This window comes from Micromonospora sp. RP3T (assembly GCF_003027925.1).
GTDB lineage: Bacteria > Actinomycetota > Actinomycetes > Mycobacteriales > Micromonosporaceae > Micromonospora.
The window spans coordinates 1-57671 of the sequence record NZ_PYPS01000035.1 but is presented as its reverse complement, the minus strand read 5'-3'; the positions used below and the strand labels follow the sequence as shown (position 1 = coordinate 57671).

At 71.6% G+C, this 57671-nt stretch carries 52 protein-coding genes, 1 tRNA gene and 1 rRNA gene (1 of these 54 running past the window's edge); 23 read left to right on the top strand and 31 right to left on the bottom strand.

Annotated features, from left to right (window positions below):
• Positions 1 to 538: the 5' portion of a TRM11 family methyltransferase gene (locus C8054_RS25010; RefSeq protein WP_107160867.1), read on the bottom strand. 305 nt of this gene lie to the left of the window's left edge; the window shows 538 of its 843 coding nt (coding positions 1-538); its start codon is at positions 536 to 538; its stop codon lies beyond the left edge, outside the window.
• Entirely contained in the window at positions 531 to 1109 is a 579-nt protein-coding gene (locus C8054_RS25005; RefSeq protein ID WP_233220173.1) for a hypothetical protein, read from the bottom strand. The genes C8054_RS25010 and C8054_RS25005 overlap by 8 nt, the downstream gene beginning before the upstream one ends.
• Positions 1110 to 1389: 280 nt before the next feature.
• Here C8054_RS25005 and C8054_RS25000 point away from each other — a divergent pair, with 280 nt between their 5' ends.
• Positions 1390 to 2157, top strand: coding sequence for a hypothetical protein (locus C8054_RS25000; RefSeq protein WP_107160865.1), 768 nt, complete (start codon positions 1390 to 1392; stop codon positions 2155 to 2157).
• Between the two features lie 225 nt (positions 2158 to 2382).
• Here the strand turns inward: C8054_RS25000 and C8054_RS24995 are convergent, their stop codons facing one another.
• Positions 2383 to 3699, bottom strand: a complete 1317-nt coding sequence (locus C8054_RS24995; RefSeq protein ID WP_107160917.1) for a hypothetical protein — start codon at positions 3697 to 3699, stop codon at positions 2383 to 2385.
• Between the two features lie 551 nt (positions 3700 to 4250).
• On the opposite strand from C8054_RS24995, the gene C8054_RS24990 reads away from it, so the two are divergent.
• The 17 genes from C8054_RS24990 (at position 4251) to C8054_RS24910 (ending at position 20652) form a co-directional block, all read left to right on the top strand.
• On the top strand, positions 4251 to 4598 hold the full coding sequence (locus C8054_RS24990) for a hypothetical protein (RefSeq protein ID WP_107160863.1): 348 nt from the start codon (positions 4251 to 4253) through the stop codon (positions 4596 to 4598).
• A 209-nt stretch (positions 4599 to 4807) separates the two neighbouring features.
• The gene (locus C8054_RS24985; RefSeq protein ID WP_146179963.1) at positions 4808 to 5068 is read left to right on the top strand and encodes a hypothetical protein; all 261 of its coding nucleotides are present in this window, start codon (positions 4808 to 4810) and stop codon (positions 5066 to 5068) included.
• A 433-nt stretch (positions 5069 to 5501) separates the two neighbouring features.
• Entirely contained in the window at positions 5502 to 5792 is a 291-nt protein-coding gene (locus C8054_RS24980) for a pilin (protein WP_107160857.1), read from the top strand.
• A gap of 17 nt (positions 5793 to 5809) precedes the next feature.
• Positions 5810 to 6775 (top strand): conjugal transfer protein TrbL family protein, encoded by a 966-nt coding sequence (locus tag C8054_RS24975; protein WP_233220172.1) that lies wholly within the window; start codon positions 5810 to 5812, stop codon positions 6773 to 6775.
• A gap of 3 nt (positions 6776 to 6778) precedes the next feature.
• The gene (locus C8054_RS24970) at positions 6779 to 7672 is read left to right on the top strand and encodes a PrgI family protein (protein ID WP_107160852.1); all 894 of its coding nucleotides are present in this window, start codon (positions 6779 to 6781) and stop codon (positions 7670 to 7672) included.
• A 44-nt stretch (positions 7673 to 7716) separates the two neighbouring features.
• A complete protein-coding gene (locus C8054_RS24965; RefSeq protein ID WP_107160850.1) occupies positions 7717 to 9420 on the top strand; it encodes a VirB4 family type IV secretion system protein in 1704 nt (567 codons plus the stop codon).
• Positions 9417 to 11879, top strand: a complete 2463-nt coding sequence (locus tag C8054_RS24960) for a type IV secretory system conjugative DNA transfer family protein (RefSeq protein ID WP_107160848.1) — start codon at positions 9417 to 9419, stop codon at positions 11877 to 11879. Before C8054_RS24965 ends, C8054_RS24960 begins: the two co-directional genes overlap by 4 nt.
• Positions 11880 to 12085: 206 nt before the next feature.
• Positions 12086 to 12937 (top strand): replication-relaxation family protein, encoded by an 852-nt coding sequence (locus C8054_RS24955; RefSeq protein ID WP_107160845.1) that lies wholly within the window; start codon positions 12086 to 12088, stop codon positions 12935 to 12937.
• Between the two features lie 306 nt (positions 12938 to 13243).
• The gene (locus tag C8054_RS24950; protein WP_107160842.1) at positions 13244 to 13939 is read left to right on the top strand and encodes a hypothetical protein; all 696 of its coding nucleotides are present in this window, start codon (positions 13244 to 13246) and stop codon (positions 13937 to 13939) included.
• 89 nt (positions 13940 to 14028) lie between these two features.
• On the top strand, positions 14029 to 14757 hold the full coding sequence (locus tag C8054_RS24945) for a hypothetical protein (RefSeq protein ID WP_107160840.1): 729 nt from the start codon (positions 14029 to 14031) through the stop codon (positions 14755 to 14757).
• 14 nt (positions 14758 to 14771) lie between these two features.
• Positions 14772 to 15365, top strand: coding sequence for a hypothetical protein (locus C8054_RS24940; protein ID WP_107160838.1), 594 nt, complete (start codon positions 14772 to 14774; stop codon positions 15363 to 15365).
• A gap of 176 nt (positions 15366 to 15541) precedes the next feature.
• The gene (locus tag C8054_RS24935) at positions 15542 to 16777 is read left to right on the top strand and encodes a MarR family winged helix-turn-helix transcriptional regulator (RefSeq protein WP_107160836.1); all 1236 of its coding nucleotides are present in this window, start codon (positions 15542 to 15544) and stop codon (positions 16775 to 16777) included.
• A gap of 71 nt (positions 16778 to 16848) precedes the next feature.
• A complete protein-coding gene (locus C8054_RS24930) occupies positions 16849 to 17838 on the top strand; it encodes a DUF932 domain-containing protein (RefSeq protein WP_107160833.1) in 990 nt (329 codons plus the stop codon).
• A gap of 122 nt (positions 17839 to 17960) precedes the next feature.
• A complete protein-coding gene (locus C8054_RS24925; protein WP_107160831.1) occupies positions 17961 to 18395 on the top strand; it encodes a hypothetical protein in 435 nt (144 codons plus the stop codon).
• Positions 18396 to 18598: 203 nt separating this feature from the next.
• Positions 18599 to 19627: a C40 family peptidase gene (locus C8054_RS24920; protein WP_107160829.1), complete on the top strand. Its 1029-nt coding sequence runs from the start codon at positions 18599 to 18601 to the stop codon at positions 19625 to 19627.
• 213 nt (positions 19628 to 19840) lie between these two features.
• Positions 19841 to 20209, top strand: a complete 369-nt coding sequence (locus tag C8054_RS24915) for a cyclic-phosphate processing receiver domain-containing protein (RefSeq protein ID WP_107160827.1) — start codon at positions 19841 to 19843, stop codon at positions 20207 to 20209.
• A gap of 206 nt (positions 20210 to 20415) precedes the next feature.
• Positions 20416 to 20652 (top strand): hypothetical protein, encoded by a 237-nt coding sequence (locus tag C8054_RS24910; RefSeq protein WP_107160824.1) that lies wholly within the window; start codon positions 20416 to 20418, stop codon positions 20650 to 20652.
• 189 nt (positions 20653 to 20841) lie between these two features.
• Here C8054_RS24910 and C8054_RS32105 read toward each other — a convergent pair whose 3' ends face one another.
• Both C8054_RS32105 and C8054_RS24905 read right to left on the bottom strand, forming a co-directional pair.
• Positions 20842 to 21000: a hypothetical protein gene (locus tag C8054_RS32105; protein WP_158273882.1), complete on the bottom strand. Its 159-nt coding sequence runs from the start codon at positions 20998 to 21000 to the stop codon at positions 20842 to 20844.
• Positions 21001 to 21450: 450 nt separating this feature from the next.
• Positions 21451 to 24174, bottom strand: a complete 2724-nt coding sequence (locus C8054_RS24905; protein WP_107160822.1) for a LysM peptidoglycan-binding domain-containing protein — start codon at positions 24172 to 24174, stop codon at positions 21451 to 21453.
• A gap of 162 nt (positions 24175 to 24336) precedes the next feature.
• On the opposite strand from C8054_RS24905, the gene C8054_RS33140 reads away from it, so the two are divergent.
• From C8054_RS33140 to C8054_RS24890, 3 genes are all read left to right on the top strand, one after another.
• Positions 24337 to 26256: an Hsp70 family protein gene (locus C8054_RS33140; RefSeq protein ID WP_107160820.1), complete on the top strand. Its 1920-nt coding sequence runs from the start codon at positions 24337 to 24339 to the stop codon at positions 26254 to 26256.
• A gap of 788 nt (positions 26257 to 27044) precedes the next feature.
• On the top strand, positions 27045 to 27254 hold the full coding sequence (locus C8054_RS24895; protein ID WP_030504821.1) for an AlpA family transcriptional regulator: 210 nt from the start codon (positions 27045 to 27047) through the stop codon (positions 27252 to 27254).
• A 3-nt stretch (positions 27255 to 27257) separates the two neighbouring features.
• Entirely contained in the window at positions 27258 to 28469 is a 1212-nt protein-coding gene (locus C8054_RS24890) for a site-specific integrase (RefSeq protein ID WP_107160818.1), read from the top strand.
• 114 nt (positions 28470 to 28583) lie between these two features.
• On the opposite strand, the gene C8054_RS24885 is transcribed toward C8054_RS24890, so the two are convergent.
• From C8054_RS24885 to ald, 9 genes are all read right to left on the bottom strand, one after another.
• Positions 28584 to 28657, bottom strand: a tRNA-Pro gene (locus C8054_RS24885).
• 169 nt (positions 28658 to 28826) lie between these two features.
• Positions 28827 to 30233 (bottom strand): ribosome biogenesis GTPase Der, encoded by a 1407-nt coding sequence (gene der, locus C8054_RS24880; RefSeq protein WP_107160815.1) that lies wholly within the window; start codon positions 30231 to 30233, stop codon positions 28827 to 28829.
• A gap of 46 nt (positions 30234 to 30279) precedes the next feature.
• The gene (gene cmk / locus C8054_RS24875; RefSeq protein WP_107160813.1) at positions 30280 to 30960 is read right to left on the bottom strand and encodes a (d)CMP kinase; all 681 of its coding nucleotides are present in this window, start codon (positions 30958 to 30960) and stop codon (positions 30280 to 30282) included.
• Between the two features lie 173 nt (positions 30961 to 31133).
• Complete coding sequence (locus C8054_RS24870) at positions 31134 to 31904, bottom strand: pseudouridine synthase (protein WP_107160811.1); 771 nt, start codon at positions 31902 to 31904, stop codon at positions 31134 to 31136.
• On the bottom strand, positions 31891 to 32850 hold the full coding sequence (gene scpB, locus C8054_RS24865) for an SMC-Scp complex subunit ScpB (protein WP_107160809.1): 960 nt from the start codon (positions 32848 to 32850) through the stop codon (positions 31891 to 31893). Before scpB ends, C8054_RS24870 begins: the two co-directional genes overlap by 14 nt.
• 4 nt (positions 32851 to 32854) lie before the next feature.
• Complete coding sequence (locus tag C8054_RS24860; protein WP_233220171.1) at positions 32855 to 33874, bottom strand: ScpA family protein; 1020 nt, start codon at positions 33872 to 33874, stop codon at positions 32855 to 32857.
• A gap of 41 nt (positions 33875 to 33915) precedes the next feature.
• Positions 33916 to 34839 carry a ParA family protein gene (locus C8054_RS24855; protein WP_091657002.1) on the bottom strand — a complete coding sequence of 308 codons (924 nt, stop codon included), beginning with the start codon at positions 34837 to 34839 and terminating at the stop codon, positions 33916 to 33918.
• Between the two features lie 170 nt (positions 34840 to 35009).
• Positions 35010 to 35999: a site-specific tyrosine recombinase XerD gene (locus C8054_RS24850; protein ID WP_107160915.1), complete on the bottom strand. Its 990-nt coding sequence runs from the start codon at positions 35997 to 35999 to the stop codon at positions 35010 to 35012.
• Positions 35996 to 37111 carry an alanine dehydrogenase gene (gene ald / locus C8054_RS24845; RefSeq protein WP_107160806.1) on the bottom strand — a complete coding sequence of 372 codons (1116 nt, stop codon included), beginning with the start codon at positions 37109 to 37111 and terminating at the stop codon, positions 35996 to 35998. The genes C8054_RS24850 and ald overlap by 4 nt, the downstream gene beginning before the upstream one ends.
• Positions 37112 to 37281: 170 nt before the next feature.
• Between ald and C8054_RS24840 the strand changes: the two genes are divergently transcribed.
• Positions 37282 to 37653, top strand: a complete 372-nt coding sequence (locus C8054_RS24840) for a TM2 domain-containing protein (protein ID WP_107160804.1) — start codon at positions 37282 to 37284, stop codon at positions 37651 to 37653.
• Between the two features lie 63 nt (positions 37654 to 37716).
• Here C8054_RS24840 and C8054_RS24835 read toward each other — a convergent pair whose 3' ends face one another.
• From C8054_RS24835 to C8054_RS24775, 13 genes are all read right to left on the bottom strand, one after another.
• A complete protein-coding gene (locus tag C8054_RS24835; protein WP_107160802.1) occupies positions 37717 to 38322 on the bottom strand; it encodes an NUDIX domain-containing protein in 606 nt (201 codons plus the stop codon).
• A complete protein-coding gene (locus C8054_RS24830; RefSeq protein WP_107160800.1) occupies positions 38319 to 40064 on the bottom strand; it encodes a CTP synthase in 1746 nt (581 codons plus the stop codon). Before C8054_RS24830 ends, C8054_RS24835 begins: the two co-directional genes overlap by 4 nt.
• Positions 40065 to 40218: 154 nt before the next feature.
• Positions 40219 to 42450: a hypothetical protein gene (locus tag C8054_RS24825; RefSeq protein WP_233220170.1), complete on the bottom strand. Its 2232-nt coding sequence runs from the start codon at positions 42448 to 42450 to the stop codon at positions 40219 to 40221.
• Complete coding sequence (locus C8054_RS24820) at positions 42450 to 43583, bottom strand: glycosyltransferase family 4 protein (protein ID WP_107160797.1); 1134 nt, start codon at positions 43581 to 43583, stop codon at positions 42450 to 42452. The genes C8054_RS24825 and C8054_RS24820 overlap by 1 nt, the downstream gene beginning before the upstream one ends.
• Positions 43580 to 45268 carry a murein biosynthesis integral membrane protein MurJ gene (murJ, locus tag C8054_RS24815; protein ID WP_107160795.1) on the bottom strand — a complete coding sequence of 563 codons (1689 nt, stop codon included), beginning with the start codon at positions 45266 to 45268 and terminating at the stop codon, positions 43580 to 43582. Before murJ ends, C8054_RS24820 begins: the two co-directional genes overlap by 4 nt.
• 1 nt (position 45269) lies before the next feature.
• Entirely contained in the window at positions 45270 to 46133 is an 864-nt protein-coding gene (locus C8054_RS24810; protein ID WP_107160792.1) for a hypothetical protein, read from the bottom strand.
• A 61-nt stretch (positions 46134 to 46194) separates the two neighbouring features.
• Positions 46195 to 47136 carry a copper transporter gene (locus tag C8054_RS24805; protein WP_107160790.1) on the bottom strand — a complete coding sequence of 314 codons (942 nt, stop codon included), beginning with the start codon at positions 47134 to 47136 and terminating at the stop codon, positions 46195 to 46197.
• A gap of 28 nt (positions 47137 to 47164) precedes the next feature.
• Positions 47165 to 48343 carry a putative cytokinetic ring protein SteA gene (steA, locus tag C8054_RS24800; protein WP_107160788.1) on the bottom strand — a complete coding sequence of 393 codons (1179 nt, stop codon included), beginning with the start codon at positions 48341 to 48343 and terminating at the stop codon, positions 47165 to 47167.
• Between the two features lie 118 nt (positions 48344 to 48461).
• The gene (recN, locus tag C8054_RS24795; RefSeq protein WP_107160786.1) at positions 48462 to 50219 is read right to left on the bottom strand and encodes a DNA repair protein RecN; all 1758 of its coding nucleotides are present in this window, start codon (positions 50217 to 50219) and stop codon (positions 48462 to 48464) included.
• Positions 50220 to 50645: 426 nt separating this feature from the next.
• Positions 50646 to 51530 carry an NAD kinase gene (locus C8054_RS24790; RefSeq protein ID WP_107160784.1) on the bottom strand — a complete coding sequence of 295 codons (885 nt, stop codon included), beginning with the start codon at positions 51528 to 51530 and terminating at the stop codon, positions 50646 to 50648.
• Positions 51527 to 52375: a TlyA family RNA methyltransferase gene (locus C8054_RS24785; RefSeq protein WP_107160782.1), complete on the bottom strand. Its 849-nt coding sequence runs from the start codon at positions 52373 to 52375 to the stop codon at positions 51527 to 51529. Before C8054_RS24785 ends, C8054_RS24790 begins: the two co-directional genes overlap by 4 nt.
• Positions 52376 to 52398: 23 nt before the next feature.
• Entirely contained in the window at positions 52399 to 52629 is a 231-nt protein-coding gene (locus tag C8054_RS24780) for a hypothetical protein (protein WP_107160780.1), read from the bottom strand.
• Entirely contained in the window at positions 52626 to 53294 is a 669-nt protein-coding gene (locus C8054_RS24775; RefSeq protein WP_107160778.1) for a phasin family protein, read from the bottom strand. The genes C8054_RS24780 and C8054_RS24775 overlap by 4 nt, the downstream gene beginning before the upstream one ends.
• Before the next feature lie 112 nt (positions 53295 to 53406).
• Here C8054_RS24775 and C8054_RS24770 point away from each other — a divergent pair, with 112 nt between their 5' ends.
• Positions 53407 to 53742 (top strand): SCP2 sterol-binding domain-containing protein, encoded by a 336-nt coding sequence (locus tag C8054_RS24770; protein ID WP_107160775.1) that lies wholly within the window; start codon positions 53407 to 53409, stop codon positions 53740 to 53742.
• A gap of 50 nt (positions 53743 to 53792) precedes the next feature.
• Here C8054_RS24770 and C8054_RS24765 read toward each other — a convergent pair whose 3' ends face one another.
• The 4 genes from C8054_RS24765 to rrf form a co-directional block, all read right to left on the bottom strand.
• Complete coding sequence (locus tag C8054_RS24765; RefSeq protein WP_199199908.1) at positions 53793 to 54830, bottom strand: HAD-IIA family hydrolase; 1038 nt, start codon at positions 54828 to 54830, stop codon at positions 53793 to 53795.
• Positions 54831 to 54865: 35 nt separating this feature from the next.
• Positions 54866 to 55927 carry a lipopolysaccharide assembly protein LapB gene (locus C8054_RS24760; protein ID WP_233220169.1) on the bottom strand — a complete coding sequence of 354 codons (1062 nt, stop codon included), beginning with the start codon at positions 55925 to 55927 and terminating at the stop codon, positions 54866 to 54868.
• Positions 55822 to 57405: a hypothetical protein gene (locus tag C8054_RS31775; protein WP_146179962.1), complete on the bottom strand. Its 1584-nt coding sequence runs from the start codon at positions 57403 to 57405 to the stop codon at positions 55822 to 55824. Before C8054_RS31775 ends, C8054_RS24760 begins: the two co-directional genes overlap by 106 nt.
• A gap of 146 nt (positions 57406 to 57551) precedes the next feature.
• Positions 57552 to 57668: ribosomal RNA gene (rrf, locus tag C8054_RS24750) — 5S ribosomal RNA — on the bottom strand.
• Positions 57669 to 57671 lie beyond the last annotated feature (3 nt).

Here is a 57671-nt window from a genome sequence, read left to right as displayed (position 1 = left end):
CGAACCCGTCGAGTAGACGCGACCAGCCACCGTAGGCGAGGTTGCCGCTCTGCCGGTCCCCGTAGTGGTGGTGCCGCTTGCGCACGCCGGCGCTCGTCGTCTGGACCAGTCCATGAGTACCGCGGCCATAGGGCGGCGAGGTGAGCACGAGTGCGACTTGGCCGACGATGGCGGCCGGCACCAGGTCGAGCAGGCCGGTGGCGTCGCCGGTGACCACCCGCCCGCTTCCAGGGGCGTTCTGCTCAGCGGCAAGAGCGATGTTGGCCTCGGCGACGGCGGTGTAGCGCGGTTCGATGTCGATGCCGAGTCCATGACGGCCGAGGTGCATGGCCTCGACCAGGGTGGTCCCGGCCCCGCACATCGGGTCGAACACCAGATCCCCCGGCCGGCTGTAAATGTCGATGGCATGGGCGGCAGCATGGGGCAGCATCTTGGCCGGATGGCTAGATGTCGTCGGAGCGTACCGGCCGCGCCGCTGATCGCGGGCGGGGATCTGGCAGGTCAGCCACACTGAGGTGATCGGCAGCGAGTCACTCATAGCCGTCGCCGAGCTGCGTGGTGGTGCCCCGGGTCAGGATCAGCACGTCGGTATGGATGTCGAGGTGCGCGCGCAGGCCTCGCCGGGGCGGCCGGTCAGCCGCCACGACGTGCTGCAGGTACATGAGTCCGGTGCGCTTGGCGGCGACGACCACGTCGACCGGTAGGGCAACGTCGTCGTGCGGCAGCAGGACCGCGACGCAGCCGCCAGGCAGCAAATTCGGGCGGCAGCGGGTGAAGAACTCCTCCAGTGCGGCAGCTTCGTGGGGCGGCCAGCCGGAGACGATCAGCGTTGCCGGTTCCGGGCACCGCTCTCCGGGATTCGTCAGGTTCAGATGCGCGCGGCGCTGCGTGCCGATGATCGCGCGGGCCAACTGCGGCCCCACCGTCAGGTCGATGATCAGATTGGATGGGTGGGAGAGATTGTGGACCAGCCGCACACCCATCGCATTGGACATGGTCTCCCCCGCTTGCGGCGCGGGGACCGGCCACACGGTGATCGGTACGGGCGGGTCGCCGGGCACCACATCCCCCACAGGGACGGGTGCGCGACGCGGCTTCTTGTCGGTCATAGGCACGGTGGCCCCCGGACCGGCGGACGTACTGACGATTCCCAGGGCCACGCTGACAGGCCGGTCGAACCCATCCCCGATCTGACACGACCCATCCCAAGACAGCAATCGGCGCGGGGTCGGCACGCACGGCCTCGCTCTGGCCGGTGTGAACCTGACAGGGGCGGACATGAACCGTCCGACCCTGACAACCGGCTCTGGTGTCAGGTCGGGCTGTCCCAATCGAGGGCCTCGGGAACGTCGCATCAAGGCGACGTCCTCCGGTCGAGGGGACCTGACCATGGCACCGACGACGCACGCGACGCCGACCCGTACGGCATTGACCACCGCCGAGAAGGCGTTCGAGCTGCTGACCTGCGAACCCGCGCCGCTGATGTTCGACGCACGTCCGGTGCCAGGCCTACCGGACAGGCCACTGCCGCTGGATGAGCTACGCACGGTGCTGCTTGGCGAGCGTCACAGCAGCGACACCACTGACGCGCTGTGGCGACAGCTGGCCCACCACGCCCGCGAGTGGGGGCCGGCCTGGGTCGTAGGCGCGATCGGCGTCGCGCTCCCGGCTCTGACTCACCTAGCGGCAAGGATCAGCCGCGGCAGGCCGAGGCACGCCGACGATGTGGACTCCGAAGTCCTCGCTGGTTTCCTTGACGCCCTCCGCTCTGCCGACCTGGCGTCGCCGCGGTTATGGCTGCGGCTGTGTTGGGCCGCTTGGCGCGCCGCAGTCGCGGTCGTCAAGGTCGACGACGGTGAGGAATTGCCACCCGACCGCGTAACGGGCTCTCGGTCGCCCAGAATGCCCTACGGGCATCCTGATCTACTGCTTGGCCGAGCAGCTGCCGTCGGCCTGATCACCCTCGACACGGCCGAACTGATCAGCGCGACCCGCTTCGGCGGCGCTTTGATCGAGCACCTGGCCGCCGAGCAAGGCGTGAGTGCACCTGCACTGCGGATGCGCAGGCGTCGCGCCGAGCATCTCGTAGCCGCTGCCGTCAGCCGAGGCGACCTGTCCGGCCCAAGCCCTCGCGAGTACCGAGCTCACAGGCACTGAACGTGGCCATGGGCAGACCGAGCTCACAAGGGCGGAGTGCCACCGGCATGAACCGCAAGACCCGGCCTGCGCCTCTCCCGCCCGGCAGGCGGTGACCAGTGCGCCATGCGGGCGCTTCCTGTAACAGCGGACATTATCGTTCACGAGGGGTGACGCGACTTGTGGCAGGAGCGTGCACCCGATCTTGCGGCCAGCTACCCCGATCGCGGCAAATTTGGAGCACCACTACGAGTGTTCTCGATCAAGTTCCTCTTCACTCCCAAGTCGTCGCTGGGCCCGCTCGGCGATCTCGCCGGAGACCCTGTCCATCATCGATTTGGCCCGGCCGAAAGCCTGCATACTGAAACGACTGGCGGCATCGACGCCCTCCGCCCCAGTTTCCACAACCTTGTCCTTCAACTCAGCTCCGGTGTCGAGAACCTTGGCGCCCACCTCGGACCCGGTTTCGACGAGCTTGTCGCGCACTTCCACGGCCGCGTCCAGCCATCGCCGGGCATCCCATGACCGGCGGTCGCGTTCGACGCCGAGCCGGCCGTTGAAATCGACGACGACGGTCGCGACGTGATTGGTCGACCGCACCACAGCGCGCGACGAGCTCGGATTGAACAGCACCTTCGCGTTGGCAGTGCCAGCGGCCGTGTCCATCCGGGCCATCAGGCGCTCGGTGGCGTGGGAGATGAGCTCGAGACGCTTCTGCCGGGCGATGCGGATGGCGACGCGGTGCTCCTCCAACTCTTGGGCGGACGCGTCCAGCACACGATCGAGTTCGAGCACGGCGACCGCGTCCTGGAGTTGGAAGCAGCGGGCCAGGACCGCGAGCCACTCCTGCACCTTGATTTCGGCTTCCTTCGACGTCGCGGCCAAGTCACCGACGTTGGTCGTCTCCAACTTCTCGGCGATGGCGTCGAGTTGCCGCAACGCGTACGCCTGGGTCCGGGCCAGCGGCACCGGGGTGGCCTGCACCTTCGACCAGGTGACCTCAGAAACCCTGCCCACCTGCTCCCGGATCGTCAAAGCCTCGTCGATGACGAGCTCTACCCCGATCATGTCAGCCATCACCGCGTCGGTCTGAGCGCGGAGCACAGCATCGACCTTCGCGTCGATCACGGCGAGATAGTCGGTAATCTCCTCCATGCTCTGCTTCATCGCGAGTTGCGCCATGAGACCAGCGGCACCGGTCAGGATCGCCGGGTTTGTCAGTATCGCGCTCGGGGTCTGCACGATCTCGAGCAGGCCGGTGATCCTGCCGTGGTCAGTCAGCACGGCACGGCTGAGACCATTCTCCGAGCCGCTCATCAGGTTGTACTTCTTCATCGCCTGGGCTGACTCCGCGGACAGCTGGACCCAGCGACCGGACTGCTCGGAGATCTCGGCCCCGGCCTTGGCGATCTTGGACCCGGTACCGAGGGCGCTGCTGAGGCGTTTCAGCCCCAGGTCTTTCGACGGCAGCCGCTCCGTGGTGAGGAAACGATCGACAGCCGCCGGATGCCCGATGATCGCCAGCCCATCGCCGTCACTGATCAGCTGGATCTCGTTTTCCAACGTCTTGCTCCTTGAAAAGTGGGGCACGCATCGGCCCCACGCTATGTCGGCTTCATCAGCCTCACCATGGTCTGCTCGTCTCGATGATCTCGGGATCGGAGGATGTCGTGCGGCGTGGGCCGGGTGAACGTAGTCCGCAGGCGGATGCGCGAGGAGAGCGTCGATGACACAGACCCGATCGAACCCGCCCGCGACCGACAAGCGCCGCAACAGCGTCGAGGACTGGTAACCGTGGACGTCTCGCAACCAGCACACGTACCCCTCGATGTCCACCCGCGCCGCAGCCAACGGGTCAAGGCCGAGTTCGGTGCACCATCCCATGAAGACCCGCAGGTCGGACTCGGCATGGAGGCGAGTCCGGTGACGGTAGCGGCCCAGGGAGGCCGAACTGCGGTGCGCACAACGAGTTGACGGCAGGTATGACACTGGAAGCCAAAACAGGAGAGATGGCCATACCTCCACCTGCTTCACGTGCTTTACCACCGCGATGAACACCAGTCCGCCCGGAGCGGCATACGAGGACCGCAGGCCATGCGCGAGGATTGGCGTCGATGCACAACGACGATCCGTACACCATCGTCAGTGAGTCCACGTTCGTGGCACGGTTCCTGCTCGATCCAGACACGGACACCGTGGACACGGTAGCCGGGGTTGACGCGTTCATCGACCTTCCCGACGGCTCTACGTGGGCGTTGACGATCTTCACCATCGACGAAGTCGGCCGTCTGTTGACGCGCTGGAAGGAAACAGGTGAGTTGGCAAACGGCAGCTACTTCTGGGCCGTTGACCAGCTGATCGTGCCGGAACCAGGTGTACCTGCGATGAGTGCGGCGATCCGAGAACTGGTGCGCAACGGGGACATCACAAGCGCCGGCATCCGCTGCGAGGACCAAGCCTGAGCCAACTGAGCGACCACCGGAAGGATACCGACCGCAGCCGTACGAACACTTAGCCAGGCTTCTTCGGCAGATCGGGCACGAGGCCGACGCGCGCACCGTACTGCTGGTCAGGCGGCGACGCCGCCGGCGGTAATTGTCGCCTGCAGGCGCGGCGTGGGACCTGCTGCAGGAGGGACTGGTCGGATTTGGCTAACCGCCCGATGTGGGCCGTGCTGTGGCTGCTCGTGCTGACCGCGCTCGGTGCCGTCGTCATCAGCCTGAACCCGCCAGCGGGTGGGCCCGACGGTACGGCTTTCAACCCACTCGTCTACACCATGGACCTGCTCATCCCGATCGTCGACATCGGGCACGAACGCGCGTTCGGCGTCAGCGGGCGAGCGCAATGGCTGGCGTACGTTCTGACGGCTATGGGCTGGATCCTGTTCACTGCGGTCGCCGGAGCCCTGACGCGTACCGTCCACCGCTCGTAGAGGGACCGCGTGAGAGGCTGCGCCTTCCGACGCCTGGAATAGACCGAGCCCACGTCCCGACGACGGGCTCTCAATCGGCATTGAGCGCGGCGCAGACGCATCAATAGCCCTGCGCTGGCGGTTCCGAGCAGGGCCACCGATCGGAACGTTCGCCCGCTCTCTGAATGATCGCGTGTCAGGGCGTGACAGGCGACAGGCGGGTTCGATCTATCTGACAACGCGGATCTGGGCGGTGCATGTTCTCCATGGCATGCCCGCCCGGCGGGGGTCGTTCGCGCGGCGGGGCTGAGGTGAGTTCGGCATGGCTGGCGCGGCGTACTGACACCGCGATCCCTGCGCTAGACCACAAGGGAGGAGCGCCCCCACCGACTCACATCGGCCCTTCGCATAGATCTTCGCCGGGCGGCACACAGATCAGTTCTGGAGTGCCGTCATGCACCTGACGCTGTCCGTCCTGTCGGAGATCGCCGCCGCACCACAGCCGCCAGCGGTCAATTCCATCAATCAGGTCATCTCGAACATCACCGGTTGGATCATGGGCATCATCGCGTTGGTCGCGACGATGTTCCTGGTCATCGGGGGTCTGCGGTATATGGCCGCTGGCGGTGACCCGGCCCAGGTCGAGCAGGCCAAGGGCAACCTCAAGTCCGCGTTGGTCGGCTATGCCTTGGCGGTGTTGGCCCCGGTGATCCTGCAGGTGTTGCAGGGCATCCTCGGCGGCTGAGGATGACCAACTGGGTGATGAACGATCTGGTCCGCTGGCTCGCGGAACGGGTGATTGATCTTCTCGGCGGTCTACTGGCCTTCTTGACGTCCTGGATCTTTGTGTCGCCGGATGTGACGGGGCTGCCGCAGGTGCAATCGATCGCGGAGAGGAGCGCGCTCGTGGTCGACGCCTGCTTCGTTCTCGCGATCGTCGCCGCGGGCGCCGCGGTCATGCTGGGCGACTCCGTCGAGACCCGCTACACGGTCAAGCAGCTGGTGCCGCGGCTCGTGGTCGGGTTCGTGCTGTCGGCGTTCGCGGTTCCGTTGACCGGCGTGCTCATCGAGGTGGCGAACGCGTTGACCACGTCGTTGGCCGGGGTGGACGCCCCGACGACCGAGGCGGTCACGTTCGTCAAGGCGCGGCTCGCCTCCGCGATGGGTGACCCAAGTTCAGGCCTGCTGATGCTGATCATCGGGCTGCTCATCGTGGTGCTGATGTTCCTGCTCGTCGGCGGCTGGCTGACCCGCATCGCGGCACTGGTCGTGTTGGCCGGTGTCGCGCCGGTGGCCCTGGCGTGCCACGCAACCCCCTGGACCGAGGGCGCCGCGAAGCTGTGGTGGCGGTCGGTGTTGAGTTGTCTGGCCACCCCGACACTCCAGGCAGTCACGTTCTCGGCCGGCATCAACCTCGTGATCGATCCACAGGCCAACCTGCCGATCCTGCTCGGCCTGCCTGGCTCCGACACCCTCAACCTGCTACTCGTGGTCGTCGTCCTCGGGATGACGGTCAAGATTCCGAGCTTGGTGCGGCGGTTCACCGGTCAGCAGGGCCGCAGCGTCGGCATCGGCGGCGTCGTTCTGCGAACGGTGGCCCTGCAAGGGATGGCCCGCAGGCTGGGCGGGCTCAGACCCGCCCCGGCCCGACGGATGCCGCTGCTGTCGACCACCCCCGTCCGCCCGCCCTACCGCCACCTGCCCGGCGTCTACCCCAGCCCGGAGTGATCAATGAACAATCTGGATGAGACAGCGCCCCGTGCGGTGGTGCCGGCCAATGTCAACGAACCGGACCGTGTCGCATTCGGGCTCACCTTCCGTCAGCTCGGCATCATCGGCGGCGCTGGTTTGGCCGCCGCCTGTGTCTACCGCTCGTTCGGGCATCTGCTGCCGCAACCCGTCTGGCTCGTCGGCGGTGCTGCGGTGTTCGCTGTCGCGGTCGTGGTGGCGCTCGGCCGCCGCGACGGCCTGCCGCTGGACGTTTGGCTGCGGCACGCCTTCACGCTCTCGCACAGCCCTCGCGTGCTCACACCCGGGGCGGCCCGGGTCGTCCCGGTCGCGGCCATGGAGGGCAAGCCGGTCGTCCCGGCGCTGTTGCGGTCGCCGGTGACGGCGGTCAGCCCCGCCGGTGTGCTCACCAGCGGGGGCAGCGACAAGGTGGTGGTCGCCTGCGGCACCACCAACATTCACCTGCGCACCGGCGGGGAGCAGGGCGCGTTGCTGGACGGGTTCGGCCGGTTCCTCAACGGTCTGACCGGGCCGGCGCAGATTGTCGTGGCCGCGCAGCGCCACGACCTATGCGCACACGCGCAGGCCGTCGCTGATCACGCCCGCCGCCTGCCGCATCCGGCGTTGCAGGCCGCCGCCGAGGACCACGCCCGATTCCTGCTGCAGCTCGACAGCGAGCGTGATCCGTTGCGCCGGCAGGTCCTCGCGGTCGTCACCGGGGCGCGAGCCGGCGACACCGCCGTACGGGCGTTGTCCGGGCTCGGCGTGCACGCCGTCGTGTTGGACGGGTCGGCGGTGTGCGCCGCGCTCGCGGGCGCGGTTGACCCGTTCTCCCCACCGGCGCCTGGCCCCCGTGCGGTGCCCGGCGTCCCCATCACCTTGCGGAGCAGCACATGAACTCGATGAAAACCCTGATGAAAAAGGCCTCAAGCGCCGAAGGTATGCCGGTGCCCGCCGCGTTGTCGGTCACTCCGTCACACGTGCGGGTCGGTGACGGGTACGCCGCCACGTACGTCGTGTGTGGCTACCCGGCGGAGGTCGGGCCGGCGTGGCTGGACCCGCTGCTGTCCTACCCGGGACGCGTGGACGTCGCCGTGCACCTGGACCCGGTGGTGCCGCAGTTAGCCGCGCCGATGCTGAAGCGTCAACGCGCCCGCCTCGAATCCTCGCGCCGGCTCGACGCGGACGCCGGCCGCCTCGGCGACCCGATGGTCGACGCCGCCGCAGCCGATGCCGCCGACCTGGCCGAGCGGGTCGCCCGTGGGGCGGCGAAGCTGTTCGAGGTCGGCATCTACGTCACCCTGCACGCCCGCACCCTCGACGACCTCGCCACCCTCACCGCGGGCGTGAAGTCCGCTGCGGCGAGCGTGCTGCTGGACCTGCAACCGGCGACGTTCCGCCATCAGCAGGGCTGGCTCTCGACGCTGCCGGTCGGGGTGGACCCGCTGCGGATGCGCCGCGTGCTGGACACCACCGCTCTCGCGGCGGCGTTTCCCCTCGCCTCGCCGGACCTCCCCGCCCCCACCCCCGGTGACATGGCCTTGGCGGAGGGGGTGTTGTACGGGGTCAACACCACCTCCAACGGGGTGCTGGTGTGGAACCGGTGGGCGCAGGACAACCACAACTCGGTCGTCCTCGCCCGCTCCGGGGCGGGCAAGAGCTACTTCGTCAAGCTCGACGTCCTGCGCAACCTGTACCAGGGCACGACCGTCAGCGTCATCGACCCCGAAGACGAGTACACCCCGCTGGCCGACCACGTCGGCGGCACGGTCGTGCAGCTGGGCCTGCCCGGGGTGCGTATCAACCCGCTCGACCTGCCCGACGACCGGCGGCCCGACACCCTCACCCGACGCGGCCTGTACCTGCACACGCTGATCGCGGTGATGCTCGGCGCGGCACCGCCGCCGGCCGAACGCGCGGCCCTGGACCGGGCCATCACCGCGACCTACGCCCGCGCCGGCATCAACTCCGACCCGGGCACCTGGACAAAGCCTGCTCCCCTGCTGCGCGACCTGGCCGTAATGCTCTCCGAGGACGACGATCCGGCCGCCGGGCAGCTCGCCGCCCGGCTGGCCCCTTGGACGGTGGGGAACTTCGCCGGCCTGTTCGACGGGCCCACCACCACCGTCCCGCACGGACACCTGGTGGTCTGGTCGCTGCGACACCTGCCCGACGAACTACGGACCATCGGCACGCTGCTGGCGCTCGACTCGATCTGGTCGGGCATCGACACCCCGCCCGCCAGCACTAGCCGGGCTCGGCATCTGGTGGTGGTGGATGAGGCGTGGCTGCTGATGCGCGACGGTGAAGGCGCGCGGTTTCTGTTCCGGATGGCGAAGGCGGCTCGCAAGCGGTCGGCGGGGCTGTGCGTCGTCACGCAGGACGCGGCGGATGTGCTGTCGACCGACCTTGGGCTCGCCGTGGTGTCCAACGCCGCGACGCAGGTGCTGATGCGCCAGAGCGCCCAGTCCATCGACGCTGTCGTGGAGGCGTTCAACCTCACCGCGGGTGAGGCGCGGCTGCTGCTGGCCGCGCCCCGGGGTGAGGGGCTGCTCGTCGCGGGCCGGTCGCGGATCCCGTTCCGCGCCGTCGGGTCGGCGGCGGAGCACACGATCGCCGTCACGGGCATCGGGGAGACGGAGTGACGGCCACCCCGGGCTGGCCCGCCGAGGTCGGGCAGTGGGTGCTCGCCCGGCCGTGGCTGGCCTTCGTCGCCGCCGCGATCGTCGTCGCAGCGGTGTTCGGGCACGACCAGGTGCTCGCCTGGCGGCACCGGCGGTTCACCGCCGACGCGCGATGGCTGACCATCGCCGCACCACCGCAGGTCACCGCCGAGGCCGCCGCAGCGTTCTGGACCACCATCACCGGCGTCCTGACGCCCTCGGTGTGGCGCCGCCGGGTGTTCGGCTACCCGCATGTCGGCTGGGAGTACACGTGGACCGGCCGTACGCTGGCCATCCGGGTCTGGGTGCCCGGCACGGTGCCGCCCGGCGCGGTCGAGGCCGCCGTCCGCGCGGCGTGGCCCGCCGCCACCATCACCACCACTGACGCCGCCGCGCCGATCCCGTCGCAGGTCGGTGAGGGGGTGGGTGGGGCGCACTGGCCGCAGCACCCCGACGGGCTGCCGCTGCGCAGCGATCACGAAAGCGATCCGCTGCGGGCGCTACTCGCCGCCGGCGCCGAGGTCGGCTCCCGCGAGCACGCCTGCGTGCAGGTTCTCGTCCGTCCGGCGCCGGCCCGGCGCGTCCGCGCCGCCCGCCGGGCGGCGGCAACCGCCGCCTATCCGCACGGACGGCCGGATCTGGCCGCGCGGGCGTTGTCGGGTACGGCGCGGCTGGCCGTCGAGCCGCTGCTGTGGCTGCTCGAGGTGTTCACGCCCGGCCCGTCCAAGCCGCCGCGCGCCTCGGCTGCAGCGGCTCGTGTGGCGGAACGGGATCCGGTGGCCGCCGCTGAGGCCCGTACGGTGGTGGAGAAGGCGGTGCGGGTGCCGCACTTGGAGATCGCGGTCCGGTTCGCCGTCGCCCGCGACTCGGACACGACACCACCGGATGCGGGGCGGGCCAGGCAGACCCGTGAGCGGCTGATCGGACTGGGGCACACCATCGCCTCGGCCGCCGCCACGTACACGGGTCCGAACCGGCTACGGCGCATGAAGATGCCCCACCCGGTCGCCACCCTCGCCGGGCGCCGGTTGCGGCGGGGGTTCCTGGCCACCGTCGCGGAACTCGCGGCCCTCGCCGCGCTGCCGCAAGACCTCGCCGTGCCCGGCCTGGACCGCGCCCGAGCCAAGGCCGTGCCGGCGCCCGTGCAGGTCCCCGGTGGTGGGCGTGGCGTCAAGATGCTCGGCCGCGCGCAGATCGGCCGGCACAAGGTCGGGTTGACCGTCACCGACGCCCGCCAGCACGTGCACGTGGTCGGCAAGACCGGCGTCGGGAAGTCCACGCTGCTGCTGAACATGATCCTCGGCGACATCAAAGCCGGCCGCGGCACGGTGGTCATCGACCCGCGCGGAGACCTGATCACCGACATCCTCGACCGGCTCCCCGCCGCCTCCGCCGGCAAGATCGTGATCATCGACCCGGACCAGGAGAACCCTGGCTGCTTCAACCCGCTCGATGACCGGGGAGACCCGCACCTGGCGGTGGACAACCTGGTGGGGATCTTCGCGAAGATCTTCCAAGGGCAGTGGGGACCGCGGATGGACGACACGATGCGGGTGGCGTGCCTGACGCTGATGCGCCACGCCAAACCGACGCTGAGCCTCGTGCCGTCGCTGCTGCAGGACAAGGGCTTCCGGGCCCGGTTCACCCACGGCCTGGACGATCCAGACGGTCTCGGCGGGTTCTGGGTCTGGTACGACGGCATCAACGAGCAGTTCCGCGGCCAGGTCATCGCCCCCGTCCTGGCCCGGCTACGGGCATTTCTGCTGCGCGACTTCGTCAAGTCGGTCATCGGCAACGCGCACAGTTCCTTCGACATGGGCCGGGTCCTCGACGGCGGGGTGCTGCTGTGCCGGCTACCCAAGGGGGTGCTCGGGGAGGAGACGACGCGGATCCTGGGCTCGCTGATTGTCGCCCGGGTCTGGCAGGCCGCCATCGCCCGCGCCAGCATCCCGGAGGACCAGCGCCGCGATGCCGTGCTGTACGTCGACGAGTGTCAGAACTTCCTGACACTGCCCGGCTCGGTCGGGGACATGCTGGCCGAGGCGCGAGGGTTCCGGCTGGGTCTGGTGTTGGCGCACCAGGACCTGGCGCAGCTACCGAAGGATGTCGCCGCAGCGGTGTCAGCCAATGCCCGGTCGAAGCTGTTCTTCAACGTCGACCCGGCCGACGCTCGGGAGCTGTCGCGCCACACCAAACCGGAGCTCGACGAGCACGACCTGGCCCACCTCGACGTCTACACCGCCGCCGCGCGGCTGCTGGTCGGCAACCGGGAGCTGCCGTCGTTCACATTCACCACCAACCCGCCGGCGGACCTCGTAGGTGAGGCGACCGCGATCCGTCAGGAGTGCGCCGCAGCCCACCGCCGAGCCGACGGTGAGCCGCCGATGCAGCAGGTCGCCCGCTCGGCGATGAAACGACGGATGGCCGGCCGCGAGCACTGAGCGAAGGCCTGCTCGTTTCGGGCCTCGTCCGGGTGCTGCGGTGAGGGCTCGCTTGGGGGTGTCGGCGAGACGAGACCTCACCCGAGCCCTCCCCCACCGGCCTGTCAGGCGCTTGGCCTGCCCGTACCCGGCCTGCCGTCGGCCTGTCCGCGAGATCAACTCGTCCAGACTCCCTACCGGGACTCCCTCCGCAGGGGTGACCACCTATGCCGCAATCACGATCTGCTGACCTGCTGGCCATTTACCCGCACATCACCAGGCGGGACCGGCAGCTACTCCAACTCCTCGACGACCATCACGTCCTGACCACCGATCAGATCCACCAGCTGTTCTTCCTGGCCCGACGTACCTGCCAGATCCGCCTCAGTGAGCTGTACGGGCTGGGCCTGCTGGACCGGTTCCGGTTCGCGCGCACCGGCGGCGGCAGCCTGCCGTGGCACTGGACCCTCGGCCACAACGGGCACCGCTTCCAGGCCGCCGCCCACGAACGCCCCGAGCCGACCGCCCGGGCGAGCCGGCAAGCCGTGCAACGAGTATCGGCCAGCCCGACCCTGACCCACCTGCTCACCGTCAACGAGTTCTTCGTCCGGCTCAAGACCCACACCCGGAACCATCCCGAGGCGCGTCTGGACCGGTGGTGGTCGGAGCGCACCACTACCCGGCAGTTCCGCACCATCACCGCCGACGGCCACGGCATCTGGACCGCCGCCGGCGCCAGCGTCGGGTTCTGGCTGGAGGCCGACACCGGCACCGAGCCGCTGGGCCGGCTGGCCGGCAAACTCGACCGCTACGCCAACCTGACCCGACGCGTCGGCATCCGGTACCCGGTGCTGTTCTGGCTCGGCAGCGCCGCCCGTGAGGAACACCTGCACCGGCTCCTGCGTGGTCGACGCGGCGACGTCCTCGTCGCCACCGCCACTCACGAGACGGACCCGGCGCAAGCGGTGTGGCTGCCGGCCGGCGCCACCGGCCGAGTCGGACTCGCGCAGCTACCCACCGACCACGGTCAGCCGGTGGCGGACAATCCCAACTTCGACGACGGAGTCTTCAACCTCTGACACGGCCTGTCAGCCGTCCAGCCGGAACCTGTCAACGCAGGTAGGGGACATCATCACGGTCGCTGGTCGAGGGCGTGCTGTCAGGTCACGGCGCTACGGTGCAGCTTCTTCTCTTTTGTTCGCACCGCCGCCCGTCTGTTCTCCCCGGACCTGCCCGCGCCAGCGGGATCACCCTCAGCCCACCATCCGGTCGGCCCCGTGACCCCGCCCCGCGCCGTTCCCGGCAGTACTCCGCACAGACGCCGCAGCCCGGTGGCACCACACCCCCGCAGTCGAACCACGCCTTCGCGAAGGGAGCACCCCGTCATGCCCGCCCCCACCAACACATCCCTCACCGACCAGGTCATCACCGTCTGCTTCGCCCCCGGCCAGGACGCCGACTGGTTCGCCGCCTCGGAAAAGGTCCACGACCTTCTGCAGGCCAACGGCACGCCGTCGCGCCGCTACCGCGTCCGACACCGCCGCCTCATCGGCTGGCTGACCCGCTTCATCGGCTACTACCTGCTCGACGCCGCCCGCCGCTTCGGCGCGATCACCCTCGCCGCCGGCGGCCGCAAGAGCCGCCTCGACCTGACCGGCACCGCCGCCACCGCCGCCCACGACGCCGCGCTGCGCTGGCGCGCCTGGCACACCCACGTCGCCGCGACCACTCCCGCGGCCCGGCCATTCGAGGACTACCTCGCCCAGCACCACACCGACCCCGCCAAGGTCAGCGCACACGAGGCCCGCCGACGCTTCGAGCAGCAGCCCCGCGTCCTGGCGATGCTCGCCCACCACCTCGACCCGTACGAGCTGCCCGCCTACCAAGCCGGCGAAGCCACCTACACCGGCCTGCACTGGCGCGTCGCCCTGGTCGGCGATGCGCTGATCACCACCGACGGTCGCCTCCTCACCGCAGCAGGCGGCTCCGTCGCCGACCGGTTCCGCTTCCTCAACGACGCCTGCGCCTATCTACGCAGCCTCGACCCACGGGCGCGGCTATGCGCCGTCACCATCGCCTGACACCCTCCCCCACCCGCAACACCACGGCCGGTCGCAGCCCCACTGCGACCGGCCGTCGCCATGTCCACACCGCTGGAAGGAGACCCCTGATGTTCCTGACCGATCCGGTGCTGCGGCGCATCGCCGCCGACACCAACGACGTCCTCCCCGAGCAACAGTGGCGCCACGACACCGCCACCCCCGAACCGATCGGCGACCTCGCCCGCCTCCTACACAAGACCGCACTCGACTTCACCGACAGCACCACCAACCTCGACCAAGCCCTCACCCGACTGGGCGTACTCGCCAACAAGGCACGACAAGGACTGGCCGCCCGCGCCGGCCTTTACCTACCTGGTCACCAGCACATCCTCACCGACGCCCTCGTCGCCCGCGAGCGGCACACCGTCCTCGGCGTCACACTCACTGCCTGCTACCGAGCCTGGCGCAACCACCGGCCGATGAACGAAGGCGACGAGCGACACCTGCTTCTGCGACGCTGCGACCCGTCGCATGGCGTCGCGACTCTGCAGCGCAAGGATCCGGACACCTGGCTGGTGATACCCGACGCCGAAGCCGCCGCCTCCTTCGACATCCCCTACCCGCAGCGCATCGTCGGCGAGGTCACCCACACCGAACCGGGATGGGCGCCGACCGCCTACATCGCCCGCGAACATCAGGTCCCGCTCGCCGCCGTGTATCAACTGCCGATCCGGGGTGAGCTCACCTCGGCCTGCCGGACGCTGCTGCGCTGGTGGCACCTGCGCCACTCCGACGCCTGGCACAACCGCACCCCCGCACAGCTCACCCCCGCCGAACTCGCCCACCTCACCGACTGACGCGAGGCAATGTGATGCCGCATCTCAACCTGTTCGAGCGTTGGATCACCGCGGCGACCGGCCGCACCCTCGACCAACATGCCGTCGACCCCATCCCCGCCGCCGCGCACCTACCCGAGGCTGCCGACAACCTCCGACACCTACGCGACGAGCTGCTGCTCGCCGTCGACCACCTGCGCACAAGGCTCCTCAACGAAGACGACCTCCACGCATCCGCCGCCGCCATCACCGGAACGGCGAAGACGATCCAGGACCTGGCCCGCGAGTACGGCAACGCCCGCGCTCGAATCGACGCCCTCATCGGCGACGAGACGCGGACCGCCTACGCGTTGACCCACCCTGGGCAGCAGGTACGTCGGCGCTACGTCGACCCCGGCGACACCGTGCTGGTCGTCCTGCCGCACACCGACTCGTGCCGCGCGCAGAACCTCGCCGGACACACCGCCCACATCAGGGTCGGCAGCTCAGACGCCCGGCTCCGGCTACCCGACAGCGTCAGCTCGGTGCGGCTGTCCCACAGCGACGCCGGCATCTACCGAGACCGCACCGAGGACCGCCTCTACATCCTGCAGCCCGCAGCATGCTCGCCCACCACCTCGGGCCGGTAGTCGACCGCCATCCCATCGCAGCGCGCTTCACCGCGCGGCGACTGCCGCACCTCGCACGGCACGGCACCCCCTGACGCGCGCCTGCGGCCCCGGCTATCACCCGCTACCCGGCCCACCATCCGGGCGGTCCCACTCGCGCCGAGCATCCCGAACCACGTCCCCAAGGAAGGAACACCATGGAAAACCTGTCCCTGACGCCTGCAGCGCAGGCCGTACTCGACGCCCTAACCGATCTTGGTCAGGGTGATGTCCACGAGCTGGCCGACCGCGCCGGTAAGGCTCGCTCGACCACCGACAAGGCACTCAAGACCCTGGCCGATGCCGGTCTGATCGTGCCGGTGGACACCGACGCCGACGCGGCCGACGGCGCACCCACCCGGTGGGCCCTGCCCATCCCCGACGGCACCGACACACCAGAACCGGATGCCGCCGTCGACCTCGGCGACCAGCAGACCGCCGGGGTCGACGAGAGCGAGCAGCTCACCGGATCAGACACCGACACCGGAGCCAGCGAGCCCGCCACCGGCGACACCAGCGCAGCTGATCAAACCCGCATCGACCACGCGGACAAGGCGCCGGATGAAGCGGTAGACGAGACCGACCAGGACGACAGCCGCGGACACGATAACGACAGCAGCGAGGCCGATGAGAGGTCCGCCGTCGTTGCGGTACAGCCGGCGCGACCCGGTGACCGCAAGGTCATGGCCATCAAGGGAGTCCTGGCCGACTACGGCGACGCCGGCTCCACCATCGACCTGATCGTGGCCGAAAGCGGCATCGGACACGCCACCGCGTCCCGGCTGCTGACCGCGATGGAGCAAGCCGACGCCGCTCGTCGACTGCCCGGCCTGCCCGAGCGGTGGGTCACCGGCCCGACCAGAGCCAGCGAGGTGGACCCGAATCCGGAGCCGCCCCGCTGCCCGCTGTGCTCCCAGGTCATCCGCGGCCACACGAGCATGCCGATCGCCGCCGCGGCGATGCTGCCCCTGATCCGACCGGACGGCACGCTGCACATCGTCGACCCAGAAGGCGAAACCCAGATCGTCGCCATGCCGATGCGCGCCCCCGGCCGCACGCCGCGCGTCGCCCGCAGCAAGGGCCCGCGCGGTGACGGGACCGTCAACGCCGACGGCAGCCAACCGTTCGGCCGCGGCGAACTGGAAAAACTCACCCTCGACGTCCTGGCCGCCAACCCCGGCCGGCAAATGACCCCGCAGGACATCGCCACCGTGCTCGCCGGCCAACTCGGCCGCGCGATCAGCCCCGGCGCCGTGCGGAACAACTGCACCAAGGCCGCCGCCGGCGGCCGGATCGTCCTGGTCTCCGAGGCGCCGCTGACCTTCGTCCACTCGGTGCAACCCGACAGCGACAGCCCCGTCGAGGCCGACGCGGGCAGCACCGACCAGTCCTGACCAACGCCACTTCCCTGCGGGGGCCGAGCCGCGTGCTCGGCCCCCGCACCGCATCGAGAGGAGCATCCCCCGTGCCGCACGAACTCGAGACCTTCACCGACGGAACAACTGCCTTTGCCAGCGCGCGCCTATCGGCTTGGCACCAGCTCGGCACCGTTACCCAGGACACGATGAAGGCCGAAGAGATCATGGCCGCCGCCCGCCTCGGTGACTGGGGCGTGCGCACCATCCGCACCGTCGGCATCGACATTGTCGACGGCGTCGAGGTGCAGGTCCCCGCCGACGACAAGCGGATGACCGTACGCCGCAACCCGGTCACCGGCGAGACCGAATACCTGGGCATCGTCGGTACCGATTACACGGTGGTCCAGAACGAGCAGTGCGCCGAGATGCTCGACCGACTCGTGGACCAGATCGGCGGCGCCCACTTCGAAACCGCCGGCAGCCTGCGCCGCGGCAAGAGCGTGTTCGTCACGATGAAACTGCCCGACGCGATGGAGATCGCCGGGGTGGACCGCCTCGACCTGTACCTCATCGGCACCACCTCCCACGACGGCAGCGCCGCCCTACGCGTCGACGCCAGCCCGATCCGAGTGGTCTGCGCCAACACCCAACGCGCCGCCTTCCAGCACACCGTCGGCCACTACACCTTCCGGCACACCTCCAACGTCAACTCCCAGATCAGCCAGGCCCGCGAAGCCCTGGGCCTGATGTGGACCTACATGGAGACCTTCGAGAAAGCCGCCGAACGGATGCTCAACGCGGACCTGACCATGCGCGAGTTCGAAAACGTCGTCGCGCAGGTATGGCCGGTCAAAGACACCGCGTCCGAGCAGGCCAAGAACAACGCCAAGCAACGCCTCGGCACCCTCAAGTACCTGATCCGCGAGGCCGACACCCAAAAAGCCATCACCGGCAGCCGGTGGGCCGGCTACCAGGCCATCACCGAATACCTCGACCACTACCAGCCCGCCAAGAACGACCTCATCCGCGCCAACCGAGTGCTGACCGGCAACGCCGGCGACCTGAAAATCGCCGCCTTCGACCTCCTGAAGGTCTGACCGCCACATCCATCGCCTCCGGGGCAGCGGTCACCGCGCCGCTGCCCCAGCCCAAAGGAACGGACACCTCACGTGACACCGCCCCGCACCCGAAGGCTCAATGCACACCAGAGGACCCGCCGATGACCGGCCACCTCCGCCACCCCCGCGATCTACGGCAGTCGGCATGTGGCCTACCCGCCACCGACGTGCAGCGATGGGAAACCGACAACCCGCCGCGCATCGACTACACCTGCGAAGACTGCTACACCCTGCTACCCGAAGCCGCCCGCCCCGACGACGCCAACCACCCGCCAGGCGACGCCACGCTCATCGACACGCTGCGACGCATCGTCGCCGCCCGGCAATACGCCAAGATCGACGGCGTGCTCGTGGACGTGTGGTCCGCCACCGTCACCGTCCTCATCTGGGACAAGCTCCGCGAGGACAAAAGGCAGCGGCTACTGGCCCTGCCATCACACGAGCTGATCCTCCGATGCATCGCGATCTACCGCCGTATCACCGAGGACCAGACAGCCAAGGACCAGTCCAGGCACAACCGAGGTACAGGGGTCTGAGGTCAGTCGGTGTTGACGCGCCGCACACTCATCGGCCCATCGAGCGATTGAGGTGGGCCGCCCACGTGGGCGGCCCACGGCCATTCTCCGCTTCACCACCTTCGAGAGCCCTCCACGCAACGCGCCTGCCACGCCGCCGATGAGCCTGCTCACGACGGCTCCTATCCGATCTGCCGTCCCCAGCCGTATTGAGAGGCGCCGCCATGACCAGAGCCATCACCGGCATTGTCAGCCTCGTCGTCGTTGCCTGCCTCGGCCTGCCCATGCTCCTGCTGACGGCCATCATGGGCGGCGGCTCTACCGGGTGCGGCATCGCCGCCACACCCAACATGTATCCCTCCGGGCGACCGCCTGCCGCCGGCCCCTGGGATGCCGAGCAAGTTGGCATCGCCGCGACCATCATCGACACCGGCGTCACCAATGGCGTCCCGCGATGGGGCTGGGTCATCGCCCTCGCCACCGCCATGCAGGAATCCCGCCTCCGCAACCTGCCCCACCGAGGCGCCCATAACGACCACGACTCCATCGGGGTGTTCCAACAACGCCCAAGCCAAGGATGGGGCACCGTCCCGCAACTGTCCGACCCCGCATATCAAGCAGGCAAGTTCTTCGACAAGCTCCTCACGATCTCCGGCTGGGAGTCGATGCCGCTCGCCCAGGCCGCCCAGGCGGTTCAAGGCTCGGCCTTCCCCGACGCGTACGCCAAATGGACCAACGATGCCCTCCGCCTGGTGGGACAACTCACCAGCACCCTCGCCGATTGCGCCACCGAGGCGCTTGCCGCCCTACCGGCCGGATTCGCGCTTCCCTCCAACACCCCGCCGGCCGTGACAACCGCGGTGTTCTGGGCCGTTGCCCAGCTCGGCACGCCCTACCACTTCGGCGGCTCGTGCACCGACCCGCACGCCAACGACCGCAACAAACAGTGCGACTGCTCATCTCTGGTGCAAGCGGCCTACCGAGCAGCCGGCATCCCCATCCCCCGCACCACCACCGAACAGGCCAACACCGGAACACCAGTAGCCAGCCCGACGCGCCTGCTACCCGGCGACCTCATCCTGGTCCCCGGCAGCAACGGCACCTCCGCCCACCCACGCCACGTCGGCATGTACGTCGGCGAAGGACTCATCATCCAAGCTCCGCAGACCGGCGACGTCGTCAAGATCACTCGGCTGAGCAGCTGGAATGGCCAGATCGCCATGATCCGGCGGATCGTCCAGGAGCCTGCTTGAGAAGAGCACGTTTTACGCTTTCGGGTAGTCGATACCTTCGAATACCGGTTGCCAGGGACCGTAGCCCTCACGCCTGCTCAACCATCGACCTCCAGTGCAGCTCGACGACCTATGTCCGCTACTCGCGACGAGTGATCGGTGGGCGTGGACTGGCACCCGGATCGCGGCCAAATCCGAATGCCGGGCCGCGACGGTGCCAGGCATCATCATCGAGTGAATGCTGGCCGAAGGATCGTCTTGGTGGATGACCTACGTTCGTTCGTGGATGGCCGTGCCGCCGAGGTGGCCCGCACCAGCGACGCCGGAGTTGAACTCCTCGGTCGGTACCGGGACCGGCGTTTGGACGAACTGTGGCTGGACCATGACCTCGGCCAGGATGACACGATCTGGCCGGTCGTGGAGGTCCTGGAACGGGCGGCCTTCGACAAGCGCCCCTTTGACGTCGGTGTCATCAACGTCCACTCCGCCAACCCAGCCGGCGCTGCAAAGGTCGCCCTGGTCCTACGCCGCTGGGGGTATTGCGTCCGCGTCTCGTCGGGCTCGACCGAAGTCGGCTATCTCGACGGCCCTGCGGTGAGCTGACCGGCTCGCACATGCCTCCCGCCGGCTGCCCACTCGGAGGGCGGCAGAAGAGTAGGCAGGAGGCATGGCTGGGCGTGAGAGCCAGCGGATGCTCGACCGCCAAGCCGCAGGATCACTGGACACGGCCCTCGGAGCTCCGCCACGAGAGCGATACCGATCGGCCAGGCGTAGCTGTAGCTTCTACCTTGGGCTCGGAGGAGGAACTCATGCCGAGGACGTCCGGGTACGCGGAGGCCGTCTACCAGTTCATTCAGGAACACGCCACGATCGAGGACGGATGCCGGGTCTGTCGCGAGCCGCTCTATCCGTGGATGATGGCGGAGTTTCGCCTCGACAGGCGCGAGGTCAAAGGCATACGTACCGCAGCAGTCAAAGAACTGGAACGTCGTGGTCTCGTCCACCGCCCCAATCCCAGGAGCGTTCTGCTGATTCTGAGAGACTGATCTTGCGCTTGCCTCACCAGAGGCGAGCAACGCCAGCCGCCATCCCGTCGGTGTCCTCCTTGCCGTTCACACCGGTACGGAGATCCGCATCGCCGCCGCGCGCGTTCTCGGGAGACGAATGAGATCAGTTCGACGAGTATGGACGCGCGGCGCACGCCTCTTGCCTGCCGTCGGCGGCCGGCGCGTCACTCACCCTGCGTCGACCGCCGGAACCTTGAGCTCAGGCTCGATCGGTTCCGACGGAAACTGAACAACAGGCAACGGCTCGGCCCCGAGCAGGGGCAGGTAGATCTCGTTGGCATTCTCACCCCAGCCGGTTGCCCACTGCAGGTCGCCGACGGCCGCCAACTCATGGATCCAGTCGCCATGCGTCCGGCAGAGCGCACAGGCTCTTCACCCTCGAAAAGCACGCGTTCCTGGTGACCGTCAAGGCAGATGGGGGCGGCGAACGGATTCAGCACGCCATCAAGGCCGAGCAGAAGAACCGGCACCGTATGATCCACGGCTCTACGTTATGGAAGGCTCCGGAGCTGAGCGAACGTATAGCACCGGCCAGCAGGGACCGTCGGCACTCGCGACTCCCGCACCGGGCTCGACTTCGAGCGCACTGATGTCGGCCAGATCCGGACGCCACCTGAGCTCGGTGAACGTCACGTCACATCGGCCGCCGCACGGCACCGGAGAGTTGTCGAGGCTCCAGTCATTAGGGTGTTTGGTGGGTCCGCACCGGGCGGCTATCCGATGCGTCATGTCGCTGTCCCCCGGGCTCACGGATCGTGGCACCGTGACATGTTCGGGTCACCTACGAGTGAACTCCGCACCGAGCCGGGCGGCAAGTGCGATCGTGTCTTCGCTCGGTTGAGTGTCGAGGTCGGCAAGCGCTCTTGTGAGGGCGCGCAGCAGCGTACGAATGCCGCCGACGTCGCCGAGGGCGTGTCGGGCTTGCATGGCCTTGGTGTAGAGGGCTTCGTTGTACCGATCTAGGACGATGGCTTTGTCCAGCAGGTCGGATGCGGCCTGCGGGTCTGGGTTGAGCAGGTCGTCGGCGAGGAGCAGGTGGGCTTCGGTGCCCCAGCGGCGCACCGTCTCGCGGTGGGGCTGAAGCCACTCGTAGTCCTGCCCCTCGGCCAGCGGCGCATCGTAGAGCTCGCAGGCGGCGGTCAACAGCTCGTGGCGTCGCGGTCCGGTGGCGATGGTGGCGTGACGCATGAGGTCTCGGAGGGTCCACACATCGACGTCGACCGTCGTCGGGTCGAGTCGGTACCGGCCGGCACTTTTGATGACGTAGGCGTTCTTCGTCTCGACGTCACCGGCGCGGCCGAGGACGTGTCGCAGGTTCGAAGCGTTGGTGTGTACGCGTTGGTCTGCTTGGCTGAGCCGGGCGTCGGGTTCGAGGTATTCGCCGACGTCACGGGTGGTGACGCCGTCGGGGTGGCAGGCCAGGAAGACAGCGAGTTCGAGGGCTTTGGCGCGCAAGGGCCGTCCCGGTTTGGTAATGCCCTCGATCCGCGGCGGGCCGAGCACTCGAAGTCGGGCCTTCCCGGCGACGGCGTCGGAGGGGGTTGGGATCGGCGCGGGTTGGTCCTGAGGGGCGGTGTCGTTTCGGCTGGCGTGTAGGGCAACGACCGCGGCCGGTTCGGCTGGCGAGATTGTCGCTGAAGGTTCGCCGGTTTGCGCTTCTCGCAGCGCGGTCAGGGTCTGGATCGCTGTGCTGGGTTCGAGCACGGGTAGACGCGGCGGTAGCGGTTCGGTTGGCTGACCGGATTTGAGGGTGGTCCGTCCGTCTGGGGCTATGTCAATGGTGACGCCGGGGTGCCACTCACCGAGTAGCACCCCGAACACCTGCCTGCTGGCACCCACGGCCAGAGCCGCCTTGATGCGGGCTTCGGCTGCTGCGGCTGGTGTCTCGGCGATGAGGACGACCGGAGGCAGACCCTCTGCTTCCGGAGCCTCGGGTCGTAGTTGCTCATCGGGGTCGGTGAGCGTCTGCTCGTCGAGAAGGCGGCTGCGGTGCAGCAGCAGGGTCTGGATCATGGTGAGCGCGTCGTCGAGGGTGTCGGTGATGTGCAGGCGCGGCCATGAGCTGACCGTCGTCATGTCTGCGCCGAGCAGCGTGGCGAAGGTTGCGGCGTCGATGACGACTTCGCCACGCGCGTCGGGGTGTTGCGGGCCCCCGGAAGCCAGCACTGCCACGAGGGCGGCGCGGGCGGCGGTAGCTGCGCCGTCGCCGACGAGGCCGACGCCACCGGACGGCAGCGGGACAAGGGTGGCCAGTGGTGCCCCGTCGTCGGAGTGCGGGAGTTCGGGGTTTCGGACCACGGCACGGCGCAGCTCGGCCACCGGGGCCGGTAGGTCAAAGGGTGGATCGTCGTGGGGGTCACCGGTGTAGCGGCGCCGGCGCTGCCGCCACACCAGGACTGCGGCCGCGCTGATGGCGGCGGCGAGTGACCAGGGCAGCCACTCCGCGGAGGTCAGCTGCAGACCCCGCTGGTGATCGGTGTCCCCCGGATGTTGTGTGCCGTCGGCTTCCGGCAAAGAAGAAGACCAGGTGGGAGCGTCAGTAGGTGACCCGGAATCCGCTGCGGTGGGTGCGGTCGGCGAAGAGCTCCTGGGCGTGGCATCCGTCTCTTGGTTTTCCGGTGTGGGCGGATCGGTGGACTGCGGCGCTTCCGGCAGGTTGCTCGGAGGCGGGGAGGGGGCGACGGTGCCAGGTCGCGGTGAGCGCGGTCGGCGGGCCGGGCTGGCGGTCTGTGGAGGTTGGGCATCGGCGGGTAGCCGCAGTTCCCAGCCCGGGTAGATCAAGTCGCAGTCACGCAGCGTGCCGCCAACCTGGGGGAAGTGCCGGTGCTTGTTCATGCGGCAGATTTCCGGCCAGCGGCCGGCGTCATTGAGCCATTCCTTGGCGATCTTCGACAGTGTGTCGTGTCGCTCGACGGTGTACAGGTAGCGGGTGTTGCCGACCTGAATCAGGGCCGGTCCTTGCGCGAGGGCTTGCTGAGGAATAGCCACTGCCTCAGCCGCATCGACGGCCGCCGGTGGTCGAACGCCGCCGGCGTTCAGTTGACCGACGGAGGTGACAGCGATCGCCGCGGTGCCGGCCAGGCCGAACACGAGCCGGTGCAGTGGTGCGGGAAGCCGTAGCACCGGGATCCGCCAGCGGGTCACCAGTGCGATCAGTTCGGCGATCAGCAGCAACCCGAGCACGCCCCACAACAGCCACACCGCCCAGACAGCCGCGCCGGCCAGGACGGTCGAGGTGAACCGCTCGTTCGGCTGATCAAACCATGCCACCAGCTGCGCCCAGGACGGCCACCTCCGCAGCGGGTTGCCGTCAAGGGACACCAGCAACGCCGGTACCCCGGCCAGGAACACGGCCGTGGCCACGGTGGCCCGGACCGGTCGGATCACGGAGGACACCCGCCCCGCTGTGTCGCGCGGCGATGTCGACACGGGCGGGACGTACACCGTGGGACGCGCGTATTCGGCTAGCCGGTTGCCGCTGTCCGGGGATTGCTGCGACATCTGTCCGTCCCCCCGCTTGATAGATCCCTTTCCTCTCGCATACACGGCGATACCCATCGAGGGCCATCCTGTTAGGAAGGATTCTCACCATGCGCGCACAATCGATCACCGGACGAGAACGGAGTTGACGATCTACTCCCCGCTCGGGAGAGACTGCCTCGCATGCCAAGCGGGGGCACTCGACTGTCGATCGATCTCACCTCGTCGGCAATCGCCGCCACTGTCGACCGCGATGGCACCCGGATCCCCGTCATGCTCAACGGCCGCATCGTCATGCCGCACGGCATCGTGGTCGACCCTGCCGGTCAACTACACCCCGGCGTCGCCGAGCCGCCGGAGCCCTCGGCGGATCACCTGTTCATCCGCGACCCCGTGGACCTAGTACACGCGGCTGACGCCAAGCCGCCTGTAGACGCCATACACCTGCTCGCCGGGCAGCTGTGGCATGTGGCTGACCAGGCAGTCCGCCAAGTCGGCGTACCCGTCGCCGCGCTGACCGTGACCATTCCATCGTCCTGGGGACCGCGCCGACGGGGGCATCTCACCGACGCGGCAGCCCGGGCGGGCCTCCCCGCACCGGCCATGGTCACCGCGCCAGCAGCACTCGCCGCTTTCGCGACCGCTGGCCGCGTCACGGATGGCGCTTGCCTGCTGATCTGCGATGCCGAGCGGCACCCGATCACGTTGACTGTCCTGCAAGTCCGCCCCGACGGCTACCAGGAACTCGCCACCCGCCAGGTGAGCCCAAGCCGTGACCTGGACCGAGACCTCGCACAGCACCTCTTGCGCAGCACGGCGAACGACGCCTCACAACGCACCGAGATAGAGGCCACGCCCGAACCAGCCGACACGGCACTGCTGCAGTCCATCCGCCAGGCCAGGACCGCCCTCTCAACCCAAGAACGCGCACCCGTTCTCCTGCCTGCGCCCCGCCCACCGGCCGTTCTGACCCGCAACGACGTCGCCGCCGCAGCGCAGCCCCTCCTCGACGAGGCCGCCATTGCCGTGCAAGGCATCCTCGACGCCGCCGACATCGGCCAGCAGCACCTCAGCCACGTGATCTACCGCGAAGCCGGAGCAATCCCGGGCCTACAGGAACACCTCGCGGCCGTCACCGGACAGACTCCGACCGCCCTCAACGGTCACTCCCACGCCCTCGCTGACGGCGCCCTGGCACTCACCGCAGCCCACCACCAGAGGGCAAGTACCGCCAGCGACACCGCACTGCCACGAGTCCGGCTCCGCATCCGTGACCTGACCAGCGCCATCGTCCTCGGTGCCTGCTCGCTCACCGTGCTCCTACAGGCCATCCTCACCGCGGACGTCACCACCATCAACACCGTGCAGGTCGTCGGCGTCCGCCTCTCCCTGCCTCAACTGGGCATCGCCGGCGCCCTCACCATGCTCACCGCATTCGCCGTGGCACACCTTGCCCCCACCACCTGGCTCGCCGGCACCCCCGACCCAGCCACATCCGAACCCACCACCGGCCATCTCATCCGACGCGGATACCTCGCCGCCGCCATCGGCGGATCAACCGCCGCCGCCCTCTACGGGCTCGCCACCGGCACCGCCGTCCAGTACGGCTACGAGCCATACCTGAAATGGACCCTCGGCTCCGCGCTCCCCCTCGCCGCCTGCGCGGCGATCATCGCTGCCACCGCTCCGCGCATCGCGACTCCGCAACTGTCCAGCTGGCTCGCGCGCACCCGCCCGGCGGCCTTGTCCGCGGCCATCGCCGCCGTCGGCATCTGCCTCATGCGCGCGGCGATCACCCTCACCCCACCTGTCGACCTGACCGGTATGCCCGGCCTCATCGGCAGCGCCGGAACAGCACTGCTCGGCATCGCCACCGCCCTGACTGCCAGCCGAAGCCGCACCATCCGCACCATCACCGCCCCCGGCCTCGCCATCGGCTACGCCATCGTCTTCACCAGCGACACCAGCAGCGCACTGCTGGTCGGCTACCTCTTCGCCCTCACCTGGTGGGCCGTCCAACTCGCCGCCTACACCCTGCGGCTCGCCTACCCCGGGACGGGGCAGGCGTTGCGCCGACTCGCGGGCAGCAGCCACCCAGCCTGACGAGTCGTCAGCGCAGACACGGGCGCCAGCCTCGGGGCTGACCGCTGTCCGGCCAATGACGGCGCCACCGGCATGAGCACCAGGCACCTCTCCGACAGATGACGGCCCGCCGATCTCGGCGGGCCGTCCGTTCACTCCAGACAGCCTGCCGAGCCTCTCCGCTCGGCGGGCCAACGGCGCATGCCCGTTCGCGCAAGGAGGTCACCGGTTCCATGTGCCCGCGTTTCGCAGACCACGACCAGCGCCAACCCACACATCAACCTGATCGAAAGGCCATCGACGATGAGAACACTCCAGAACTTTCCAATCTGCATCGAGCTGACCGGGCGCACGAGCACCGCGATCCGGTTCGCACGGTTCCACGCCCAGCTCGGTATGGGGACGTACCGCCTCTCGCAACTGCCGAGTGAAGCCTCGACTGACGCCCTCTGTCCGCCCTCTAGGGGTCCACAGGACCAGGGGGACGCCGTCCGTCCGTGTCCGCGATCGATACAGAGCCTGCGATGCCTCTTCGAGGACGAGCCCAGCCCTTGGCTTGACCCCTGGGGGACGCAACGGATGGATAGACGGCCACAGCTGTCAGATGCCGCGCCCGCGCGGGTCGTAGCGACGACCCCGTTCACCCCCCGGCCCCAGCAACGCCGGGCTAACGAAAGGAAGCACGATCCATGCCCGCCCCGACCCCGACCCCGCCCGGAATTCAGACCAGGCGCCGACGACCGCCGGCCAACTGCCAGCCGCACGACGCGGTGCCAGCAGTCCGGTTCGACCGATGTCCTGGACGGGTCATGAACGGCCCTGCCGCCTCCGAATGGCGGCCAGACCCGCTTCTGACCATCGACGACCTCGCGGCCTGGTTGGGCAAGCCCAAGAACACGCTCTACGCCTGGCACAGCCGAGGTAAGGGCCCGCGCGCCATCCGCGTCGGCAACACCCTGCGCTACCGGCGCAGCGAGGTCGAGCGCTGGCTCGAAGACCACACCGACGCGGAGCGGTGAACCATGGCCCGACCTGAACTGGCCATCGGCACCTCCGGAAAGATCCGGATCGAGAAACTCGGCCCGAGAAGATTCCGGGCCCGCGCCCGGTTCCGCGACTACGACGGCATCACCCGCGACATCGAAGTCACCGACACCACCGGCCCGGCCGCCGAACGGACCCTGAAGGTCAAACTCCGCGACCGTGCCACCCCCACCGACGACGAGATCACCCGCGAGACCCGCATCAGCGCCCTCGCCGAACTATGGGTCGAAGAAATCACCGCCGAGCAGCGCATCGCGCAACAGACCATCCACCGATACGCGACCAGCGTCCGCACCTCGATTCTGCCCGCCCTCGGCAACCTCCGAGTCCGGGAAGCCAGCGTCGGACGCCTCGACCGGTTCCTGCGCGACATCGCCAAGGACCGCCCCTCAGCCGCCAAAGGCGTGAAGGTCGTACTCAGTCAGATGTTCGCTCTGGCCGTACGCCACGGTGCCATCCCCACCAACCCGGTCCGCGACACCGGCCGACTCCGCAAACCCCGCCGCACCGTCGTCGTCCTCTCGCCCGAGCAACTCCAAGCCGTCCGCGCTGCCATCCGCGAATGGCAGCGGCCGATCCCTGGCAAGCCCGGGCCTCGGCACAGCGGCGACCTGGCCGATGTCGTCGACCTCATGCTCGCCACCGGCGCCCGTATCGGCGAGATCCTCGCCCTCCGCTGGGAGGACCTGGACCTCGCCAGCGAACGACCAACCCTGACGATCTGCGGCACGCTGGTCTTCATCAAGGGCCAGGGCTTCATCCGACAGCCCTGGACCAAGAGCGACGCCGGCTACCGGAGGGTCGTCCTCCCCCGGTTCGCGGTCGGCATGCTGATGGCCCGCAAGCTCACCGCCGCGGACAACCCCCACGACGCGATCTTCGCCTCTCGACGAGGCACCTGGCTCTCACCCAACAACGTGCGCCGTCAGTGGCGCCAGGCCCGCGCCGAAGCCGACCTCGACTGGGTCACCCCGCACACCTTCCGCAAGACCGTCGCCACCCTCATCAAGGAGGAGACCGACACCAAGAGCGCGGCGGCGCAGCTCGGGCACTCCAGCGAGGAGGTCACCGACACCTACTACATCGCCAAGCCGGTACAAGCCCCAGACGTGTCCGGCATCCTCGAACGGCTCGGCAGCCACCCGATCAGCCAAGGATCATCGTCAGGAGAGAACGATGCACACCGATGACGAACTTGGTTGCCGCACCACGTAAACGGGGGGTTTTCGGGGGGCGGTTCAAATCTCCATAGAAGAAAGTCAAAGCCCTGGCCAGCATTTCCGCTGGTCAGGGCTTTTTCTTTGTCGGGACGGCCGGATTCGAACCGACGACCCCTTGACCCCCAGTCAAGTGCGCTACCAAGCTGCGCCACGTCCCGATGCCCCCGCGCGTCGTTGCCCGCGGCAGCCGGTACAGCTTAGCGCAAGATCTTCGCACCGTACGCACAGGGCCCCTCGGCGACCGCACGGGGTCGGCGTCACTCCCCCTAAAGCGTCCTAGGAAAGAAGCCGCCGGGGAGTGCCCCGGCGGCTTCTTCGTGGCACCGCTCAGCCGTGCGCCTTGCCGCGACCGCCCGGGCCCAGCTTCTTGCGCGGACGCACCGAGATGTCGATCGGGCTACCCTCGAAGCCGAACTCCTCGCGCAGCTTGCGCTCCACGAACCGCTGGTAGCCGGCGTCAAGCGGGCCGGTGGTGAACAACACGAACCGCGGCGGCGCCACCCCGGCCTGGGTGGCGAACAGGATGCGCGGGGCGCGCCCGCCGCGCACCGGGTGCGGGGTGGCCTGGACCAGTGCGGTGAGCCACTGGTTGAGCTGCGCGGTGGGAATCCGGGTCTCCCAGCTCGCGAGCGCCTTGCGCAGCGCCGGGGCGAGCTTGTCCACCGCCCGGCCGGTCTGCGCGGACAGGTTCAGCCGGATCGCCCACGGGATCCGCCGCAGCTCCCGGTCGATCTCCTTGTCCAGGTAGTAGCGGCGGTCGGCGTCGACCAGGTCCCACTTGTTGAACGCGATGACCAGGGCCCGGCCGGCCTCCACCACCATGGTGAGAATCCGCTGGTCCTGCTCGCTGATCACCTCGCTGGAGTCCAGCAGCACCACCGCCACCTCGGCCGCCTCGATCGCCGAAGCGGTACGCAGGCTGGCGTAGTATTCCGTGCCGCTGGCCTTGCCGACCCGCTTGCGCAGGCCGGCGGTGTCCACCAGCTGCCAGGTCTCGCCGCCGATCTCGACCAGGCTGTCCACCGGGTCGACGGTGGTGCCGGCGACCGAGTCGACCACCGCCCGCTCCTCGCCGGAGAACCGGTTGAGCAGGCTGGACTTGCCGACGTTGGGCCGGCCCACCAGGGCCACCCGACGCGGCCCGCGCGGCCGGTTCTCCACGATCGGCGGCGCCTCGGGCAGCGCGGCCATGATGGCGTCGAGCAGGTCGCCGGAGCCGCGGCCGTGCAGCGCCGACACCGGGAACGGTTCACCGAGGCCGAGCGACCACAGCGCGGTCGCCTCCATCTCGATGGTGGTGTTGTCGGCCTTGTTGCCCACCAGGATCACCGGCTTGGCGCTGCGCCGCAGCATCTTCACCGCGGCCTCGTCCACGTCGGTCGAGCCGACCATGGCGTCCACCACGAACAGCACCACGTCGGCGGTGGCCACGGCCGCCTCGGCCTGGGCGGCGATGGCGGCGGCCCGGTCCTTGGCGTCGGGCTCCCAGCCGCCGGTGTCCACCACGGTGAACGCCCGGCCGTTCCACTGCGCGTCGTACGGCACCCGGTCCCGGGTCACGCCGGGGATGTCCTCGACGACCGCCTGGCGGCGGCCGATGATGCGGTTCACCAGCGTGGACTTGCCCACGTTGGGGCGGCCGACCACGGCCACCACGGGCTGCGGGCCGGTCGGCTCGTCGGCCTCGGCCTCCGGCTCACGCAGCTCCACCCAGCCACCGAAGTCGTCGGTCATGCCGAGTCACCCTTCGTCCGCGCCTGCGGCGCCCGCGAGAACCCGTTCATGCCACACCCCGCTCGGTGAGCAGGTCACGCAGGCGGGCGACGACCTCGTCGATGCCCAGCTCGGTGGTGTCCAGCACCACGGCGTCGGGAGCCTGCTGGAGCGGGTTGACCGTGCGGGTCGAGTCGAGCCGGTCCCGACGGGCCAGGTCGGCGGCGGTAGCCGAGACGTCGGCGGCGTCCTCGGCGCTGCGCCGCTGGGCGCGCGCCGACTCGGAGGCGGTCAGGTAGACCTTCAGGTCGGCGTCGGGCGTCACCACCGAGCCGATGTCGCGGCCCTCCACCACGATCCGGCCCGCCTCGGCGACCAGCCGCCGCTGCCGGTCCACCAGCAGTTCCCGGACCGCGCCCACGGCGGCCACCGCGGAGACCGCGCCGGTCACCTCCGGGCCGCGGATGTCGGTGGACACGTCGATACCGTCGACGGTGACCGCGTACCCCTGGGGGTCGGTGCCGATGCGCAGGTCGGCCTCACCGGCGACCTTGGCCACCGACTCGGTGTCGGTCAGCTCGACGCCGGAGCGCAGGACCGCCCAGGTCAGCGCCCGGTACATGGCGCCGGTGTCGAGGTAGCGGGCGCCGAGGCTCACCGCCAGTCGCCGCGACACGGTGGACTTGCCCGAACCGGACGGCCCGTCCACCGCGACCACGCAACGCCCGGCCGGTACCTTTTCCTCCACCGTTGTCCTCCTCAGCCCGTACCTCGCAGGTCGTCACGGAGCGACGCCGTTGAGCGGATGGTTTCTCGTCGTCAATCATGCCCGCGCCGCGCGGGCGACCGTCGGGGGCGCGTGCGCGCCGGCCCGCGGACCGCGTCGAAGCCTACCGGGCGCCCCACCCCGAACGTCTCCGGTCAGTCACCCACGGCCTTGAACAGGGCGGCGACCTCCGCGTTTGTCAGCCGCCGCAGCCGCCCGGTGCGCAGGTCACCGAGCTTGATCGGACCGATCGAGGTACGGATCAGCCGGGACACCGGATGTCCCACCTCGGCCATCAGGCGTCGGACGATGTGCTTGCGCCCCTCGTGCAGGGTCAGCTCCACCTGGGCGGTCTTGCCGAGCGTGTCGACCACCTTGAACCCGTCGACCTTCACCGGCCCGTCCTCCAGCTCGACGCCGCCGGTCAGCCGCTTGCCCAGGTTGCGCGGGATCGGCCCGGCCACCTCGGCGAGATAGGTCTTGAGCACCTCGTACGACGGGTGCATGAGCTTGTGGGCGAGGGTGCCGTCGTTGGTGAGCAGGAGCAGGCCCTCGCTGTCGGCGTCCAGTCGCCCGACGTGGTAGACCCGCTGCTCCAGCCGCGCGCCGATGAAGTCGGCGAGCTCGGTGCGGCCCTTCTCGTCAGCCATGGTGGTGACCACCCCGCGCGGCTTGTTCATCGCCACGTAGACGAGGCGGACGTCGGCCTGGAGCCGCTCGCCGTCGACGTGGATCACGTCGCGTGCCGGGTCGGCCTTGTCACCGAGCTGCGCGACCCGGCCGTTGACCGTGACCCGCCGCCGGAAGATCAGGTCCTCGCAGGCCCGCCGCGAGCCCACCCCCGCGGCGGCGAGCACCTTCTGGAGGCGCTCGGCGCTCTCGTACACGGGGGCGTCGGGCTTCGGGGCACGGTCATCGCGTCGCATCGGCAAACTCTTCTACGTCGTCGGGGAGGAACGGGGCCAGGGGCGGCAGGTCGTCCACCGAGTTGAGCCCCAGCTTCTCCAGGAACATGGTGGTGGTCCGGTAGAGGAACGCACCGCTGTCCGCTTCGGTGCCGCACTCCTCGACCAGGCCGCGACCCACCAGGGTACGGAGCACCCCGTCGCAGTTGACACCCCGGATGGCCGAGATGCGCGACCGGGTCACCGGCTGGCGGTAGGCGACCACGGCGAGTGTCTCCAGCGCGGCCTGGGTCAGCCGGACCGACTGCCCCTCCAGCACGAACCGCTCGACGTAGGTGGCGTATTCCGGCCGGGTGTAGAGACGCCAGCCACCCGCGGCGCGGCGCAGCTCGAACCCGTGCCCGGCCGAGGTGTAGCCGGCGGCGATCTCGTCGAGCATCGCGCCGACCCGTTCCGGGGCCTGCTCCAGCACCTCGGCCAGCACCAGCTCGCTGACCGGCTGGTCCACCACCAGCAGGATCGCCTCCAGCGCGCCGCGCAGCTCCGCGTCGTCCAGGACGGGCGCGGGCGCCGGCTCCGGCGCCGCCCGCCGGCGTGAACGCTTCGGAGGTACGCCGGAAGCGCCCTCCTCGTCGCCGTGCGAGGTCTCCCCTGAGATCTTGGTGCGGTCCCGCCCCTCCAGGGGCGCCCCGGTACCAAGATCTCGGTGCGGCTCGCCCGCGGACGAGATCTTGGAAGAATTCGGCCCCTCGGGGGGCCCATTGCTTCCAAGATCTGTGGAGGGATCGAGATCGTGGTCAGCTTCCGGTTCCGGTGGCCGGTCAGTGTCCAAGGTCTCGGGCTCGGATCGATCGGCACGTCCCGAGCGCTCGTCCGTGGGGTCGGGCTTGGGCGGAATGCGCTCCCACGGGGGGATCCAGGCGGCGGCCTGGTCGGCCAGGGAGTCGCCGCGCTCCTCGTCGCTCATCAGGTCACTCCTGCGTCGGTGCGGTCGTGTCCGCCGCCTCGCGGCGCGAGCCGGCGTCAGCGGGTCGGACGGTGACGTCGGAGGGAGCCACGTCAGCGAGTGCGTCGTCGGGCACGCCGGGGGCGGACGCGGCATCCGGTCCGGGGGCGGCGGCCCGGGCGGTGGGCGGCTCCGGGGCGCCGGCGTACTCGTCGACGGTCAGCTCGGCGTCGCCGTCGGCCGGGCCGGTCCAGCGGACCGTCAGCTCCTCCAGCGCCTGCTCCTGCACGAACGCGACGAGGCCCTGCCGGTACAGCTCCAGCAGCGCCAGGAACCGGGCCACCACCTCCAGCGTGATGTCGCAGTCGGCGCAGAGCTGCGAGAAGGTGGCGACACCGGCCCGGCGCAGCCGCTCGGCGATGATGCCGGCGTGCTCCCGGACGCTGACCCGGACCATGTGCACGTGCGCGATGGACACCTCGGGCACCGGCTTCGGGCTCATCGCCTTGACCGCGAGCCGGAGCAGCCGCTGCGGGCCGATGCCGAGCACCAGGTCCGGCAGCGCCTCGGCGTACCGGGGCTCCAGGGTGACCGCCCGCGGGTAGCGCCGACCGCCGACCGCCTCCAACCCGGCGATGTGCGCCGCCGCCTCCTTGTACGCCTTGTACTGCAACAGTCGGGCGAAGAGCAGGTCCCGCGCCTCCAGCAGCGCCAGGTCCGCCTCGTCCTCCACCTCGGCCGAGGGCAGCAGCCGGGCCGCCTTCAGGTCGAGCAGGGTGGCGGCGACCAGCAGGAACTCGCTTGTCTCGTCCAGGTCCCACTGGTCGCCCATGGCGCGCAGGTACGCGATGAACTCGTCGGTGACCTTGTGCAGCGCGACCTCGGTGACGTCCAGCTTGTGCTTGCTGATCAGCTGGAGCAGCAGGTCGAACGGGCCGGTGAAGTTGTCCAACCGGACCGTGAAACCGCTGGTCTCGGCGGGCCCGGTGTCGACCTCGGCGGGGTCGCCGGCGCCGTGCGGCGGGTCGAGGGGCGGCGCGGTCACCGGGAAACCGTAGTCGACGCGGTGGGCGGGTGGCGGACGCCCTACCGGTCCGTCTCGGCGGCGATCACCTCTCGGGCGAGCTGCCGGTAGTTGCGCGCGCCCGAGGAGGCCGGGTCGAGCGTGGTGATCGGCGCGCCGGCCACCGTCGACTCGGGGAACTTCACCGTCTTGGTGATGACGGTCTGGTAGACCTTGTCGCCGAACGCCTCGACCACCCGTTGCAGCACCTGACGGCAGTGGGTGGTGCGGCTGTCGTACATGGTGGCGAGGATGCCTTCGAGTTCGAGGTCGAAGTTGAGCCGCTCGCGCACCTTGTCGATGGTGTCCAGCAGCAGCGCGACGCCGCGCAGGCTGAAGAACTCGCACTCCAGCGGGATGAGCACGCCGTGCGCCACGGTCAACGCGTTGATCGCCAGCAGGCCCAGCGAGGGCTGGCAGTCGATCAGGATGAAGTCGTACTCCTTGCGGATGGTGCGCAGCACCCGGGCCAGGGCCATCTCCCGGGCGACCTCGTTGACGAGCTGTATCTCGGCGGCGGAGAGGTCGATGTTGGCGGGGAGCAGGTGCAGCCCGGCCACGTCGGTCTTGATCAGGACGTCCTCGGCGGTGACGTCGTCCTGCATGAGCAGGTTGTAGACCGACAGGTCGAGGTTGTGCGGGTTGACGCCCAGGCCGACGGAGAGGGCGCCCTGCGGGTCGAAGTCGACGAGCAGCACCTTGCGGCCGTATTCCGCGAGCGCGGCGCCCAGGTTGATGGTGGTCGTGGTCTTGCCGACGCCACCCTTCTGGTTGGCCATCGCGATGATCCGCGCCGGGCCGTGCCGGTCGGTCGGCATCGGTTCCGGGATCGGCTTGCGCATCGTGTAGGCGGCCGGGTCGGCGGGGCCGAGGTCGGCGCCGAGCGTCGCCTGCTGCTCACGGAGCTCCGACGTCCAGGTCTCGGCACGGTCACCGTTTCCTGCCATGTCCTCGTTGCCCCCTCCCGACGACCAACCCGGCGTCGGAGCCGTCCGACGTCCCTCGCGGCGCCGCTGCGCACCCCCCGGTCCGTCGCACCTGGAGGCCCGCGCCGATGCCGACTGTACGCCACGGGCGAGCAGCACGTTCGGCAGCGGGTCGGCGTGTCGGCCGGCCGTCAGGTGAGCGCACGCGGATGCGCGGTGGCGTACACCTCGCGCAGTCGGTCCACGGTGACCAACGTGTACACCTGGGTGGTGGTCACCGACGCGTGGCCGAGCAGTTCCTGCACCACGCGCACGTCCGCGCCGCCGTCGAGCAGGTGGGTGGCGTACGAATGGCGCAGCGTGTGCGGGGAGACCGCGTCCGGCCCGTCGACCGGCAGGCCGGCCCGGTCGGCGGCGGCGCGCAGCACACCCCAGGCGCCCTGCCGGGTGAGCGGCCCGCCCCGGGCGTTGACGAACAGCGCCGGCGTGCCCCGCCCGGCGGCGAGCAGCGCCGGGCGACCCCGGGTCAGCCAGGCGCGCACCGCGTCGGCGGCGTACCCGCCGACCGGCACGAGGCGGGCCTTGCCGCCCTTGCCACGCAGCAGCACGGCGCCGGCGTCCAGGTCGAGGTCGTCGACGACCGCGCCGACCGCCTCGGAGACGCGCGCGCCGGTGCCGTACAGGAATTCCAGCAGCGCCCGGTCGCGCAGCGCGCGGGGCGCGTCGTCGCCGGTGGCGGTCGCCGGGCCGGCGGCGTCGATCAGCCGGAGCACGGCGTCGACCGGCAGCGCCCGGGGCAGCCGGCGCGGCGGGGTCGGCGGGCGGACGTCGCGGCCGGGGTCGGCGCCGGCCAGGCCCTCGCGCAGCGCGAAGCGGTGCAGGCCGCGTACCGCGCTGGCGGCGCGGGCGGTGGACGAGACGGCGAGCGGCGGGTGGTCGTCGTCGCCGGACCGCAGCCGGGCCAGGTGGGCCTCGACCTCGGCCGGGCCGGCGGCGGCCAGGTCGGCCACCCCGGCGGCGGCCAGCGTGTCGAGGTAGCGGTCCAGGTCCCGGCGGTACGAGGCGAGCGTGTTCCCGGACAGGCCACGCTCGACGGTGAGGTGGTCCAGATAGCTCCGGACCGCGCGGCGCAGGGCCGGCGCGGGCGTCGCGCCGGCCCGGTGCGCCTCGGGGTCGGTCAGCTCAGCACCTCGGCCAGCGGCAGCACGTCCATGCCGTGCGCCTCGGCGACCGGGCCGTAGACGACCCGGCCGTCGTGGGTGTTCAGGCCCAGCGCCAGCGCCGGGTCGCCGCGCAGCGCCGTGCGCCAGCCCTGGTTGGCCAGTTCGAGCGCGTACGGCAGGGTGACGTTGGTCAGCGCGTAGGTGCTGGTGTTCGGCACCGCGCCGGGCATGTTCGCCACGCAGTAGAAGATCGAGTCGTGCACCTTGTAGACCGGGTCGGCGTGCGTGGTGGGACGCGAGTCCTCGAAGCAGCCGCCCTGGTCGATGGCGATGTCGACGAGCACGCTGCCCGGCTTCATCCGGGAGACCAGCTCGTTGGAGATCAGCTTCGGGGCCTTCGCGCCGGGCACCAGCACCGCGCCGATGACCAGGTCCGCGTCGAGCACGGCCCGCTCGATCTCGTACGCGTTGGAGGCCACGGTCTGCAGGTGGCCCCGGTAGATGGCGTCGGCGGAACGCAGCCGGGCCACGTTCTTGTCCAGCAGCAGCACCTCGGACTGCAGGCCCAGCGCGATGGCGGCGGCGTTGAGGCCGGACACGCCGGCGCCGATGACCACGGTCTTGGCCGCGTACACGCCGGAGACGCCACCGGGCAGCACGCCCCGGCCGCCGCCGGTGCGCATCATGTAGAACGCGCCGACCTGCGGGGCGAGCCGACCGGCCACCTCGGACATCGGGGCGAGCAGCGGCAGCGACCGGTCCGGCAGCTCGACCGTCTCGTACGCGATGCCGGTGACCTTGCGGTCGACGAGCGCGTCGGTGCACTCACGGGAGGCGGCCAGGTGCAGGTAGGTGAAGAGCACCTGCCCCTCGCGCATGCGGGGGTACTCCTCGGCGATCGGCTCCTTGACCTTGAGCACCAGCTCGGCGGTGTCCCAGACCTCGTCGGCGGTGGCCAGGATCTTCGCGCCTGCGGCGGCGAACTCCTCGTCGGTGATGCTGGAGCCGACCCCGGCACCCGCCTCGACGAAGACCTCGTGACCGTGGCGGGAGAACTCGTTGACGCCCGCCGGCGTGATCGCCACCCGGTACTCGTGGTTCTTGACCTCGCGGGGGATTCCGACCTTCACGATGCAGACACCTTCCTCCGGGGCGCGGCTCACCCCCGACAGCGCGGCGCCGCGACGGCTCCGTTGCCGACGCGGTCAGGTCCCGCCGGCGGCAGTCTAGGCGCGCGGACGGCGCGGGGGCGCCGACACTGTGACATCCGGTGCCCGGTGGTGCTGACGGAGTGTCAGGCATGGACCGGGCTGGCCGGTGGAGACGCCATCAGCCGACAGGACAGACTTCGGTAAATATCTTCCCACCGGTGGGGTGCCGGCGCGCGCGGAACGCGAGTGGATCACTATGGTGTCCGCTCATGACCACTCCTTACCAGCAGCACCCGTACGGCGTCTCGGACAAGAGCAAGGTCGTCGCGGGCATCCTCCAGATCCTCCTCGGCGGCTTCGGCATCGGCCGGTTCTACATGGGCGACACCAAGACCGGCGTCATCCAGCTCGTGGTCACACTCGTGACCTGTGGCTTCGGCGCGATCTGGGGGCTCGTCGACGGCATCCTGATCCTGGTCAACGGCGGCGTCGACGGCCAGGGCCGCCCGCTGCGCGACTGAACGCGGACACACGGAAGGGGCCGCGCGACAAACGCCGCGCGGCCCCTTCGTCGTCGGTTCCGATCAGCGCGGCAGCGGCGCCTCCGGGCGACGCAACTCGGCGAAGCCGGTCTCCCGGGCCCGGGCGGCGGCGAGCAGCCCGGCCACGCCGGCCGCGTTGGTGATCTCCCCGGCCAGGACCATCCGGACCGCCTCGTCGAGGTCGACCCGGACCACCTGGAGGTCGGCCTCCTCGTCACGGCGGTCGTGCCGCTGGGCCGCCGGGACGTCGGCAAGGTCACGGGCCAGGAAGACGCGCACCACCTCGTCCGAGAAACCGGGCGAGCTGTGCAGGTCGACGAGCACGTCGACGCGCCCCGCGGTCAGGTCGGCCTCCTCGGCCAGTTCCCGCGCCGCCGCGGCGGCCAGGTCCTCCCCGCTGACGTCCATCAGCCCGGCGGGCAGCTCCCACAGGTGCCGGCCGACCGGGTGCCGGTACTGGCGGATCAGCACCACCTGACCGGCGTCGTCGAGCGCCACCACCGCCACCGCGCCGACGTGCCGGACGTAGTCGCGGGCCGCGGTGCCGCCACCGGGCATGGTCACGTCGTCGCTGACCACCGAGAAGATCCGGCCGGACCACACGTCCCGGCGCGCGGTCACCTCGTACCGGTGCTCGACGCCGCTCACTTCGCCGCCGCCTTCGTGCCACCGTTGCGGCCGGCCTTCTTCGCCGCCGCGGCGTCCGCCGGGCCGTCCAGGTCGACCGGAAGCTGGTCGGACTCGGAGTACGCGACCGCGGCGCCCACGAACGCCGCGAACAGCGGGTGCGGGCGGGTCGGGCGGCTCTTCAGCTCCGGGTGCGCCTGGGTGGCCACGAAGAACGGGTGCAGGTTCCGGTCCAGCTCGACGAACTCGACCAGCCGGCCGTCCGGGGAGGTGCCGGAGATGGTCAGGCCGGCCTTGGTGAGCTGGTCGCGGTAGGCGTTGTTCACCTCGTACCGGTGCCGGTGCCGCTCGCTGACCTCGGTGCTGCCGTACGCCTCGGCGACGATCGACCCCTCGGCCAGCGTCGCCGGGTACGCCCCGAGCCGCATGGTGCCGCCCAGGTCGCCGCGGCCGGCCACGATGTCCTCCTGGTCGGCCATGGTGGCGATGACCGGGTGCACGGCCTCCTCGTCGAACTCCAGCGAGTTCGCCCCGTCCAGACCGGCCAGGTGACGGGCCACCTCGATGGTGATGCACTGGAGTCCGAGGCAGAGGCCGAGCAGCGGGACGCCGTTCTCCCGGGCGTACCGGGCGGTGCCCACCTTGCCCTCGATGCCGCGCACCCCGAACCCGCCGGGGATCACGATGCCGTCCACGCCGGCCAGCGCGGCGGCGGCGCCGGCCGGGGTGACGCACTCGTCGCTGGGCACCCACTTGAGCTGCACCCGGGCGCGGTGGCCGAACCCGGCCGCCCGGATCGCCTCGCTCACCGACAGGTACGCGTCGGGCAGGTCGACGTACTTGCCGACCAGCGCCACGGTGATGGTGTGGCGCGGCTGGTGCACCCGCTCCAGCAGGTCGTCCCAGCGGGTCCAGTCGACGTCGCGGAACGACAGGCCGAGCCGGCGGACCACGTACGCGTCCAGGCCCTCGCGGTGCAGCACCTTCGGGATGTCGTAGATGCTCGGCGCGTCCGGGGCGGCGGTGACCGCCTCCCGGTCCACGTCGCAGTAGAGCGAGAGCTTCTCCTTGACCTTGTCCGGGATCTCCCGGTCGCAGCGCAGCACCAGCGCGTCGGGCTGGATGCCGATGCTGCGCAGCTGCGCCACCGAGTGCTGGGTCGGCTTGGTCTTCAGCTCGCCCGACGGGGCCAGGTAGGGCACCAGCGACACGTGCAGGTAGAAGCAGTTGTCCCGGCCCAGGTCGTGCCGGATCTGGCGGATCGACTCCAGGAACGGCAGCGACTCGATGTCGCCGACCGTGCCGCCGACCTCGGTGATCACCACGTCGGGGACCTGGCCGTCGGCGTCCGGGTCGGCCATGCCGAGGATCCGGGCCTTGATCTCGTTGGTGATGTGCGGGATGACCTGGACCGTGTCGCCCAGGTACTCCCCGCGCCGTTCCTTGGCGATCACCGCCGAGTAGATCTGCCCGGTGGTGACGTTCGCCTTGCCGGAGAGGTCACGGTCGAGGAACCGCTCGTAGTGGCCGACGTCGAGGTCGGTCTCCGCCCCGTCCTCGGTGATGAACACCTCGCCGTGCTGGAACGGGTTCATCGTGCCGGGATCGACGTTCAGGTACGGGTCGAGCTTCTGCATCACCACGCGCAGCCCGCGCGCGGTCAGCAGGTTGCCGAGGCTGGAGGCGGTGAGGCCCTTGCCCAGCGAGGAGGCGACTCCCCCGGTGACGAAAATGTGCCTGGTCGTCCGTGCTGAAGGGGCCAAGGCCTGCTCCCGTGTCGTCCGTAGCGGTCGTGCGAACCGCCGTGCCGATCAGACAAGTGATCACGCGATCCACGGGATTCCACGGTAACACCATCCGGACCGTGAGCCGGCGTCGCACCCGCTGTCGGCGCACGTCGGGCCCCGTCGTCCGTGATCAACTCCGGTGCGCGGGGGTGGCGGCCCCCGGCGCCGCGGCCACCTCGGTCGTCCCCGGACCCGCCGGGCCCGCGCCACCGGGACCGGACCCGTCCGACGATGCCCCGCCGCCCTCTCCCCCGGGCCGGCCGCTGTCCGGCAGCGTGCGGTCGGTGGAGTGGTCGAGCACCCGCAGCGCGGCCAACGCCGCCATCGGCACCACCAGCGCGCCGGCCGCGCCGGCCACGTCCAGCGCGGAGCCGCCCAGCACGCCGCCCAGCCCGGCGGCCACCCCGGTGCCGGCCATCGCCGCCCGGATCGCCGGATAGATGCCGAACAGCCGCATCAGCCCGCCCCACGGCTGGAGCAGCGCCAGCCAGACCAGCGCGGCCCCGGCCAGGGCCAGCACGGTCAGCGGGCTGTTCACCAACGTCTGGAAGTTCGAGGTGCTGGACCGGTGCACGGTCAGGCCGCCGGTGCCGTCCCCGAGCGCCGCCAGGAAACGACCCAGGCTGCCCCGCTCCGCCGCCGGCCGGCCCAGGTCGACCAGCGCGAAGCCGATGGTGACGGCCAGCCCGGCCATGGTGGCCCAGGCGAGGCGGCTGACGGTCAGCCAGCCCCCGCCGCAGATCGCCGCGGCCACGCTCACCCCGGCGGTGAGCGCGATCGCACCGATCGAATCCGCGCCCAGGTACGGGCTGCCCACGATCACCACCGCGGTGCCGGCCACGGCCACCATCACGGTCGGCCGCCAGGTACGGCGGACCCGCTGGGCCAGCCAGCCCCCGCAGAGCAGCGACCCGGCGATGAACACGCCCAGACCGACAGTGCCCAGGCCGGCGTACCGGCCGCCCTCCAGCGCGGAGTAACCCACCACGCCGTTGAGTTGCAGCCGGGAACCGGTCAGCACGTCCACGCCGACCACCAGCGTGGCCAGCCCGGCCACCGCGCCGAGCGGCCCGAGCGTGCGGTCGTGCCCGGGAGCGAACCGGACCAGCGCCGTGCCGCCGACGATGAGCAGGGCGGTCACCGAGGCGAACCACCAGCCCGCGTGGATCCCGCGCCACCAGGGCACCGCGTCGGCCAGCAGCGCCGCCGGCACCGCCAACGCGGCGGCGACCAGCAGCAGCTCCACCACCGCGACCACCCGCCGGGACACCGGCTCCGGCCCGTGCGGCCCGGCCAGCCGGCGGGCCCGCCGCAGCAGCGGCAGCACCGCCACCGCGAGCGCCATCTGGGCGGCGGCGAGCAACGTGAAGAACCAGCCGGCGACCCGGCGTTGGGCGGCCGCCTCCCGGTCCGCGTCGGCCGGCGCCCTGATCGCCTCCGGCAGGTCGTCCGGCCGGTCGTCGACGGTCACCGCGGGCCGGCCGAGGAACAACCGCTCCGGCATCGGCCGGCCGAGCGCGGCGAGCGCGGTCGGGGCCAGGTCGACCAGTTGCAGGTAGCCGGCCCGGGCGGTGCTCGGTGACGTCAGCCAGCCGCCGTCCCAGCCCGGACCGTCCGCGACGGCGACGTGCAGCCGCGCCGGCGAGTCGGTGTCGGAGACGCCGGCCACCAGCACCAGCGAGCGCGGCGGCCGGGCGGCGAGCACCCGGGCGAGCCGGGCGTCGGCCTGGCGCGCCTGGGCGGCCCGGACGGCCGGGTCGTCGTCGTCGACAGTGCCCACGTCGACGATGCTCAGCACGCAGGAGCCGAGCAGCTCCGCCGGATCGTCGGGCAGCGCCGGCTCGTACCTGTCGACGCGGCCGAACGGGCGGGCGGCGGCCACCGCCGCGCCCGGCCCGACCGCCACCGAACAGCGCACCGACTCGGCCAGCGCGCCCGGCACCGCGCCCCAGGCGAGCTTCTCCTGGTTGTGGGCGACGACGCCCGGCTGGTCGGGCAGGTTCGCGCCGATCCCGTCGGGCTGCTCGACGGTCACCCCGGTGGCCGGGCAGCCGCCGGGACGGCTGCCGTTCCAGGCCGCGAAGTTGCCCGCGCCGAGCGTCAACCAGCCGTCCACCGGGCAGGTGGGGCGGTGCGCGGAACGCACCGAGAGCGAACCGATCGCGCCCTGCTCGGCCATCCGCCACAGCGTCGGCGTGTTCTGCGGGTCCACGTCGTCCCAGCGCAGGCCGGCCGCGCCGACCAGCACCACGAAGTCGGCGCTGCGCCGGGGCCCGCCGTCGTCCGGGCGGGCGGTCAGCGCGGTGATGCCCAGGGCCACCACCACCAGGGTCAGCAGCACCGGGGTCAGTCTGCGCAGCATCAGCGGTTCCCCGGGGAATGCTGCGGCGTCAGCTCGGCGTACAGGTCGGCGAGCGTGGCCACGGTGTCCGCCTCGGTGGGCCAGGTCGCGGCGCGGGCCGCGCCCCGGCGGCCCAGGTCGGCGCGGCGGGCCGCGTCGTCGAGCAGCTCGCGCACCGCCGCGTCGACCGCGTCCACGTCGCCGGCCGGGACCAGCACCGCGGCGTCACCGACCAGCTCCGGCAGGCCACCGACCGCGGTCGCCACCAGCGGCACACCGGCACGCAGCGCCTCCTGGGCGAACAGTTGGCGGGCCTCCCAGTCGCTGGTGACCACCGCCAGGTCGGCGCCGGCCAGCAGGTCCGCCACGTCGGTGCGGTGCCCGAGCAGGGTCACCGGCGCCCGGGCGGCCGAGATCCGCGCCGCCAGCGGGAGGTAGGCGGGTCCACTGCCGGCGATCACCACCACCGGGGCGGGGACCCGGGTCCGCCACCGGGCGGCGGCGTCGATCAGCACGTCGTACCGCTTCTGCGGGTGCAGCCGGCCCACCGACAGGATCAGCGGACGGTCGGCGGTGACGCCGAACTCGGCCCGCACCGCGGCGCGACGGCGACCCGGCGGGGGCAGCGTCGGCGCGGCGACCGGCGCCAGCCGGGCGTCGGCCGCGCCCAGCGCGGCGGCCCGCTCGACCAGGTCGGCGGAGGCGCCCAGCGCGACCCGTACGGAACGGGCGACGACGCGCTCCACCAGCCGGGACGCCGCGCCGCGCAACCCGCCGGCGAGCACCGCGTTGTGCCAGGTGACCACCAGCGGGACGGTGGGCCGGGCGAGCGCGGCCACCAGGCCGGCGCGCAGGCCGTGCGCGTGCACCACGTCGACGGGCGTCTCCGCCAGCGCCCGGCGCAGCGCGCCGACCGCGCGCGCGTCCCCGGGGGTGGGGCTGGCCGGGATCTCCACCGGCGTGAACCGGGCGCCCGTCCGAGTGAAGTCGAACTGCTCCTGGGTGGCGGCCGGTCCGCAGACCAGCACCGACGCGCCGGCCTCGGTCAACCCGCGGGCGACCGAGCGGACGTGCTGCCCCACCCCGCCGGTGCTGGAGGCGAGCACCAGCGCGACCGACCCGGGCCAGCGCGGTGCCGGCGAGGCGTCCGTCATGAGGAAACGATCTCCTTTCCGTCGCCCCGCTCGCCGGGGTGCTGGTCCACCGGCGGGTCGTCGGCCGGTCGCCGGCGACGCAGCCGGCGGGTCACGGCCGCCAGCAGCGGCCGCAGGTCGCGGGCGTCGGTCAGCCAGGCGACGGCGAGGAACAGGACGCCCACCACGACCCCCGACAGCATGCCCTGCGCGAGGGCCGCGAGCGTCGTCGGGGTCCCGTCCCCCAGCCGCTCCAGCCAGCGGGCGGTGGCCACCCCGCCCGCGGCGGCGACCGCGGCGGCCAGCAGCCCGGCCGCGCCGGCCCGGCCGATGCCGGCCAGCGCCTCCGGGCCGGCGGCGCGCCGTACGGCGGCGACCAGCAGCGCGCCGAGCAGCAGCATGCCGGCGGACGTGGCAAGCGTCACCGCCGGCACCCGGTCGGCCAGCGGCAACGCCTGGCCGGCCAGGACCGCCAGGGCGGGCACACTCAGCCAGCCGAGCGCGGTGGCGACCGTGGCCGCGCGGGTCTCGCCGCGCGCGTAGAGCGCTCGGGTGAGCACCGCGAACAGCCCGTAGCCGAGCAGTCCGGGGGCGAAGCCGGCGATGCCGGCCGCGGCGGTCCGCGCGTCCACCGGGTCGGGGAAGAAGAAGTGCCCGACCGGGATCGCGGTGCCGGCCAGCGCGGCGGCGCCGAGCAGGCTGAACAGCACCACCCCGCGCGCGGCCGGAGCGAGGGTGTCCCGGTAGGCGCGTTCGTCGCCGCCGGCCCGGGCCGCCACCAACGTCGGGTACGCGGCCACCGCGAGCGGCACCGCCAGCACCGACCAGGGCAGGAAGTAGACGGTCTGGGCCAGGTTGTAGACCCCGACGTCGGCGACCCGGCCGTAGGTGACCTGGTTGAGCGTGACGACCAGGGCGATCTGCTGGGCGGTCACGGTGACCACCCCGGCGGCCACCAGGCCACCGACCCGGGCCCGGGCGTCGACCGGGAAGCGGTAGCCCCAGCGGGGCCGCAGCCGCAGCCGGCGCAGCGGAATCAGCAGGGACAGCGAGAGCACCACCACGCCGAGCGTGGTGCCGCCGGAGAGCAGCAGTTCCCCGCCGCGGCCCACCTCGCCGATGCCGGCCCGCCGCCCCTCGGCGGCGGTGAAGGCGAGGTAGACCGCGATGACGGTGACGCTGGACAGCAGCGGCGCGAGCACCGGCCAGGCGAACCGACGGTGCGCCTGGAGCACCCCGGTGAGCACGATGCCCACGCCGTAGAGCGGCAACTGGGGCGCGAAGACCCGCAGCATCCGCGCCCCGGCCGCCTGCTGGACCGGGTCCAGGCCGTGCCCGAGCAGCACGGTCAGCGGCTCGGCGAGCAGCGCCACCAGCACCGCCAGCGGAACCAGCAGGCTCAGCGTCCAGGTCAGCAGCGCCCCGGTGGTGGCGGCCACCGCCCGCCGGTCACCCGCGGCGACGGCGCCGGCCAGCAGCGGTACGACCAGACTGGCCAGCGCCCCACCGGCGACGATCTCGAAGATGACGTTCGGGACGTAGTTCGCCACCAGGTAGGCGCCACCGAGGTCGGTGGGGGCGAGCGTCCAGGTGAACACCGCGGTGCGACCGAAGCCGACGAGCCGGCTGACCACGGTGAGCACGGCGATGAGGGCAGCCGCCCCGGCGACACGGCCGACGGCGGCGAGGGGTGCCGGTTTCGTCACGTCAGTCGGCGAGCCGGCCCAGCTCGTCGAGGTGCCGCAACCCCGGGGTCCGGTGGATGACCTGGGTGAAGCTGACCTTCTCGCTGGCGGCGGTGAGCGCGGCGAGCACGGCCAGCACCCCGGCCCGCCCGAGCGGCCCGGTACGCGCGGCGAGGCTCACGCCGAGCAGCGCGCCGAGCGCGTTGGCGCCGCTGTCGCCGACCATCACCCGCTCGCCCAGGTCGTCGCGCAGCAGGCCGGCGGCGGCGCCGACCGCGCCGGCCGCGATGCCGCCGTGCGGGCCGGTGGACAGCGGCGCGCCGAGCAGCAGGCCGGACTTCAGCGCCCGGCCGGGGCGCAGGTCGAGCAGGTTGACCAGGTTGGCGGTGCCGGCCACCACGCCGGCGCCGAGCAGCACGTCGACCCCGCGGCCGAACGCGCCGGCCCGTTGGCGGCGCGGATGGGCGGCGACCCGCCGGTCGGCGGCGAGCAGCGCCGCGGCGCCGAGCCCGGCGGCGCCCACCCCGGCGACCTTGACCAGCCCGGCGGTGACCCGGCCCTCGCGCAGCGCGGCGAGGTGACCGGCGAAGCCCTTGGCGGCCTTCTGCTCGGGGCGCGCGCCGACCACGTCGTCGTAGAGCCCGACCGCGCCCGCGCCGACGCCGGCCAGCAGTGCGGCGGCGCCGGCCGGGGCGCTGCCGGCGCCGAGCGCGCCCGCGGTGGCGGCGCCCACGGCCAGGGCCGGGCCGGCGGCCAGGGTCACCGTACGGCCCCGGTAGTTGGTGCGCTCCAGCGCCGGCGCGCTCGGTGACGTACGCACCTCCCGAAGCGCGTAGCGGGCGGCCAGCACCCCCGCGCCCACGGTCAGCAGCCGACCCAGTCTCACGCGACCCCTCCGATCCGGATCTCCCACGCGGCGCGGCACGGACCGGACGGCCCGGACGCGATCACTCGGGCAGTTTAGGCAGCCGGGAGGCGGCGTTGTCGCCCACGCCGTACTGGCCGGCCTTCTTCCCGGTGAGCTGCTCGGCCAACGCGAGGCTGGTGACCAGCTGTCCCTGCACGGTGTTGGCGTTGTCGACGGTGGAGATGGTCTGCGACAGCACCGGGTCGCCACGGACCACGGCCACCAGGTTGCCGCCGGTCGAGCCCATGCCGGCGACCACTACCGCGCCGGCGCGGTCGAACTGCTCGGCGACCTTCACCACCGACTCGTCCTTCTTCGCCGAGTCCTTGTCCACGTACGGCTGGCCGGTGACCAGCACCACCGCCTCGGCGGCGCCGGTGATCCGGTCCTCCGGGGTGAGGTAGCCGGCCTCCGCGTACTTCTGGAGCACGCTGCGCCGGTCGGCCTCGCTGACCGTCGGGCTGCCCGCCGGGCGCTCCAGCAGGACGTTGGCCAGCAACGCGCTGGAGGTCTCCACGCCGTGCCCGTTGCCGGGCAGGTTGGCGGTGGGGGCGCTGTTCGGGCGGGCGGCGGTGACGGCCAGCTCCAACAGGTTGTTGTTGCTGTCCGGGTTGACGAACTTGTCCTGCACGGTGACCCGGCCGGTGACGTCCGCGCCGGCGGTGCGGAGCATCTTCACCACGCCCTCGGTCTGGTCCCGGCCGCTGGGCAGCGTGAGCACCACCACCCGCCGGCTGGTCAGCTTGCCGGTCAGGACGAGCGGCGCCATCTCGCCGATGAAGTCCTCCTCGGTCTCCAGCTGCTTCTGCATGTCGTTGACCGACTGGCGCATCAGCGAGTTGTCCTTGCGCAGGCCGTTGACGTTCTCCCGGAGCGAGTCGGCCACCGGGCCGTTGAGGGCGGCTGTGCCGACCACCAGGCCGATCGCCAGCGCGAGGAAGACCGCGGTCAGGGACACCACGTGGTAGCGGAAGTTGATCACGCTTGCAGCCTCTTGATCGTCGGGGGAGCTAGAAGAGCTGGCCGAGCTGGAACACGAAATTGTCCCACCATTCGGAGACCACGCCCAAATACGCCTTCCCGACGGTGGAGACAGCCACCGCGGAGGCCATCGCGGCGACCGCGGAGAGGACCAGCAGCAGCAGCGAGGACCCGGAGATGCTCTGCCGGTAGAGCCGGCTGACGCCCTTGGCGTCGACCAGCTTGCCGCCCACCTTCAGCCGGGTGAGGAACGTCGACGCCATGCCGCCGCGGCCCTTGTCGAGGAACTCCACCAGGGTGGCGTGGGTGCCGACCGCCACCAGCAGCGAGGCGCCCTTCTCGTCGGCCAGCAGCATGGCCAGGTCCTCGCTGGTGGCCGCCGCCGGGAACGTGATCGCGGGCACGCCCAGGCCGTTGACCCGGGCCAGACCGGGGGCCCGCCCGTCCGGGTAGGCGTGCACGATCACCTCGGCGCCGCAGCGCAGCACGTCGTCGGTGACCGAGTCCATGTCGCCGATGATCATGTCGGGGGTGTAGCCGGCCTCGACCAGCGCGTCGGCCCCGCCGTCCACGCCGATCAGCACCGGCTTGAACTCGCGGATGTAGGGGCGCAGCACGTCCAGGTCGGCCTTGTAGTCGTAGCCCCGGACCACGATCAGGCAGTGCCGGCCCTGCATCTGGGTCTGGATCTCCGGCACGCCGACGCCGTCGAGCAGCAGGTCGCGTTCCTGCCGGAGGTAGTCCATCGTGTTGGCGGCGAACGCCTCCAACTGCACCGACAGGCCCTCCCGGGCGTCGGCCATCGACTTGCCGACCGTCTCCGCGTCCTGGAGCGCGCCGTGCGCGACCGGCTCCGTGCCCACGAAGACGGTGTTGCCCTCGATGCGCACCAGATCGCCCTCGCGGACCTGCTCGAAGACGCCCTCGCCGAGGTCGTCCAGGAGCGGGATGCCGGCCGAGACCAGCACCTCGGGACCGAGGTTGGGATAACGACCGGACACCGACGGCTTGGCGTTCAGCACCGCGGCCACGCCGACGGCGACGAGCGAGTCGGCCGCCACCCGGTCCAGGTCGACGTGGTCGATGACCGCGATGTCACCCGGACGCAGGCGGCCGACCAGCCGTTTCGTCCGGCGATCGAGGCGCGCGGTGCCGAGGATCGAGCCCGGTTCCGCGTTCCGGGTCCGGCGCAGTGTGGGTAGACGCATCGTGACCATCCTGGCATGTGGGGCAGGTTCTGCTGTCGCGACATGCCTGAGCAGGGCCGCCTACCCAGGGAAGCACACCGGGACGCGCCCCGGTGTGCTTGCGCTCACAATCGGGGTATCACGGACGCCGTTCCTTGGCCGCCACGGCCAGGAGTTCCTCGGCGTGAGCGATACCCAGATCGGAGTCCGGCAAACCGGCGAGCATCCGGGCCAGCTCCCGGGCCCGCTCGGTGTCCTCCACCACCCGGACGCCGCTGGTGGTGACCGCGCCCCCGGTGTCCTTCGCCACCACCAGGTGCCGGTCCGCGAACGCGGCCACCTGGGGCAGGTGCGTCACCACGAGCACCTGGTGGCTGCGCGCCAACCGGGCCAGCCGCCGGCCGATCTCCACCGCCGCCTGCCCGCCGACACCGGCGTCGACCTCGTCGAAGACCAGCGTGGGCGGACCGCCGGAACCGGCGAAGACCACCTCGATGGCGAGCATCACCCGGGACAGCTCACCGCCGGAGGCGCCCCGCTGCAACGGCAACGACGGCGCGCCGGGATGCGCCAACAGTCGAAGCTCGACCTCGTCGGCGCCGTCCGCGCCGACGCCCGCCTCGACGCCGTTGACCGGCAGGCTCGGCTCGGACCGCCCGGCCGCCCGCGGCAGCACCGCCACCTCGATCCGGGCGTGCGGCATGGCCAGCCCGGCCAACTCGACGGTGACCTGCTCGGCGAAACGACCGGCGGCCTCCTGCCGGGAGGCGGAGACCCGACCGGCGAGGTCGGCCACCTCACCGGCGAGGCGGGCCGCCTCCCGGTCCAGCTCGTCCAGCAACTCGTCGGAGGTGTCCAGTTCGGACAGTCGGAGGCGGGCCCGCTCGGCCCAGGCCACCACGCCGTCCACGTCGTCGGCGTACTTGCGGGTGAGCCCGCGCAGCGCGGCCCGTCGCTCGTAGATCGTCTCCAGCCGGGCCGGATCGGCGTCCAGCGCGGTCAGGTAGGTGGACAGCTCGGCGGCCACGTCGGTGACCAGCGTGGCGACCTCCTCCAGCCGGGCCGCCAGCTCACCGAGCGCCGGGTCGGTGCCGGCCTGCGCCTCCAGCGTGCGACGGGCGGTGCCGAGCAGCACGGCCACGTCGGGCGTGTCGTCGGTCGCCTCCACACCGCCGGCCACGCACTGCTGCGCCACCTGCGCCGCGGTGCGCAGCCCCTCGGCGTGCTCCAGCCGCTGCGCCTCCGCCTTCAGCTCGTCGTCCTCCCCCGGCTGCGGATCGACCCGGGTGATCTCGTCGAGGCCGAGCCGGAGCAGGTCGGCCTCCTGGTTGCGCTCCCGGGCGTTGCGCCGCCGGTCGGCCAGGTCGTCGACCACCGCCCGCCACCGCGTGTACGTCTCGCGCAGCGCGTCCAGCAGCTTCTCGTGCTCGGCGCCGGCGAACCGGTCGAGCGCGGCCCGCTGCTCGGCCGGACGCAGCAGGCGCAGCTGGTCGGACTGGCCGTGCACCGCCAGCGCCTGCTCGCCGACCTCGCCGAGCGTCGCCACCGGCATGCTGCGCCCGCCCAGGTGCGCCCGCGAGCGCCCCTCGATCGTGACGGTGCGGCTGAGCAGCAGTGAGCCGTCCTCGTCGGGCTCGCCGCCGGCGTCGATGATCCGGGCGTGCACCGCCTCGGCCACCCGGCCGCGCAGCCGCAGCCGCCCCTCCACCACCGCGCGACCCGGCTGGGCCCGCACCCGACCCGCGTCGGCCCGGCCGCCGAAGAGCAGGCCGAGGCCGGTCACCACCATGGTCTTGCCGGCACCGGTCTCGCCGGTGATGACGTTCATCCCCCCGGCCAGTGGCAGCGTGGTGTCCTCGATGACGCCCAGTCCGGTGATGCGCAGCTCTTCCAGCACAGCACCCGACAGTAGCCCCGCCGGGTGACAGTTGACCAGCCGGCACGGTGACCGGCGACGGTCGCTCTGCGCTTTCCCGGAAACAGCGCGCACGGCAATGGGGTGGGTGTGGAGAGTCGGGGCGCCGGGCGTCGGCCAGGTCGCGCGCCGCCGCTTCCTCCGGCGGCGGCTCAACGACCTGTCGGCCCGACCGGGGTCGACACCCGACCGGGCCGGACGTGCCGGTCCGCCCGCCGCGGCCGGCCACGGCGCTCCGGCACCCCGACCGTCGCGGCTCCGACCACCCCTGGCCGAACCCGCGACCGTCGGGCCACGCCACCTCCGAGTCGGCGGGCCTCACCGCCGCGCCCGGACTCACCTCGACGCGGCCCGTCCCGCCCACCGTAACGCGCCGCGGCGTACCGGGCACCGCAGCTGAGCCATCGATCAGCGGCGGTTGCCGCGCCAGCCCTGCACGGGCAGGTCGAACTTGGCCACCAGCCGATCGGTGAACGGGCGGTCCCGCAGCCGCACGATGCGCACCGGCAACGTGCCCCGACGCACCGTGACCCGGGCGCCGGGTGGCAGGTCGTAGACCCGCCGGCCGTCGCAGCAGAGCACCGCGAGCGTGGTGAACGGATCGACGGTGATGACGAACGTGGAGGTCGGCGCCGTGACCAGTGGGCGGCTGAACAACGCGTGCGCGCTGATCGGCACCAGCAGCAGCGCCTCCACCTCGGGCCAGACCACCGGCCCGCCACCGGAGAACGCGTAGGCGGTGGAGCCGGTCGGGGTCGCACAGACCACGCCGTCGCACCCGTACCGGGACAGCGGCCGACCGTCGACGTCGACGAGCAGCTCCAGCATCTGGGCCCGCTCGCCCTTCTCCACGCTGATCTCGTTGAGCGCCCACGACTCGATGGTCGGCCCGCCGTCGAACTCGGCGGTCACGTCGAGGGTCAACCGCTCGTCCACCGTGTAGTTACGCGCGACCACGTCCCGCACCGCGGCGTCCAGGTCGTTCATCTCCGCCTCGGCCAGGAAGCCGACCTTGCCGAGGTTGATGCCGAGCAGCGGCGCCTTGGCCGGACGGGCCAACTCGGCGGCGCGCAGGAACGTGCCGTCCCCGCCCAGCGCGAACACGATCTCCGCGCCCTCGGCCGCCTCCGGACCGGTCACCGGCACCACGCCCGGCAGATCGAGGTCGTCGGCCTCCTCGGCCACCACCCGGACCTCGAACCCGTTGGCGATCAGGTCGGCGGCGACCGCCCGGGCGTGCTCGGTGCTGCGTCGACGGCCGGTGTGCGTCACCAGCAGCGCGGTGCGACTCACCCGGACACCTCCTCGGTCGTGGCCGCCGTCGCGGCGGCTCCCTGCGGACCCGCGGCCACCACCGCGCGTACCCGGTCGGGGTCGGCGGCGGGCGCGTCCCGGCGCAACCATACGAAGAACTCGACGTTGCCGCTCGGCCCGGGCAGCGGGCTGGCCGCCACGTCGGCCAGGCCGAGACCGAGTCGCGCGGCGGCGGCGGCCACGTCGAGCACCGCCTCGGCACGCAGCGCCGGATCCCGCACCACCCCGCCGGCGCCGACCCGCTCCTTGCCCACCTCGAACTGCGGCTTGACCATCAGCGCCAGGTCGCCGTCGGGCCCGGTGCAGCCGGCCAGCGCGGGCAGCACCAGCCGCAGCGAGATGAACGACAGGTCGGCCACCGTCAGGTCGACCGGACCGCCGATCGTCTCCGGCGTGACGGTACGCACATTGGTGCGCTCGAGGACCCGGACCCGCTCGTCGGTGCGCAGCGGCCAGGCGAGCTGCCCGTAGCCGACGTCCACGGCCACCACCTCGGCCGCGCCGGCGCGCAGCAGCACGTCGGTGAAGCCGCCGGTGGAGGCGCCCGCGTCCAGGCAGCGCCGGCCGGTCACCACCAACCCGCCCGGCCCGAACGCGGCCAGCGCGCCGGCCAGCTTGTGGCCGCCCCGGGAGACGTACTCCTCGGTCGGGTCCTCGCCGGTGACAAGCAGCGGATCGGCCGGGTCGACCATGGCGGCGGGCTTGCGGGCCGGCACCCCGCGCAACTGGACGCGACCGGCCTCCACCAGCGCGGCGGCCTGCTCCCGGGAGCGGGCCAGACCGCGGCGGACGAGTTCGGCGTCCAGTCGGGTACGACGAGCCATCGGTGTCCGTTCTCCGCCTCTGCTCAGGCCTGGTCGATGCCGGCCAGGGTCTCGCGCAGCGTCTCGTACGCCGCCTCGTACTGGGCGATCTGGTCCGCCGGGGCGAGCGCCTCCGCGTTCGCCATGCCGCGCACCGCGGCGTCCACCGCCGGGTGCCGCGCCTCGCCGACCTCCTCGACCGGCGCGGAGCGTACCCCCGGGGGCGGACCGGGCCGCGGACCCGGCGGCGGACCGGGCCGGAACGGCGCGCTCACGAGCCGTCCGCCCGACGGCCGGTGGTCTTCCGCGCCGGCCGGGAGGACGCGGAAGGCGGCTCGTCGGCCGACGGCTCGTCTGCCGGTGTGCGCGCCACCGTGGCCGCGGGCTTGCGCGCGACCGCTTTCCTGGCCACCGCCTTCTTCGCGACCGCCTTCTTCGCGACCGCCTTGGTCGCCGTGGCGCCGCCCGGCGTGGCCGCGGCAGTCATGGCCGCACTCGGCGTGGCCGCGGTCGGCTCGGTCCCGCCCGACGCCGACGCGGGCGGCTCCGGTGCGGGCGGCTCGGGTGCGGTCGAGCCTGGTGCGGTCGACGCCGGTGCGGTCGACGCCGACGCGGACGTGGTCGTCGGCTCGACAGGCGTGCGCGCCTCGCGCAACTGCCGTTCCAGGTCGTGCACGCGCCGGGTCAGCTCGGCGACCTCGTCGGCGGTGGCCAGCCCGACCGCGCCCAACGCCCGGTCGACCTCGAAGCGGACCAGTTTGGTCAGCGCCTCCCGGTTCGCCAGGCCGGTGGCGACCAGCTCCTCGGCCAGCGACTGGAGCTGACCGGCCGTCGCGCCGCCCTGACCGACGACGCGCATCACCGCGTCCTGCGCCTTCTTCCGGGGCGCCTCCGTCAGGCCCATGGCCAGCGAGAGGTAGGCGCGCCACGCGTCCTGCATGCCTGAGTCCTTCCACGGGGCGAGGTGTGCAGGTGCCACGCTACCGGGCACCGGGGACGAACCATTGCGGTACGGTGCCGGGGAACGGCATGGCTCACGGTGAGGAGACGATGTGGCCAGCGTGGACGAATGCCGCCAGGCGTTGCAGGACCTGGCCGACCGGCTGGACCGGCACGCCGAGGCGCAGGGCAAGATCGATCTCGACCGCACCCTGGCCTGCCGGATCACCGACCTCGGCACCGCGTTCCACGGTCGGCTGGAGGGCGGCCGGCTGGTCGGGCTGACCGACGGCGACGACCCGAAGGCCAAGATCGCGCTGAGCATCGCCGGCGACGACCTGATCGCCCTGGTGCACGGCAAGCTCGACATCATGTCGGCGGTGGCGTCCCGCCGCGTCTCCGTCAAGGCGAACCCGTTCGACCTGATGAAACTCCGCAAACTGCTCTGACCGACGCCGTCGCCGGGCGCTCACCCGCAGCGGGGTCTTGGTCGCCCGGCTCAGCCGTCGACGCGGTCGAGCCCGAACGCGGCGAGCGCCTCCGCCGCCGCCGGGGACGCGGCCCGCACCCGCGGGTCGGCCGCCGTCGACCAGGCCACCGCGCAGAGCGCCGCGAGCGCGTCCAACGGCCGTCCCGCGCCGTCGAGAACCAGCTCCCCGTCGGTCACCGTCACCGACCAGCCGCCGGCCCCGGGTCGGCCGGGCACCGCCACCACGGCCGCCGCGTCGAAGAGCCCCGCCAGGTCGAAGGAGACGTACGTCGGCCGGCGCGACTCGGGCGCCGCCAGCAACTCGGCCGCGTCGCTCACCCCGGTCAGCACCAGCAGGCTGTCCAGCCCGGCCCGGCAGGCCCCCTCGATGTCGGTGTCCAGCCGGTCGCCCACCACGAGCGTGCGCCCGGTTCCGGCGCGGCGCGCGGCGGTGGCGAACAGCGCCGGTTCCGGCTTGCCCACCACCACGTCGGGATCCCGGCCCAGCGCGGTACGCAGCACCGCCACCAGGGAGCCGTTCCCGGGCAACGGCCCCCGCGGGCTGGGCAGCGTGCGGTCGGTGTTCGTGGCGTACCAGGGCGCGCCCGCCCGCACCGCCAGGGACGCCTCGGCCAACTCGGACCAGCCGACCTGCGGACCATAGCCCTGGGCCACGGCGGCCGGCTCCTCGTCGACCGTCGACACCGGCCGCAGGCCCACCGCACGCAGTTCCGCCCGCAGCGCCTCCGCGCCGACCACCAGCACCGGCGCACCGGCCGGCAACCGGTCCCGGAGCAGCTCGGCGGTGGCGGCCGCGGAGGTCAGCACCTCCGTCGGTTCGGCCGGCACACCCATGCCGGTGAGCAGGTCGGCCACCTCGCTGGACCGGCGTGAGGCGTTGTTCGTCGCGTACGCGACCGCCCGCCCCTCGGCCCGCAGCCGGCCGACCGCCTCGACCGCGCCGGGGATGGGCCGGTCGATCAGGTAGATGACCCCGTCCAGGTCGAAGACCACCAGCGCGTACCCGTCGACCAGCCGCCCGTCCGCCCCGGCGCGAGCCTGCTCCATCCCGGCACCGGTGTCGGTGTCCCCGGCGTGCCCGCTCACCGGCGCTCCGCCGCCTCGTCCCCGCCCTGCGCGTGCCCGCCGGCCGTCGACCGGTTCTCCGCCTGGTCGGCGGGGGCGTCGTCGGTGGCGGCGCGTGAGCCGGCCTCGTCGTCGGTCAGCTCGTCGTCGGTCAGGTCGGCGGCGTCGCGGTCCCGGTAGCCCGCCCGAGCCGCATCGCCGGCACCGGACGTGTCGGCGCGGTCACCGTTCGGGCCGGCGTCGCCGTTCCGGTCGAGGTCGTCGTCCTCGTCGTCCTCGTCGTCGTCCTCGTCGTCGTCGTCGAGGTCGTCGTCCTCGTCGAGGTCGTCTTCGTTGTCGTCTTCGTCGTCCTCGTCGTCGGAGTCGCCGTGCGTGGCCGAGGAGTCCGCGCCGGTCGGATCGTCGTCCGACTCGTCGTCCTCGTCGTCGCCCTCGATGACCACGCCGTCGAGCTCCAGCAGCCGCTCGGCGGCGTCGGTCTCACCATCGGAGTCGATGTCGGAAGCGCGGGAGAACCACTCGCGTGCCTCCTCGCGCCGACCCACCGCGAGCAGCGCATCCGCGTACGCGTAGCGCAGTCGGGCCGCCCACGGCTCGGCGGACTCGGCGGTCAACTCGCGGACCTGGAGCATCGCCACGGCGGCGTCCTTCTGGCCCAGGTCGCCACGCGCGCCGGCGGCCACGATCAGCAGCTCGATGGCGACGGCCTGGTCGAGCTTGGCCTGATCCGCACCACGGAACAGGTCGATCGCCCGCTCCGGCCGGCCCAGCGCCCGCTCACAGTCGGCCAGCACGGCGAGGTGGCTCTGCAGGCCGGTCATCCGGTGGTACGTCCGCAGCTCGGCGATGGCCGTCTGCCACTCCCCCGAGTGGTACGCGGCCAGCCCGACCGCCTCACGCACCGCGGCGATCCGCGAGGCCAGCCGTCGGGCCGCCATCGCGTGCGCCAACGCCAGCGTCGGGTCCTCGTCGATCAACAGGCCGGTCGCGACCAGGTGCCGGGCGACGGTCTCCGCCACCGGCTTGGCGAGCGAGAGAAGCTCCGCCCGCACGGCCGAGTCGAGGTCGCTCGCGACCACGTCGTCCGGCAGCTCCGGCGCCTCTCCGGTACGTCCCTCGCCCCGCTCGTCCTGACGCTCGCGCTGCGGGCCGAAGCTGCCCGGCCGACGGTCGTCCCGGTCCGGCCGGTCGCCGTAGCCACGGCGCTCCCCGTCCCGCTCGGTACGCTCACCGCGGTAACCGCCCTCCCGGCGGTCACCCCCACGGTCGTCTCGACGGAAGCCGCCCTCGCGACGGTCACCACCGCCGAAGCCGCCCTCACGGTCGTCGCGGCGGAAACCACCCTCACGACGGTCACCGCTCGGCGCCCCACCGGCACGGTCGTCTCGACGGAAACCGCCCTCGCGGCGGTCCCCGCCCCGGAAACCACCGTCACGGTCGCCGCCCCGGAAACCACCGGAGCGCTCGCCGCCCCGGGAGCCGCCGTCACGGTCACCACCTCGGAAGCCACCGTCACGGTCGCCGCCCCGGAAACCACCCGAGCGCTCGCCACCACGGAATCCGCCCTCACGACGGTCACCACTGGGTCCGCCGGCACGGTCGTCACGGCGGAAGCCGCCCTCACGACGCTCCCCGCCCCGGAAACCACCCTCGCGACGGTCACCACCACGGAAGCCGCCCTCGCGGTCACCACCACGGAAGCCACCTTCACGGCGCTCGCCACCGGAGGCACCGCCGGCACGGTCGTCGCGGCGGAAACCGCCCTCGCGACGCTCCCCGCCCCGGAAACCACCCTCACGGTCACCACCACGGAAGCCGGCCTCGCGACGCTCCCCGCCCCGGAAACCACCGTCACGGTCACCACCACGGAAGCCACCGTCACGGTCACCACCGCGGAAACCGCCCTCGCGACGGTCACCACCCCGGAAGCCACCGTCACGGTCGCCGCCCCGGAAACCACCCGAGCGCTCACCGCCACGGAAACCACCCTCACGACGGTCGCCGCTCGGCGCACCACCGGCACGATCGTCTCGACGGAAACCGCCCTCACGACGCTCCCCGCCCCGGAAACCACCCTCACGGTCACCACCACGGAAGCCGCCGTCACGGTCGCCGCCCCGGAAACCACCCGAGCGCTCACCGCCACGGAAACCACCCTCACGACGGTCGCCGCTCGGCGCACCACCGGCACGATCGTCTCGACGGAAACCGCCCTCACGACGGTCCCCGCCCTCACGACGGTCGCCGCCCCGGAAGCCACCCGAGCGCTCGCCACCACGGAATCCGCCCTCACGACGGTCACCACTGGGTCCGCCGGCACGGTCGTCACGGCGGAAGCCGCCCTCACGGCGGTCCCCACCCCGGAAACCACCGGAGCGCTCGCCGCCACGGAAGCCGCCCTCACGACGGTCGCCGCTCGGCGGGCCGCCGGCACGGTCGTCACGACGGAAACCGCCCTCACGACGGTCACCACCACGGGCGCCGCCGGCGCGGTCGTCGCGACCGCCCCGGTACGAGGGGCGATCATCGCGGCGGGCGTCGCCGCGCCCCTCGCCACGGTCGGCGCGATCCTCGTAGCGGCGGGGGCGGTCCCCGCCCTGCGGTCCAGAGCTCACAGGTGCATCCTTCCTGATGGCGTTTCCGCCAGAAACGCTAACGCAGTCGAGGGCCGACCCTCATGGGGCGGCCCTCGACTGGAAGATTGTCCGGCGGTGTCCTACTCTCCCACACCCTCCCGAGTGCAGTACCATCGGCGCTGGAGGGCTTAGCTTCCGGGTTCGGAATGTAACCGGGCGTTTCCCCTCCGCCATGACCGCCGTAACT

Coding starts and splice junctions, on each gene's coding strand:
- C8054_RS25005 (WP_233220173.1), bottom strand. CDS start 1,109: ATGACCGACAAGAAGCCGCGTCGCGCACCCGTCCCTGTGGGGGATGTG.
- C8054_RS25000 (WP_107160865.1), top strand. CDS start 1,390: ATGGCACCGACGACGCACGCGACGCCGACCCGTACGGCATTGACCACC.
- C8054_RS24990 (WP_107160863.1), top strand. CDS start 4,251: ATGCACAACGACGATCCGTACACCATCGTCAGTGAGTCCACGTTCGTG.
- C8054_RS24980 (WP_107160857.1), top strand. CDS start 5,502: ATGCACCTGACGCTGTCCGTCCTGTCGGAGATCGCCGCCGCACCACAG.
- C8054_RS24975 (WP_233220172.1), top strand. CDS start 5,810: ATGAACGATCTGGTCCGCTGGCTCGCGGAACGGGTGATTGATCTTCTC.
- C8054_RS24970 (WP_107160852.1), top strand. CDS start 6,779: ATGAACAATCTGGATGAGACAGCGCCCCGTGCGGTGGTGCCGGCCAAT.
- C8054_RS24965 (WP_107160850.1), top strand. CDS start 7,717: ATGCCGGTGCCCGCCGCGTTGTCGGTCACTCCGTCACACGTGCGGGTC.
- C8054_RS24955 (WP_107160845.1), top strand. CDS start 12,086: ATGCCGCAATCACGATCTGCTGACCTGCTGGCCATTTACCCGCACATC.
- C8054_RS24950 (WP_107160842.1), top strand. CDS start 13,244: ATGCCCGCCCCCACCAACACATCCCTCACCGACCAGGTCATCACCGTC.
- C8054_RS24945 (WP_107160840.1), top strand. CDS start 14,029: ATGTTCCTGACCGATCCGGTGCTGCGGCGCATCGCCGCCGACACCAAC.
- C8054_RS24940 (WP_107160838.1), top strand. CDS start 14,772: ATGCCGCATCTCAACCTGTTCGAGCGTTGGATCACCGCGGCGACCGGC.
- C8054_RS24935 (WP_107160836.1), top strand. CDS start 15,542: ATGGAAAACCTGTCCCTGACGCCTGCAGCGCAGGCCGTACTCGACGCC.
- C8054_RS24925 (WP_107160831.1), top strand. CDS start 17,961: ATGACCGGCCACCTCCGCCACCCCCGCGATCTACGGCAGTCGGCATGT.
- C8054_RS24920 (WP_107160829.1), top strand. CDS start 18,599: ATGACCAGAGCCATCACCGGCATTGTCAGCCTCGTCGTCGTTGCCTGC.
- C8054_RS24910 (WP_107160824.1), top strand. CDS start 20,416: ATGCCGAGGACGTCCGGGTACGCGGAGGCCGTCTACCAGTTCATTCAG.
- C8054_RS24905 (WP_107160822.1), bottom strand. CDS start 24,174: ATGTCGCAGCAATCCCCGGACAGCGGCAACCGGCTAGCCGAATACGCG.
- C8054_RS33140 (WP_107160820.1), top strand. CDS start 24,337: ATGCCAAGCGGGGGCACTCGACTGTCGATCGATCTCACCTCGTCGGCA.
- C8054_RS24895 (WP_030504821.1), top strand. CDS start 27,045: ATGAACGGCCCTGCCGCCTCCGAATGGCGGCCAGACCCGCTTCTGACC.
- C8054_RS24890 (WP_107160818.1), top strand. CDS start 27,258: ATGGCCCGACCTGAACTGGCCATCGGCACCTCCGGAAAGATCCGGATC.
- der (WP_107160815.1), bottom strand. CDS start 30,233: ATGACCGACGACTTCGGTGGCTGGGTGGAGCTGCGTGAGCCGGAGGCC.
- C8054_RS24870 (WP_107160811.1), bottom strand. CDS start 31,904: ATGCGACGCGATGACCGTGCCCCGAAGCCCGACGCCCCCGTGTACGAG.
- scpB (WP_107160809.1), bottom strand. CDS start 32,850: ATGAGCGACGAGGAGCGCGGCGACTCCCTGGCCGACCAGGCCGCCGCC.
- C8054_RS24855 (WP_091657002.1), bottom strand. CDS start 34,839: ATGGCAGGAAACGGTGACCGTGCCGAGACCTGGACGTCGGAGCTCCGT.
- C8054_RS24840 (WP_107160804.1), top strand. CDS start 37,282: ATGGACCGGGCTGGCCGGTGGAGACGCCATCAGCCGACAGGACAGACT.
- C8054_RS24825 (WP_233220170.1), bottom strand. CDS start 42,450: ATGCTGCGCAGACTGACCCCGGTGCTGCTGACCCTGGTGGTGGTGGCC.
- C8054_RS24820 (WP_107160797.1), bottom strand. CDS start 43,583: ATGACGGACGCCTCGCCGGCACCGCGCTGGCCCGGGTCGGTCGCGCTG.
- steA (WP_107160788.1), bottom strand. CDS start 48,343: ATGCGTCTACCCACACTGCGCCGGACCCGGAACGCGGAACCGGGCTCG.
- C8054_RS24785 (WP_107160782.1), bottom strand. CDS start 52,375: ATGGCTCGTCGTACCCGACTGGACGCCGAACTCGTCCGCCGCGGTCTG.
- C8054_RS24775 (WP_107160778.1), bottom strand. CDS start 53,294: ATGCAGGACGCGTGGCGCGCCTACCTCTCGCTGGCCATGGGCCTGACG.
- C8054_RS24765 (WP_199199908.1), bottom strand. CDS start 54,830: ATGGAGCAGGCTCGCGCCGGGGCGGACGGGCGGCTGGTCGACGGGTAC.